This window comes from Mesorhizobium sp. B2-7-1 (assembly GCF_006440735.1).
GTDB lineage: Bacteria > Pseudomonadota > Alphaproteobacteria > Rhizobiales > Rhizobiaceae > Mesorhizobium.
The window spans coordinates 1-55,375 of the sequence record NZ_VFUA01000031.1 but is presented as its reverse complement, the minus strand read 5'-3'; the positions used below and the strand labels follow the sequence as shown (position 1 = coordinate 55,375).

General features: G+C 63.2%; 51 protein-coding genes and 7 pseudogenes (1 of these 58 cut by a window edge). 22 read left to right on the top strand and 36 right to left on the bottom strand.

Annotated features, from left to right (window positions below):
* Positions 1–424, bottom strand: the 5' portion of a protein-coding gene (locus tag FJ471_RS14480) for a LuxR family transcriptional regulator (protein WP_140804063.1). 302 nt of this gene lie to the left of the window's left edge; only the first 424 of its 726 coding nucleotides appear in the window; it begins with the start codon at positions 422–424; the stop codon falls past the left edge of the window.
* Between the two features lie 167 nt (positions 425–591).
* Positions 592–858: a helix-turn-helix transcriptional regulator gene (locus FJ471_RS14475; protein WP_140804061.1), complete on the bottom strand. Its 267-nt coding sequence runs from the start codon at positions 856–858 to the stop codon at positions 592–594.
* A 127-nt stretch (positions 859–985) separates the two neighbouring features.
* On the opposite strand from FJ471_RS14475, the gene FJ471_RS14470 reads away from it, so the two are divergent.
* Complete coding sequence (locus FJ471_RS14470) at positions 986–2,323, top strand: threonine synthase (RefSeq protein ID WP_246684722.1); 1,338 nt, start codon at positions 986–988, stop codon at positions 2,321–2,323.
* On the opposite strand, the gene FJ471_RS14465 is transcribed toward FJ471_RS14470, so the two are convergent.
* The 3 genes and pseudogenes from FJ471_RS14465 to FJ471_RS35320 all read right to left on the bottom strand — a co-directional run.
* On the bottom strand, positions 2,318–3,391 hold the full coding sequence (locus FJ471_RS14465) for a PLP-dependent cysteine synthase family protein (RefSeq protein ID WP_140804059.1): 1,074 nt from the start codon (positions 3,389–3,391) through the stop codon (positions 2,318–2,320). The two genes, FJ471_RS14470 and FJ471_RS14465, sit on opposite strands and share 6 nt — an antisense overlap.
* On the bottom strand, positions 3,385–4,389 hold the full coding sequence (locus FJ471_RS14460; protein ID WP_224670028.1) for a kinase: 1,005 nt from the start codon (positions 4,387–4,389) through the stop codon (positions 3,385–3,387). Before FJ471_RS14460 ends, FJ471_RS14465 begins: the two co-directional genes overlap by 7 nt.
* 60 nt (positions 4,390–4,449) lie before the next feature.
* A pseudogene (locus tag FJ471_RS35320) lies at positions 4,450–4,653 on the bottom strand (hypothetical protein); the annotation flags it as partial.
* 24 nt (positions 4,654–4,677) lie between these two features.
* Here FJ471_RS35320 and FJ471_RS14450 point away from each other — a divergent pair.
* Positions 4,678–5,187, top strand: a pseudogene (locus FJ471_RS14450) (Lrp/AsnC family transcriptional regulator).
* A 193-nt stretch (positions 5,188–5,380) separates the two neighbouring features.
* Positions 5,381–6,256, top strand: coding sequence for an ectoine/hydroxyectoine ABC transporter substrate-binding protein EhuB (ehuB, locus tag FJ471_RS14445; RefSeq protein ID WP_224670027.1), 876 nt, complete (start codon positions 5,381–5,383; stop codon positions 6,254–6,256).
* 49 nt (positions 6,257–6,305) lie between these two features.
* On the opposite strand, the gene FJ471_RS14440 is transcribed toward ehuB, so the two are convergent.
* The 10 genes and pseudogenes from FJ471_RS14440 to FJ471_RS14395 form a co-directional block, all read right to left on the bottom strand.
* Entirely contained in the window at positions 6,306–6,788 is a 483-nt protein-coding gene (locus tag FJ471_RS14440; protein ID WP_140804055.1) for a CopG family transcriptional regulator, read from the bottom strand.
* A 5-nt stretch (positions 6,789–6,793) separates the two neighbouring features.
* Entirely contained in the window at positions 6,794–8,779 is a 1,986-nt protein-coding gene (locus tag FJ471_RS14435) for a conjugal transfer protein TraG (RefSeq protein WP_140804053.1), read from the bottom strand.
* 139 nt (positions 8,780–8,918) lie between these two features.
* Positions 8,919–10,658 carry a VirD2 family relaxase/mobilization nuclease gene (locus tag FJ471_RS14430; RefSeq protein ID WP_140804051.1) on the bottom strand — a complete coding sequence of 580 codons (1,740 nt, stop codon included), beginning with the start codon at positions 10,656–10,658 and terminating at the stop codon, positions 8,919–8,921.
* 240 nt (positions 10,659–10,898) lie between these two features.
* Positions 10,899–11,561, bottom strand: coding sequence for a lytic transglycosylase domain-containing protein (locus tag FJ471_RS14425; protein ID WP_224670045.1), 663 nt, complete (start codon positions 11,559–11,561; stop codon positions 10,899–10,901).
* 110 nt (positions 11,562–11,671) lie between these two features.
* Positions 11,672–12,001 carry a DUF736 family protein gene (locus FJ471_RS14420; RefSeq protein ID WP_140804047.1) on the bottom strand — a complete coding sequence of 110 codons (330 nt, stop codon included), beginning with the start codon at positions 11,999–12,001 and terminating at the stop codon, positions 11,672–11,674.
* A gap of 148 nt (positions 12,002–12,149) precedes the next feature.
* A pseudogene (locus tag FJ471_RS14415) lies at positions 12,150–12,509 on the bottom strand (S26 family signal peptidase); the annotation flags it as partial.
* Between the two features lie 68 nt (positions 12,510–12,577).
* On the bottom strand, positions 12,578–13,069 hold the full coding sequence (locus tag FJ471_RS14410) for a DUF2840 domain-containing protein (protein ID WP_140804045.1): 492 nt from the start codon (positions 13,067–13,069) through the stop codon (positions 12,578–12,580).
* A complete protein-coding gene (locus FJ471_RS14405) occupies positions 13,066–14,115 on the bottom strand; it encodes a replication initiator protein A (protein WP_140804043.1) in 1,050 nt (349 codons plus the stop codon). Before FJ471_RS14405 ends, FJ471_RS14410 begins: the two co-directional genes overlap by 4 nt.
* A 17-nt stretch (positions 14,116–14,132) precedes the next feature.
* Complete coding sequence (locus FJ471_RS14400; RefSeq protein ID WP_140804041.1) at positions 14,133–14,414, bottom strand: helix-turn-helix domain-containing protein; 282 nt, start codon at positions 14,412–14,414, stop codon at positions 14,133–14,135.
* A gap of 288 nt (positions 14,415–14,702) precedes the next feature.
* A complete protein-coding gene (locus FJ471_RS14395; protein ID WP_140804039.1) occupies positions 14,703–15,029 on the bottom strand; it encodes a DUF736 domain-containing protein in 327 nt (108 codons plus the stop codon).
* Between the two features lie 531 nt (positions 15,030–15,560).
* Between FJ471_RS14395 and FJ471_RS34780 the strand changes: the two genes are divergently transcribed.
* Positions 15,561–15,716, top strand: a complete 156-nt coding sequence (locus tag FJ471_RS34780; protein WP_181179395.1) for a hypothetical protein — start codon at positions 15,561–15,563, stop codon at positions 15,714–15,716.
* Positions 15,717–15,979: 263 nt separating this feature from the next.
* On the opposite strand, the gene FJ471_RS14385 is transcribed toward FJ471_RS34780, so the two are convergent.
* On the bottom strand, positions 15,980–16,399 hold the full coding sequence (locus FJ471_RS14385; RefSeq protein ID WP_246684724.1) for a DUF4189 domain-containing protein: 420 nt from the start codon (positions 16,397–16,399) through the stop codon (positions 15,980–15,982).
* Between the two features lie 89 nt (positions 16,400–16,488).
* Positions 16,489–16,785: pseudogene (locus FJ471_RS14380) on the bottom strand (hypothetical protein); the annotation flags it as partial.
* A gap of 279 nt (positions 16,786–17,064) precedes the next feature.
* Here FJ471_RS14380 and FJ471_RS14375 point away from each other — a divergent pair.
* Positions 17,065–17,379, top strand: a complete 315-nt coding sequence (locus tag FJ471_RS14375) for a DUF982 domain-containing protein (protein WP_140804034.1) — start codon at positions 17,065–17,067, stop codon at positions 17,377–17,379.
* Between the two features lie 203 nt (positions 17,380–17,582).
* Here the strand turns inward: FJ471_RS14375 and FJ471_RS14370 are convergent, their stop codons facing one another.
* From FJ471_RS14370 to FJ471_RS14360, 3 genes are all read right to left on the bottom strand, one after another.
* Positions 17,583–17,801: a hypothetical protein gene (locus FJ471_RS14370; protein ID WP_140804033.1), complete on the bottom strand. Its 219-nt coding sequence runs from the start codon at positions 17,799–17,801 to the stop codon at positions 17,583–17,585.
* Positions 17,802–17,993: 192 nt separating this feature from the next.
* Entirely contained in the window at positions 17,994–20,180 is a 2,187-nt protein-coding gene (locus tag FJ471_RS14365) for an ATP-binding protein (RefSeq protein WP_140804031.1), read from the bottom strand.
* 70 nt (positions 20,181–20,250) lie between these two features.
* Entirely contained in the window at positions 20,251–20,649 is a 399-nt protein-coding gene (locus FJ471_RS14360; RefSeq protein WP_140804030.1) for a response regulator, read from the bottom strand.
* A gap of 932 nt (positions 20,650–21,581) precedes the next feature.
* Here FJ471_RS14360 and FJ471_RS14350 point away from each other — a divergent pair.
* The 3 genes from FJ471_RS14350 (at position 21,582) to FJ471_RS14335 (ending at position 23,372) form a co-directional block, all read left to right on the top strand.
* Positions 21,582–21,848 carry a hypothetical protein gene (locus FJ471_RS14350; protein WP_181179393.1) on the top strand — a complete coding sequence of 89 codons (267 nt, stop codon included), beginning with the start codon at positions 21,582–21,584 and terminating at the stop codon, positions 21,846–21,848.
* Between the two features lie 91 nt (positions 21,849–21,939).
* Positions 21,940–22,125 carry a DUF3606 domain-containing protein gene (locus FJ471_RS14345; protein ID WP_140804027.1) on the top strand — a complete coding sequence of 62 codons (186 nt, stop codon included), beginning with the start codon at positions 21,940–21,942 and terminating at the stop codon, positions 22,123–22,125.
* 968 nt (positions 22,126–23,093) lie between these two features.
* Positions 23,094–23,372, top strand: coding sequence for a hypothetical protein (locus tag FJ471_RS14335; RefSeq protein WP_140804025.1), 279 nt, complete (start codon positions 23,094–23,096; stop codon positions 23,370–23,372).
* A gap of 80 nt (positions 23,373–23,452) precedes the next feature.
* Here FJ471_RS14335 and FJ471_RS14330 read toward each other — a convergent pair whose 3' ends face one another.
* On the bottom strand, positions 23,453–23,716 hold the full coding sequence (locus FJ471_RS14330) for a KTSC domain-containing protein (protein ID WP_224670017.1): 264 nt from the start codon (positions 23,714–23,716) through the stop codon (positions 23,453–23,455).
* Positions 23,717–23,733: 17 nt separating this feature from the next.
* Between FJ471_RS14330 and FJ471_RS14325 the strand changes: the two genes are divergently transcribed.
* A complete protein-coding gene (locus FJ471_RS14325) occupies positions 23,734–23,943 on the top strand; it encodes a hypothetical protein (RefSeq protein WP_140804024.1) in 210 nt (69 codons plus the stop codon).
* An 892-nt stretch (positions 23,944–24,835) separates the two neighbouring features.
* Here FJ471_RS14325 and FJ471_RS14315 read toward each other — a convergent pair.
* Positions 24,836–25,045: a hypothetical protein gene (locus FJ471_RS14315; RefSeq protein ID WP_140804022.1), complete on the bottom strand. Its 210-nt coding sequence runs from the start codon at positions 25,043–25,045 to the stop codon at positions 24,836–24,838.
* A 363-nt stretch (positions 25,046–25,408) separates the two neighbouring features.
* Positions 25,409–25,582 carry a hypothetical protein gene (locus tag FJ471_RS34775; RefSeq protein ID WP_181179391.1) on the bottom strand — a complete coding sequence of 58 codons (174 nt, stop codon included), beginning with the start codon at positions 25,580–25,582 and terminating at the stop codon, positions 25,409–25,411.
* Between the two features lie 501 nt (positions 25,583–26,083).
* On the opposite strand from FJ471_RS34775, the gene FJ471_RS14310 reads away from it, so the two are divergent.
* Positions 26,084–26,266, top strand: coding sequence for a hypothetical protein (locus tag FJ471_RS14310; protein WP_140804020.1), 183 nt, complete (start codon positions 26,084–26,086; stop codon positions 26,264–26,266).
* A gap of 310 nt (positions 26,267–26,576) precedes the next feature.
* Here FJ471_RS14310 and FJ471_RS35310 read toward each other — a convergent pair whose 3' ends face one another.
* The 3 genes from FJ471_RS35310 to FJ471_RS14295 form a co-directional block, all read right to left on the bottom strand.
* Positions 26,577–26,807, bottom strand: coding sequence for a hypothetical protein (locus tag FJ471_RS35310; RefSeq protein WP_246684721.1), 231 nt, complete (start codon positions 26,805–26,807; stop codon positions 26,577–26,579).
* A gap of 391 nt (positions 26,808–27,198) precedes the next feature.
* Positions 27,199–27,591, bottom strand: a complete 393-nt coding sequence (locus tag FJ471_RS14300) for a DUF2285 domain-containing protein (RefSeq protein WP_246684720.1) — start codon at positions 27,589–27,591, stop codon at positions 27,199–27,201.
* Positions 27,592–27,754: 163 nt separating this feature from the next.
* On the bottom strand, positions 27,755–27,949 hold the full coding sequence (locus tag FJ471_RS14295) for a DUF6499 domain-containing protein (protein WP_071070981.1): 195 nt from the start codon (positions 27,947–27,949) through the stop codon (positions 27,755–27,757).
* A gap of 458 nt (positions 27,950–28,407) precedes the next feature.
* On the opposite strand from FJ471_RS14295, the gene FJ471_RS14285 reads away from it, so the two are divergent.
* The 7 genes and pseudogenes from FJ471_RS14285 to FJ471_RS35660 all read left to right on the top strand — a co-directional run.
* Complete coding sequence (locus FJ471_RS14285; protein ID WP_210242023.1) at positions 28,408–29,067, top strand: hypothetical protein; 660 nt, start codon at positions 28,408–28,410, stop codon at positions 29,065–29,067.
* Positions 29,068–29,655: 588 nt separating this feature from the next.
* Positions 29,656–30,408, top strand: coding sequence for an ImuA family protein (locus tag FJ471_RS14280; RefSeq protein WP_140804016.1), 753 nt, complete (start codon positions 29,656–29,658; stop codon positions 30,406–30,408).
* Positions 30,323–31,843 carry a DUF6504 family protein gene (locus tag FJ471_RS14275; protein ID WP_140804015.1) on the top strand — a complete coding sequence of 507 codons (1,521 nt, stop codon included), beginning with the start codon at positions 30,323–30,325 and terminating at the stop codon, positions 31,841–31,843. The genes FJ471_RS14280 and FJ471_RS14275 overlap by 86 nt, the downstream gene beginning before the upstream one ends.
* On the top strand, positions 31,840–35,112 hold the full coding sequence (locus tag FJ471_RS14270) for an error-prone DNA polymerase (RefSeq protein WP_140804013.1): 3,273 nt from the start codon (positions 31,840–31,842) through the stop codon (positions 35,110–35,112). The genes FJ471_RS14275 and FJ471_RS14270 overlap by 4 nt, the downstream gene beginning before the upstream one ends.
* A 99-nt stretch (positions 35,113–35,211) precedes the next feature.
* A complete protein-coding gene (locus tag FJ471_RS14265; protein WP_140804011.1) occupies positions 35,212–35,397 on the top strand; it encodes a DUF3606 domain-containing protein in 186 nt (61 codons plus the stop codon).
* Between the two features lie 55 nt (positions 35,398–35,452).
* Complete coding sequence (gene ligD, locus FJ471_RS14260) at positions 35,453–37,354, top strand: DNA ligase D (RefSeq protein ID WP_348643340.1); 1,902 nt, start codon at positions 35,453–35,455, stop codon at positions 37,352–37,354.
* A 3-nt stretch (positions 37,355–37,357) separates the two neighbouring features.
* A pseudogene (locus tag FJ471_RS35660) lies at positions 37,358–37,447 on the top strand (exodeoxyribonuclease III); the annotation flags it as partial.
* Here the strand turns inward: FJ471_RS35660 and FJ471_RS14250 are convergent.
* Positions 37,433–38,023: an SOS response-associated peptidase gene (locus tag FJ471_RS14250; RefSeq protein WP_140804009.1), complete on the bottom strand. Its 591-nt coding sequence runs from the start codon at positions 38,021–38,023 to the stop codon at positions 37,433–37,435. The pseudogene FJ471_RS35660 and the gene FJ471_RS14250 sit on opposite strands and share 15 nt — an antisense overlap.
* A gap of 59 nt (positions 38,024–38,082) precedes the next feature.
* Here FJ471_RS14250 and FJ471_RS14245 point away from each other — a divergent pair, with 59 nt between their 5' ends.
* Together FJ471_RS14245 and dinB are read left to right on the top strand one after the other, a co-directional pair.
* Positions 38,083–38,634, top strand: a complete 552-nt coding sequence (locus tag FJ471_RS14245) for an SOS response-associated peptidase (protein WP_140804007.1) — start codon at positions 38,083–38,085, stop codon at positions 38,632–38,634.
* Positions 38,635–38,646: 12 nt separating this feature from the next.
* Positions 38,647–39,732, top strand: a complete 1,086-nt coding sequence (dinB, locus tag FJ471_RS14240) for a DNA polymerase IV (protein WP_140804006.1) — start codon at positions 38,647–38,649, stop codon at positions 39,730–39,732.
* Between the two features lie 165 nt (positions 39,733–39,897).
* Here dinB and FJ471_RS14235 read toward each other — a convergent pair whose 3' ends face one another.
* The 3 genes from FJ471_RS14235 to FJ471_RS14225 all read right to left on the bottom strand — a co-directional run bounded on the left by FJ471_RS14235 (position 39,898) and on the right by FJ471_RS14225 (position 42,417).
* On the bottom strand, positions 39,898–40,827 hold the full coding sequence (locus FJ471_RS14235) for a zincin-like metallopeptidase domain-containing protein (protein ID WP_140804004.1): 930 nt from the start codon (positions 40,825–40,827) through the stop codon (positions 39,898–39,900).
* Positions 40,828–41,100: 273 nt separating this feature from the next.
* A complete protein-coding gene (locus FJ471_RS14230; RefSeq protein ID WP_140804003.1) occupies positions 41,101–41,286 on the bottom strand; it encodes a hypothetical protein in 186 nt (61 codons plus the stop codon).
* A gap of 543 nt (positions 41,287–41,829) precedes the next feature.
* Entirely contained in the window at positions 41,830–42,417 is a 588-nt protein-coding gene (locus FJ471_RS14225; RefSeq protein ID WP_140804001.1) for a hypothetical protein, read from the bottom strand.
* Between the two features lie 532 nt (positions 42,418–42,949).
* Between FJ471_RS14225 and FJ471_RS14220 the strand changes: the two genes are divergently transcribed.
* Positions 42,950–43,249 (top strand): DUF1236 domain-containing protein, encoded by a 300-nt coding sequence (locus FJ471_RS14220; RefSeq protein ID WP_140804000.1) that lies wholly within the window; start codon positions 42,950–42,952, stop codon positions 43,247–43,249.
* Between the two features lie 212 nt (positions 43,250–43,461).
* On the opposite strand, the gene FJ471_RS14215 is transcribed toward FJ471_RS14220, so the two are convergent.
* Positions 43,462–45,138, bottom strand: coding sequence for a ParB N-terminal domain-containing protein (locus FJ471_RS14215; protein ID WP_140803998.1), 1,677 nt, complete (start codon positions 45,136–45,138; stop codon positions 43,462–43,464).
* A gap of 505 nt (positions 45,139–45,643) precedes the next feature.
* Between FJ471_RS14215 and FJ471_RS14210 the strand changes: the two genes are divergently transcribed.
* Complete coding sequence (locus tag FJ471_RS14210) at positions 45,644–45,994, top strand: antitoxin Xre/MbcA/ParS toxin-binding domain-containing protein (RefSeq protein WP_140803996.1); 351 nt, start codon at positions 45,644–45,646, stop codon at positions 45,992–45,994.
* Positions 45,991–46,500, top strand: a complete 510-nt coding sequence (locus tag FJ471_RS14205) for an RES family NAD+ phosphorylase (protein ID WP_281408535.1) — start codon at positions 45,991–45,993, stop codon at positions 46,498–46,500. The genes FJ471_RS14210 and FJ471_RS14205 overlap by 4 nt, the downstream gene beginning before the upstream one ends.
* Position 46,501: 1 nt before the next feature.
* On the opposite strand, the gene FJ471_RS14200 is transcribed toward FJ471_RS14205, so the two are convergent.
* From FJ471_RS14200 to FJ471_RS14180, 5 genes and pseudogenes are all read right to left on the bottom strand, one after another.
* Entirely contained in the window at positions 46,502–51,619 is a 5,118-nt protein-coding gene (locus FJ471_RS14200) for an N-6 DNA methylase (RefSeq protein WP_140803993.1), read from the bottom strand.
* An 84-nt stretch (positions 51,620–51,703) separates the two neighbouring features.
* A complete protein-coding gene (locus tag FJ471_RS14195; protein WP_140803992.1) occupies positions 51,704–52,102 on the bottom strand; it encodes a DUF3085 domain-containing protein in 399 nt (132 codons plus the stop codon).
* A gap of 62 nt (positions 52,103–52,164) precedes the next feature.
* A pseudogene (locus FJ471_RS14190) lies at positions 52,165–52,521 on the bottom strand (DUF1419 domain-containing protein); the annotation flags it as partial.
* A 113-nt stretch (positions 52,522–52,634) separates the two neighbouring features.
* Positions 52,635–53,609: a DUF3991 and toprim domain-containing protein gene (locus FJ471_RS14185; protein ID WP_140803989.1), complete on the bottom strand. Its 975-nt coding sequence runs from the start codon at positions 53,607–53,609 to the stop codon at positions 52,635–52,637.
* A gap of 1,557 nt (positions 53,610–55,166) precedes the next feature.
* A pseudogene (locus FJ471_RS14180) lies at positions 55,167–55,375 on the bottom strand (integrase); the annotation flags it as partial.

Here is a 55,375-nt window from a genome sequence, read left to right as displayed (position 1 = left end):
GGTCGCTTGCGGCGGTGACGACGCTCGGACCCGCCAGCGGAACGTGAATCGGGACACAGATACCTTCTTTCATCCCGAACTCAGCCGCCTCGTCCATCACCAGCTTCGCGCGTGCAGAGAGCTTCGCGGCCGGAAGCTCGCGCCACAGGAAAGGCTGTGGCGAGTGCCGGCACTGCGCAACGCAAGGATCGTGCAAAAAGTGATCCTCGGAGACGTAGCGACGATACCAATCGGGAGGCCAGCCATCGCCCAGGATTTCGCGCTGCCAGTCCATGTCATGCGGCACCGGCAGGCCGGTAATCAGAAAATTGCGCAATCCGTAGCACGCCAGGGCTGAGCGGAACTCTTGAAGGATTGCCTCAGCAGACCCCGCAGTGTCGATCTTCGACATCGCCGTCAAGAGGTCAATGATTTCGTTCTCCATTGGCAGACCTCGACCACAGAAAAGGCCCTACCCGCGGAACAACCTATGCGTGTCTAGACGCCATCTTCAATGGGACCGACGCCGAATGTATACTGAAGGAGTCAACTACACGGCTAAAGTCAAGAAAAGTTGAATTGCACTCAATGTCTCGACGAAAACAGGAGCCTTCATTCCGTCGACTTCGCGGCATCTTGTTTCGTCACCCGAATAGCTCGCCTATTTGCCGGGTTTGCCGAAACCAACTCTTGCGGCTCGACATTCAAGGCTTTGGCCAAAATCTCGACTGTATCCAGGGTGGCGTTGCGGCGTCCGGCTTCGACACTGCTGATATAGGCTCGCGTGCGCCCCGAGATGAAAGACAACTGCTCCTGGGAGAGCTTTCTTTCTCTGCGAAGCCGCTGCACGTTCAGACCGAAAACGCCGCGAAGTTTCATCAACCAACGGATGCTACGACGCGCACTATGGTGCGACACACTATAGTGCACATTCCGCATTGACAGCGGTGCCGTTGGCTGTTTGAAACGACGAGCGAATTCATCGTTTCCCGGACAAGGAATAGCCATGGCGAGCCGGCCGTTTCGCGATCTCGCGGACAACATGACCGCGCATTCCACAGGCGAGATCAGCCGACCCGGGACGGTCGAAAGCCGGGTCCTGGAATTCGCCTGCATCCGATGCGGCGCCGTCTATCCCGCCGATGTCACCATCGACTCCAAAGGGTGCTCGCGGTGCCGAGACAGCGCGCCGGCAAATCTTCGGCCGCTCTATGCGGTGCCGCAGCGTGATGCGTTAAACGGTGCGACCAACCCGCGCTCGCTTTGGCGTTTTGAGCATATGCTGCCCTGCACGGCCGCAGACGCCGTAACCCTAGGCGAAGGCCTGACACCTTTGCTTGCCGCGCCGCGCGTCGGCGCGTTTCTCGGCGTGCCCAACCTCGCAATCAAGGACGAGGGCCGAAACCCGACCTGGTCGCATAAGGACCGCTTCTCGACGGTAGCCGTCAGCGTGGCGCGCGCACGTGGCGCGAAGATCGTCGCGACCGCCTCATCGGGAAACGCCGGCGCGTCGCTGGCGGCTTACGCCGCCAGAGCGGGGCTCAAATGCGTCGTCACCACTTTCGCGGGCTCATCCGGCGCGATGCTGGCGCAAATCCGCAAATACGGCGCGACGGTGCTGCCCCTGGTCAGCAAGATGGACCGATGGTCGCTGCTGGAACAGGCCGCCGCCCGCTACGACTGGTTCATCGCCTCGCCCTATCACGGTCCCGTCGTCGGCAGCCATCCCCTCGGCATCGAAGGCTATAAGACGATCGCCTACGAGATCGTCGAGCAGTCGGATGGAACGGCGCCAGACTGGTGCGTCCTGCCGGTCTGCTATGGCGATGCGTTGTCGGGCGTGTGGGCTGGCTTTTGCGAGTTGTACGCGCAAGGGTCGATCTCGCGCCTGCCTCGCCTCGTCGCGGCGGAGGTTCACGGCTCGCTGGCGGACGCGCTTGCAAGCGGTGCCGACGCCCTGAGCGAACGCGAGATGCTCTTCGACAGCCTTGCCGTGTCGATCGGAACCCCGCGCAGCACCTTTCAGGCCCTGAAGGCTCTGCGCGACTCCGGCGGGCACGCCGTCCCCGTCAACAATCACGCCCTGATCGCGATGCAGGAGAGACTTGCGCGCGACGAAGGGATTTTTGCCGAACTGGCGTCGGTAACGCCGCTGATCGCGATATCGACGTTGAAGGATCAAGGCGTCATCGCAGCAACAGACCGTGTCGTGGCGGTGGTGACAGCCAGTGGGCTCAAGGACCTCGATCGGTCCGCTGGATCGAACGAACACGGCCAGATCTTCCAGACGACGGACGACGCCTGGCGCTGGCTCGACAAGAACGGCCCGGATCTCGCTTCATAGATTCTCCGCGGCACCAACAGCCGGCGGCATATCCCCTGCTGCCTGCGCTTTCAGGACATCGTCGAGACTGCGGCGCAGCCAAAGGAAGCGCGTCCACTGTGTCTCCGCGGCCGGCGCGATGGTCGTCAGCGTTCTCGGCTCGGACGGCGTCTTGCAGGGCCAGCCGGGCAGCGCGCCGAGCCAGTCGTCATTGTAGACAGTCTCGGCATGGCGATGGCCTTCATCGGGCATGATGACCGCGACCTGCGCGTCTGGAAGGGTCGTTGCGACCCATTGCGCCACCAACGCGGCGGCGCCGCTTGTCGGCCCCTGGAAGATACCGTGCTTACGCAGCAAACGGTGCGCGGTCGTATAGGCCGGATAGGCGCCAACCCAATGGACCTCGTCGACAAGCTCATGCCTGACATTTTTTGGCAGAACGCTATTGCCAAGGCCCCGTAGCATGCGTTTGCCAACGGGCTGCCCGAACAGGATGCTGCGATGGGTATCGACGGCAAATACCGTCAGATGAGGAAAGACAGTTCGCAGGAAGGACGCGGTGCCGCATAGCGAGCCGCCTGTACCGATGCAGCCGACCAGGCAGTCGACCCTGCCCATCGCCCTGATGAAGAGTTCGGCTAGGCGCGCATAGGCGAGCCAATTGCCCGGACTGTCGTATTGGCGGGTCCAGAAGCCGTCCGCCTCCCTAGCCAGGATTTCCTGGAGGCGCTCGAGGCGGCCAGGCTGATTGCCGTCGCCGCGCGGATCGTCAAGTGCGATGACCGTGGCGCCGATGCGCTCCAGGCGGGCCTTGTACTTGGCATCGATCAGCGTTGAAGCGGTGACAAGCGTGAGACGGTAGCCACGCGCCGCCGCGAGCAGCGCCACCGCCATGCCGAAGGTGCCGGACGTCGTCTCGACAATGTGGGAGCCTGGCTTCAGTTCGCCATTCGATGCCGCCCGATCCAGAATGTAGCGGGCGGGCATCAGCTTCATCAGCGGAAAAGCAGCGGCGACGAGATTTGGCGCCAGGAGCGCAAGGCGCGGGGTTTCGAGGTCCCTGAAATAGTCCACGTTGAAGCTCACCATGTCCAGCCCTCCGCGTTGACCAGATGGACCTCGACATCCTTGAAGCCGGCGCGTCTTATCTGCTCCGCGACCAGAGCTGCCCGTCGCTTCAGGTTCGATGCGAAAAGATCGAAAATCAGACCGAACAGCGAGCCGCTATGGGCGACTTGCACCCCGCACGCCCCGGCTCGCCTGGCGATTTCGGCTATCTCGTCAAAGCCCTGTTTCGGCAAGTGCCTTTGGCCGATCAAGGCGCTGGCCGAGGCGGCGCGTCCGAGAAGATACGGGTCCTGCAGGCGGACCGCCCGCGCCACCAGCGCCCGAAGGACACCGAATTCCTGGATTTCGGCGCTGTCATAGCGAGCGGGCGGCAGTTGCAGCGTGTCGACCGGGACGCCGCCATTGGCCTTGAACCCTAGCAGGAGCAGCGGCGGCAGGGAGCCGCCGAAATTCTCGATCACCGTGCCTTCGCGTTGCGCGAACAGGACCGCATGATAATCAAAGGCGATCGCGTCGCTGGCGCGCTCGGCCGCAACGGCGAGACGCCCGATGGTGGAAGGCCGCAACTGGACCGTGAGGGCCGCGGCGACGGCGCGAATGGAAGCGACGACGTCCGCCGTCGATGAGCCGTAGCCGTGCCCCACGGGAATCGAGCTTCGAAGTGTCAGCACGCCGCCGCCACCGGCGTTCAAGGAATCGAGCGTCAGCCGCGCCGCGGCCGCCGCCTTGATCTTGTGATCGGGGTGGACGACGATCGCATCGTCATCACTCCTGGCGAAGCTCGCCTCCGATCGCAAGCCGGCGACCGGCAGCGTTACGAGCCCGCGGTGCAGGCGCCCGCCATCATCCTTGAACACGCCCTGGATGAGTTCGCCGTGATGCGCAATTGCCGATGCCGTCCCAACCAACAGCCTCGGCGTTTCATGACTCATAGAGTCGCTGGCGCCAGCCATTTCCACCTCCCCCACGTTTACTCGCAGCGGAGGAAGATCGCGCCGACGACTGACAGCTGCCCTCAAGGAATTCCGGTATTGACAGCTTCTATCGCGCGCTTCGGCCGGGAGCCGATGCTGGCGCCGTCAGGCGGCGAAGCCAAGGTGCCTCAGCGGCCGGCCGGCCGAAACCGATCGCGCCGCGGCCATGATACCTTGCGCATCGATCCCGTAGTGCCGGTAGAGATCGGCGATCGTACCCGTCTAGCCGAAATGCTCGACCCCCAGCGCGCGCGTGCGGTGGCCATAAACCGACCCGAGCCAGGCGAGCGTCGCCGGATGCCCGTCCAAGAATGACGCCCAGACGAGGGAAACATGCCAAATCCGGCACTCGACGCAATCGACCTGAAGAGCATCGCCGCGCTGCAGAAAAAAGCCAAGGCGACGGCGAACGACCTCGCCGAGGCCGTCGGTCTTTCGCCTTCGCCTTGCGCCCGCCGCGTGAGGCTGCTGGAGAGCGCTGGGATCATCAAAGGTTACACCGTCGTCGTCGACCAGAAGAAGGTCGGCCTGCCAATCAGCGCTTTCGCATCGATCAAGCTCGAACGCCAACGCGAGGACGACCTCGACCGCTTCTCGCAAGCCGTGCTGGGCTGGCCCGAGGTGGCCGATTGTTATCTGATGACTGGCCAGCGGGATTACCTGATGCGCATCGTGGTGCGACCTCGAGGCCTATGAGCGGTTCATCAAGGACAAGCTGACGCGTCTGGACAACGTCGCTTCGATCGAAAGCACCTTCGCGCTGGGCCAGGTCAAGCGCTCGGACGTCCTGCCTATCTGATCGGCTGCATTCTGCAGCAGTCATTTGCGGCGCCAGCCGGGTGAGTTGGAGCCCCGCCTGACTTCGCCCGCAAGTTTGATTCCCTCGCGCCGGAAGCGACGGCGATTGCCATTCTCTTTGTTGCAATCTTTCGTACATATGTTGTACATATAGATTGACGGCTCCGGTCTCAGCAACGTAGCGTTGAATGGCCAGAGCGAACGCCTGCGCGAAAACCAAATCTCATGGGAGGACTGCATGATGAAATTTCGAGCCCGATCGGCCGTCATTGGCCTGGCCTGCATCGCCTACGCCGCGATTGTAGGATCTGTGCTGCCGGCCTCGGCGGAAACAACGAAAGAACGCATCCTGAAGGAGGGACGGATCGTCATCGGTATCCATAATCGCGCGCCATGGGGCTACAAGAAGGAGGGAACCGGCGAGTTGCTCGGCTGGCACCCGGATCTCCTCAGAGCTGCGTTCGCCGATCTCGGCGTCAAGCAGGTCGACTTCGAGGTGACCGAGTTCGGCGCCCTGATACCGGGCCTGATGGCTGGGCGTTTCGACGCGGTCGCGTCCGGTCTGTCAATCACACCGCAGCGCTGCCAGCAGGTCGCCTTCGGCGCGCCGGACCTGAGATCGGACGACGCGGCGATCGTGCTGGCCGGCAACCCCAAGGCCATCCACAGCTATGCCGATCTTGCCAGGAAACCCGACACGATCATGGGCGGCGGCCGCGGCAGCAACGTGATCGGGAACGCCATTGCCGAGGGCGTGCCGGAGAACCGCATCCTGCAGTTCCCGGACGTCGAGACCAACCTCGCGGCACTGCGCGCCGGCCGCATCGACGCCGCCGTGTTCTCTTCCCCGACAGTGATCGGACTGCTCGCCGGCAACAAGAGCCCCGATCTGGAGCGCGCCAGCCCGTTCACCACCAGCGAGAAGTCTATCAGCTATATCGCGATCGCCTTCCGGAAGGACGATGGCGATCTCCGCGACCTTTACAATCAGGGTCTGGCGAAGGTCATGTCGAACGGCACGATCGCCACCATCATGGCGAAGTATGGATTCGGTCCCACGGAAAACGTGCCGCCAGGATTGACGACCTCGCAGCTATGCGGTGCCACCAACTGACCAGCGCTCGCCAGCCGAAGGCGCTGGCGTCAAAAGATCGGCTGGCGCCTCACGAGCTCGGGCGGCGCCCCTCCGCCGACATGTCCTTAAATCCCGATCGTTCAGGATCGCTCGACGGCGCGACGTCTTCGGGGATTTCCTGCCGCAAGGTCGGTCCCTTGGCCAGGCGCCTGCCGAGCGCGGAGACGAAGGCCTCATAACGCTCGCTCGCCTTGGTGCGCGCTGCCTGGGCCATCGGCTCGGGCAAAGCAGGGGTGGTCGCCAGCCAGAACCGGATGAAAACCGCCAGCGTTTCAATCGAGATGCCGCCATCGCGCTCGAGCCGCGCGATCCGGCGGTCGATCCGATCGAGACGCTTGGAAATCGCTCCCTCGCGTTGCGCGTCGGCATCTGGAGAGAGGAAAGAGGCTATCGCCGCTTCGGCGATGAGCGACTGAGAACGGTCCCGCCTGGCAGCATATTCGATCAGCGCCGCCATCACGGCGGGATCGAGATAGACGGAAATCTGCACCTTTTTCTTGGCTGCCGTCACGGCCGTCACAACTCCATGCCGTCGTCCGGATCGAGCGCGATCTGCCGCGCCACGCCCCGCGTAAGCCTAGCCATCCGACTGCTGCTCGCGACGAGACCATCCGTCTCGTCGGCCGCGTCGGGCTCGAATTCGTTGACGAGCGGCGGCTCCGCCGCAGCCGGGAGAAAGGGATCGAGCTCGGGCTGGCGCCGCCATTCGGAGTCGCTCGATTCCTCGTGGACTTCCGGCGCGACAGATGTGGCCGGTGCACCCGACGGAGACGGCGGCAGCGGACGGTTCGTCCAATCGTCAGGCTTCATCTCGAATCGAGGCGCAAGCGCCGGTGGCGGCAGAATGCGCTCGCGCAATCGCGGGTCCTCGAAATAGCGCGCCTTCTTCGCCCGGATCGGCGGCGTGCCCGCCAGCATGACGATCTCATCGGCGGTCGGCAGCTGCATGATCTCGCCGGGTGTCAGCAAAGGCCGCGCCGTCTCCGAGCGCGAAACCATGAGATGGCCAAGCCATGGCGAGAGCCGGTGACCGGCATAGTTCTTCATCGCCTTCAGCTCGGTTGCCGTGCCGAGGGCATCGGAGACACGCTTGGCGGTGCGTTCGTCATTGGTCGCGAAGCTGACGCGCACATGGCAATTGTCCAGAATGGAATTGTTCGGCCCGTAGGCCTTCTCGATCTGATTGAGGGATTGCGCGATCAGGAAGCTCTTCAGCCCATAGCCGGCCATGAAAGCGAGCGCGGACTCGAAGAAGTCGAGCCGTCCGAGCGCAGGAAATTCGTCCAGCATCAGAAGCAGCCGATGGCGATCCGTCCTGGCCTCCAGATCCTCGGTGAGGCGCCGGCCGATCTGGTTGAGGATGAGACGGATCAGCGGCTTCGTGCGACTTATGTCGGAGGGCGGCACGACGAGATAAAGCGTCGCGGGACGAGGATCCCCTACCAGGTCGGCGATGCGCCAGCCGCAGGCGCGGGTCACCTCGGCCACGACCGGGTCGCGATAGAGCCCAAGAAAGGACATGGCGGTCGAAAGCACGCCGGAGCGTTCGTTGTCGGACTTATTCAGCAACTCACGGGCCGCGCTGGCGATGACGGGATGCGGACCGCCCTCCCCCAGATGCGGCGTCGTCATCATGGCTGCCAGGGTCGATTCAATCGGCCGCTTCGGATCGGACAGGAACGCCGCGACGCCGGCCAACGTCTTGTCCGGCCCTGCATAGAGCACATGCAGGATCGCCCCCACCAGAAGCGCGTGGCTCGTCTTTTCCCAATGGTTGCGCCTTTCCAGCGAGCCTTCGGGATCGACGAGGATGTCGGCGATGTTTTGCACGTCGCGCACCTCCCACTCCCCGCGGCGAACCTCGAGCAAGGGGTTGTAAGCGTCGGATCTGGCATTGGTCGGATCAAACAGCAGCACCCGGCCATGTCGGGCGCGGAATCCTGCGGTGAGGCGCCAGTTCTCGCCCTTGATGTCATGGACGATCGCCGAGCCAGGCCAGGTCAGCAACGAAGGGACCACAAGGCCGACGCCCTTTCCCGAACGCGTCGGCGCAAAGCAAAGCACATGCTCAGGCCCCTCGTGGCGCAGGTAGTGAGACCCGTACCGCCCCAGCACCACGCCGTCGGGGGCGAGCAGGCCTGCCGCCTGCACCTCGCTCTTTTCGGCCCAGCGCGCTGAGCCGTAGGTCGCGACCTTCGTCGCCTCGCGGGCACGCCAGAGCGACATGCCGATCGCCACGATGATCGCGATGAAGCCGCCAGACGCGGCAATGAGACCGCCGCGCAGGAAGATGCCAGGCGCGTAGGCATCGTAGAAGTACCACCACCAGAAGATGGCGGGTGGATAATAGACCGGTATGCCGCCGATGACGAACCACCGCGTCCCCAACCTCGCTTGGTAACCCAGTTGCCACGCCGACCATTGCGTCGATCCCCATATCGTGAAGAGCACGATCAGGAAGACGACGACGATCTGCCCCCAGAGGACTTTCGTTCCCGACATTGGTTTCTCCTCGTGCGAGAGGCCGGCAGGTCGATGCGAGATTCAACAGGCGGCGCACACCGATCGCGTCGCGGCGCGCTGCGGGTAAGGAAAACAGGTGATCGGCAACCCAAGATTCCAGGTCGATGTGAGAGCGCCCTCACAAGCCGAGAACCGGCTTGCGCCCGAAGCTCCAATCGGCGCCGCCGTCGCCGCGGATGACGCCGGAGACGTGCTTGCCAAGATGGCGCTCCAGCGACGGCGTCCAAGGCACGAGCTGGAAGCCGAGCCCGTCATCGATCATCGCGAAACGGCCCGATGCGAGCGCGAAGCGCTGGCTGTAGGTACCGGACACGAACTCGCCCTTACCCGCACGGTTGAATGGCTGGCCGGTTTGGACGGCGAGCCTTTGTCCCAGCGCGTCGAGTTCCCTGCGGCGCAGCGTGTCGATCAAGCTGCCGGCAAAGACGGTCCTGCCCGGCTGCCGCTCAGCCAGCCCCAGTCCGACTAGGTGCTGGGCGCGCCGATCGAGCGCCTGGCGCACCTCGGCGCCGAAGCCGCCATCGGAAAGAGCCGTTGCAGGACGGGCGAGCGCCTGCCTGTCGAGCCAGGTCGCTCCGTCAGCATGGACCTGACGTTCGATCGAGAGATCGGAGCGGACCGCAAGCGCCTGCCGCCGGCGCCCTTGAGCGTCCTCAAATCTGCGCAGTTCGACGATCGAGCCCGGCGCGCCGTCGCCTGCCGCCTCGATGTCGGCGAGCCGGACGTGATGACAACGGCCGTCGACGCCATCGATGACGGCGTAGGCGGTGCCCAAGAGTTCGTCATCCAATCCGCGCTCGATCAGGCGACCGACGATCGTCTCGCCGACGTTTTCGGCGGCCAGCACATAGCTGGCGCTCGCGCGTTCGATGCCGCCGGCCGAGAATGCGCGATGCATGCGTTTGATGATATCGGCGCGCTCGCTCATCGCACGCAACGTTGCCTCGGCGCCGTCGCTGACGATCCATTGGCCTGGACCAAGCTGTTCGGCGAGGCCCAGCGTTTCCAGCCTGCGCAGCCGACCCACCTTGAGCGCGATGAATTCGTCAGGCTGGCGATCGGCATGCGGCGCGAGATCGATGACGCCGTTGTCGCGCGCATCCCGCTGCAACTGGCGATCGAGCCCGGTCCACCGCTCGGCCTCGACCTGGCGCTCGACATGCCGGCGGATCTCGAGATCGGACCGGGGGCCGAGCTCCTGCGTGACGAGCTCGCTGGCGCGATCGCGCATGCCACGGCTGATATAGTCGCGCGAGATCACCAGGTCCTGGCCGTCATCGGCCCGGCCGCGCAGGATGACGTGGACGTGCGGATTGTCGGTGTTCCAGTGATCGACCGCGACCCAGTCGAGCGCCGTGCCGAGATCCTTCTGCATGCGTCCCATGAGGTCGCGGGTGAAGGATTTCAGGTCGGCCATCTCGACGGCGTCCTCTGGCGAGACGATGAAGCGGAAATGATGCCGGTCGTCCTTGCAGCGCGCGACGAAATCCGTGGCCGGGACATCGTCGCCCTCCGGTCCAAACAAGCGGGCCTTCGCGTCGTCGCGCGTGACGCCCTCGCGTCGCAGATAGTTGAGATGGGTCGCCAGCGGAGCGCCATGCTTGGAATGGCGAACGACGCGGGTTTTGATCGTGGTAACGCGCGAGCGGCCCGTCAGCAGCCGATTGGCCTGAACGCTCGCTGCCCGGCCGCGTCCGAACCGCGAGCTGTTACCCGACCCGATCCGGCCGGACCGCGACACGCTGCAGCCAGTCTTTTGCGCCGCCGCAAGCGCCTGGGCGATGAAGGGCCGCGACGATTGGGCTCGAGTCGAGCGAATGCGACCCGGACGGACGCGGAAATCGCTTTCATCGGACACGACACACGTCCACACACTGGCAAAAGCTGACAAAACACAATGTTTTAGGTGGTCTCAGCACATTGCGCAGCACTGCTGCAATGTGCGGAAAGCGGCAAAAAACGCAGCAAATCCAATCAACCGACCGCCGCACAATGTGCGGCCTTTTATCTTGCCATCCCTCGGTTGATGTTGATGCCTCGTGGCCTCGTCCGTTCGTACGCCCCGGCAACCAGGAAGCCACGATTTGCAAAACTCGCGTCATTGCGCCGATGCCCCGGCTTCGGACGCGGCGAACAGGCCGCGAGCCTGCGAACCGGGCGCGAAAAGATTGCGGATGGGAGCTGCCGCCGAAGGCTTGACGGATGCGCCTTTGCGGGGTGCGGGATCGGGCCCCACCTCGGAGGCCGATTGCGCTGTAAACAGAGGCGCGATCCGCCAACTCACGGTCTTCGCATGGGCGGCGATGAGCACGCCGGGCGCATCACCGCCGCCCCAGAAAGGGCGAAGCTTCGCAACATAGGCCCGGGTCTCAGCCGGCAGCGGGCGGCCCTTCAAGGACGCTTCGTAACGCGCGGGCCCGGCATTATAGGCGGCCAGAAATCCGGGTGAACCGTATCGATCAAAGAGCTCGCGAAGATAGGCGGTGCCGGCAAGGATGTTGTCGCGCGGATCATAGGGGTCGCGGCCGAGCTGGTGACGAAGGCGCAGCTCGGACCAGGTTCCAGGCATGATCTGCATCAAACCGACCGCCCCCTTCCGCGAGATCGCGCGCGGGTCGCGGGCGCTTTCGAGATGCATGATTGCACGTATCCAGCGCTCAGGAACGCGGAAGCGGTGCGATGCCTCGGCGATATGCGCGGCAAAAGGATCGTCCGCAAATTTGCGCGAGACCGGCGCGGTCTCTGCTATGGCCCCCGTCATCGCATGACAGTAGATCAGCATGCCCGCGATAAGGAGACGTGCTTCACGCCGCGTGGGCAGCCAACTGACGGGCCGGCAATCGTGCGCATAATTCGGCGCCGACGGCCCTCTCATCGGACGCGCTCCGGCTTTGCTTTCGGCCGGATCCAGCGCAGCGACCAGGAGCCGTCATCGGATCGGAAGAGACCGGCGCGGAAGCGCCGGCCGAATAGCGGATCCTCCAATCGGCAGGACAGATAGTCGCCAGCCGTCTGCCCGATTTCCTTCCAGGCGGCGCCGACTTCTGGACCGCCGGGGGCGCCGATGTGGATCCTGAAATCCGGCGACTTGCCGTCGGATGTCGTCGTCGGGACGAGCACCAGCTCGGCGTCCACGAGCAGCGTTCGAATGCGCCCTGAGTAACCGGATTGTGTTTTCTGGAAGACGCCGATCTCGGCCATGGACTATCTCCTTCCTTTGTTGGCTGGGCTGGATTTCAGTTTGCGGGAGCGAGCCAGGCGAAATGCCATCGCCCCTCCCGTCGGTCCAAAGCGGCAGCGCGCGTCCGACGATCGAGCTCGCCGGAAAAGGGCCGAAATAGCGGCCGTCGAAACTGTCCTGGACTTGTCGGTTCATGACGAAGATTTCGTCGGCTGCGATGATGCGGCAGCCCTGCCAGTCAGGCAGGGCGCGTCCCTTGCGGTCGCGCTCGAGCGCGGCACCCACCGCAACCCCGTTCACCGTGATGACACGGCCGACGCGGCAGACTTCTTCTCCGGGAAGCGCCTCGATGTGCTTCAGCATCGGCACGCCGAGTGGAAGGTAACCACGCGTGGCCGCGAACCGGGCGATCGTCTCTGGCGGGTCGATGACAGCGAGCGCGCCAGCCCTTGGAATGGCCATTTTCTGGATCGCATAGAGCCCGATCGGTGCGCTGGCGGACGCGTTCCACAGCAGCAGCGGCGGCATCTCAACCAGAGTCGGCGCGACGGTCGTGACGACGGCCGCAAGCGCCGCGGCCATGCAAGCGCGGCGGCTCACGTTGTCGCTCGCTTGCGCAACAGAAAGGCCCGGTGCTGCTCGAGCGAATAGACACGCGGCGTTCCGCCGGCGACCAGCCGGTTGTGGGTCTGACGCCAATAGTCGGGTGCCGCCTCGGCCGGATCGAGGCCGATCGCCTCGATCGCGTCGATCAGTTGGAGAACGCGCTGAACCTTGTCCCAGCTCGCGATCTTGAGCAGAATCTCGCCGCCTGGCCGGATGTAAGGCAGCCTCTGATAAGGCTCATCGGGCAAGACGGTGCGCACGATGTCGATGCGCGAAACGACGGTGCCAAAGTCGTTCGCCGCCCATCGCACGAACGCAAAAACACTGCCCGGCGCGAATCCGACGACACGGCGCCGCTTGTCGATGATCGTCTGATGGGCGGGACGTCCGAAGCGGATGCGGTTCTCGATCCGCTTCTCGATCCAGACCAGCTCGACCGTCGTGAGGCCGTCGCGCGGCGCAGACTGGGTGGACGACGTCATGAGTCGTCTCCCTCGCGCTCGCCGATCCACCGCCGCTTCGACACCCCAGTTCGGGGCTTGCTCGCAAGAATGTTAGATCGAGAGTTAGACTCTAAGTTAGGAGCCGGATTTTCGGTTTCGAGTCCGCCCCTTAAGACCGATTGCGGTTCCCGAAAGCACGACGATGCGGTTCCCGACGGCACGATAGTTCGGGTTCCCGATGGCACGAGCCTATCAACAGGCGTCGGCGCCGGTTCGAAAGCCAACAGCACACGGCCGCTGGCTTCGACTTCCGTGAACAGAAGGTACCCGGGCAGAGGTTGGCGGTGCACGATGTCACGCAGGTCGAACGCGAACCGCTTCAGCGGGGAAAGGCTGCCAGACTTGCGATGCAGGTGGCTGATATCGAAACGCCAGCCGGCGCGCTGGCGGCCACCATGCTTGCGCACCAGCCGATAGAGCCAACGCTCCAGGCCGCCCGTCAGCCCGAAATACGCACGGTCAATGGTAAGGATCAAAGCGTTGTCGAGGACGGCGCGATAGAACCAATCTGGCAAAATCAGTTCGACGCCAAGCGGTCGGCCGTCTCGGCCGGCGCGCTCCTGCCACTCGTTGATCCAAGAGAAGCGGTGGCGCCTGCCTTCCGCCGGCTGGCGAATGGAGGTGACGACGCTTGTCGACTGCAGGCGATCAAGCGCGGCCTTGAGGCGCTGATAGTCTCGCTTCGAGACGCCGCGGCCGATGAAGGTAAGCATTTCGTACGGCGTCGCGGCCATGAGGCGCGACGTGCGCAAGCCGGCGTCCCGCGCGTTGACGATCTGGCTCGCGGCCCAGATCAGGATGTCGGCATCCCAGATCGTCGCCATGCCGTGATCGGGCATCGCTTCGACGCGGATTGCCACATCGCCGGCGCGAAAGTCGATCGGCGCGATGCGCCTCGATTTGGCGAGGGAAAAGAAGGGATAGGCCATGAGATCCTGCGCATCGCGTGGCGTGACGACACCTGGCAGCGCCTGGAACAGGTCGAGCTGTTCGCGCTCCAATGGTGGGCATGGTCGTGCCGACATGGGGGAGATCAGCGGGCTCAGCGCCTTTCGCGCCCGGCATAAGCAATAAGGCGCGCCGCCTGGGGCTTGGCGGGCAGCACCGTGCCATGGGGATCGGATGTCGACGTCATCGCACCGCGCTGGACCCAGGCCTGGAGGTCGTCGACGGCGTAGACGACCCGGCCGCCGAGCTTGCGATAGGCAGGCCCGGTTCCGTAGGTGCGGTGTTTTTCCAAAGTACGCGCCGAAAGGCTGAGGAAATGCGCAGCTTCCGAAGTGCGAAGGTAGCGCGGCGGCAAGGGCGCGGCGTCGGCGTTCATGAGGTGTCTCCTTCCGGCCGTTGCGGTTGAACGGCGATCGACGGCCAGGATGGAGGAGCGTGGGGACGGCGATCAGGTGCGCAATTGAGGAGCGCTATTTCGCACCGCTGAAGAGCGCCTCCAGGAGGCAACGGGCGCGCAGTATTGGCGGTCGCCATGGTCAACCATTCGCGCCGCCGCGCAGCAACCAATGCATCCGAAGCCGTCCTGGCGGATGACGGCGCGGAAAGCTTTCGCGGTTAACAGGAGAAGACGCCTCGCCCGGTACCGGGCGAGGCGTCTGCCAAGTCACTCGCCATTGCGGCGGTTGGGGCGGGACCAGATGAGGCTGTGGCCCTCGCCTTCCTCGTCGGCGAAGAGGTTGGCGTAGATCGGAGCGGTGAAGCTCGGATCGTCGAGCTTGAGCCCGAGATAATCGCGGCCCTCGTTGGAGCGCTTGGACCAGGCCGCGCCGATCTCGGCCTTGCCGACCACCACGCGGTGGCTTGGCGCGTTCTCGCCGCTGGCGCGGGTGTCGAGGATGATGCGCACGTTCTTGGCCTGGACGCTGAGGGTGACGATCTCGCCGGCGAACTCGTTCGCACTGGTCTTCTTGAAAGTGCCGATGGTAGCCATTTTCAGTCTCCGTTTCTTCGTTTCCGAGCCCGCACCATGCGACCTCGATGGCGATCGTTGGGCCGGAGGCGACCGCCGCCGCATCGCTTGCGACCGCAGCAAAGCGCAGGATGGCAAAAGGCGCGCGTTTCTTGGTTCCGCGAGGAATGGGCTTGCCCAGGGGAAGAAACTCACGACGCGCCATTGCGGCGTAGGCGGTCGAGGCTTCAGCCGTCCTTCGGCCAGATCAGCCCGTTCGAGAGGTCGTTGGTGCGCTCTGTAAGATGAAGGAGAGAGGCAATGGCGGCATAGGGGACTGAAAAGACCAGGCGGGCTTTCTCGCCGCTCTACCGAGCTCAACGGAGCCGCCTTATCATACGGTCGGATAAGCGCTTCCGGCTTGACTTGCGCGTGATGCGAGCGGCTTTGCACCAGCTGCCTGGAGACGGTGGTGGCGCAGATTCAGCGAGCTGGTGCTTGCTTGCTGCCGTTGCAGAGAGCGGAGATACAGCGTTCCAATCGCTCCAACCGCGATTTATGCGACCGCAATTGATGCCCTATATCATGGAATTTCGTTCGCCTGCGGTGGTCGCCACCCCCGGCAAGCAACTCTTGTTCCAGCTTGGCGATCTGGTCTCTGACCTGCGTCGCCTCGGCAATACGCCGTTCTCTGATCCATCCGCGACCCTTCACCTGACCAGCCCGTGATCTACCCTGTTGTATGCTTCGGATGCCTTCGAAGTGTCGGTCGATCGGGGTCGTGCCAGGGAAGATCGCAAGTCAGAGTTCATCGCAGGCAATGTCATGAGTATCGTGATTGGTGGGGGTGGCCCGGAACGGGATATGTGGCCGCAATTATCGGCGGCAACCCCGAGGTCAAAATCTTCTTACCGAGCTAAAGGGACAGCTGGGGCACTAGCCTCTCATGGGGAGCATGGAAGACGCGGCCAAACCTGCCTGACAGGTCCGATTTATGTGCACACCCACTCACGGACTGTGCAATTCCCTCCGCCGCTCTCGCACGCTTTGAGCGCCGTCTCCTCGGCGGCACGCGCGGACTGCGCGGTCTTTGCGCTCCAATTCCCCACTTGCCCTGGCGCTTTCCTTTCCACAGCGAGCGCACCGCAATGATCGTAGGGGAAGGCAGTGCTGTCATCGTCGTCCCAATGGCGGTGGTTGCGGAAGACCGCAACGGGCATGCAGCTTTTGCCGCCGGCATTTGCACAGTGCTTCAGCGCGGTCTGCGTGGCTTCCTGGCGCGTGTCGGCTCCCCAGAAGAAGCCGTGCTTCCCGTCGGCTCTCGAATAGGCGATCGCCGCCCAGATTCCCCTCTCCTCACGCGCAGGCGGACCGGCCGCCAGGTCCGCCGAAACGGCCGGCCCGCCCCACATAAGAAACATGCATAAAGCTGTCACGAGCGGTTTGCGCGTCACGTTGGATTTCCCAGAAGTGGCACCCATTGCATTCGCGCCGCGCCCGCCTACTGTGCAGCCGATGCCACGGAGATGACGATGCAGCTTTGCGCTGACGGCAACAGCAAGGCTTGGCCGTTGTTACCGCCAAGCTCATAGACGGCGACCTGGCCCAGATTGTCGGAGATCTTGCTGTTGGGCGGGAACATGGCAGGCACGCTCGTGCAGGGCTTGGCAAAAGGCACGACCCTGACCATGCCCTCGCAGGCTGAGCCGGTCGGGGCGGCGAAGATAACGCCGGCGGCCGGCCCGTTATACTGGGTTGTCGCATAGTCCATGCCGACCAGCGCCTGCATGGGATGCTTGAAATAGCCAGGAGCGCTCGCCGGCTGCGACTTGCTTCGGCTGGGCTGAGGCTTCTGGCAATTGCCTTCCGAAACCCGGATTTCTCAGACCGAGGCAGCATTGAAATAGACGCCAAACTGATGGCCCGTAACCCGGCCCGCCAACTCTCTTGAAGTGGAAATGTACCCTTCCAATATTTTCTCTGTAACCGAGAGCGCTTGCCCGCGGGGACCTGGTGCCCTGTTCGCTTGGGCGTGTCGAAGGCATATCCTGCTCGGGTGGTAAGAAGGGAGGTTGCTATGGAAAGTGGAGCGTTCAAGCAGCCGATTTTCGTGAGGGACGACGGCTTCGTTCTTCGAAAGATCGAATGTCTCATGGATGCGATAGAGTTTTTGGAGGAATGGCCTGTCGAAAGGCGCGGCCTTCTGCACGCAGCTGCGTGTGAAACCTGCTACTCCGCGTATGATGGCCGGAAGTCTGTCGAGGCGGCGCACAAGACATTTACGACTTGGGCACGCAGGGTCAGGGTCATCGAGGATGTCCCGTTGGCGCCATCGTGGATGACAGGACCGAAGATCGGCCCTGTAGATCGCCTTACAGAAGTTGACCGCTGAATTCGCTGCGAGGGTTCTCGGGCCGCCGGCCCGCCGAAGATTGCATCGAAGACCAGCTGCGAGCCTGACCTTTCAACCACTGCTTTTGCGCTCGGACGGCTCCAGTGCAAAGGCCCATGGGCGTCCGCACGCGCGTGCCACATTGCCGGCCAGCCGGCTGAAGGTCTTTTCCAGCTGTTCCCCGGTCTGGTCTGCCATGGACGTCACTGAGCGGGGCTGGCCAGCTTCTTCCTGGTGCGGCTTTGTCGACTTGCCCTCAATCGCAAGGCCCTGACGAACGCAATCGCGCCCATGTCACAGCCATGGCGGGAAGGACCGTTTGAGCTGATGATGATTTTGGCTTGTTGGACGGTGAGCCCATATTTGCGGGCGAAGGTCTCGACGTCGTAGGCGTCGACCCAGTTCTCGATATCTTTGCTCATTCTGTCCCATGGATGGCCGAAGGTTTGTCACAACGCCGCAGCGGGTGCGAGGTTGCAAAGCCTCCGAACAGAAAATCGCGGCCCGGTGTAGCGGAGCCCTGCCTGGCACCCGGCGCTGCGCACAGGGTCTAGCTTCCTGATCTGGTTTGACCCGCCGTGGGCCATCCTCACGACCGAAGCTGAGTGCATTGCTTAACTGGCTTTATCGAGCACGTCGCGGATCTTGGCCACGAGTTCTTCAAACGAGAAGGGCTTGGAAAGAAGCTGGACGCCCTTGTCGAGCCGTCCGTGGTGGACGATGGCGTTGCGCGAATAACCCGTGGTGAACAGGGCCTTGAGGCCGGGCCGGAGTTCGGCAGCCCGTTTGACAATATCGGCGCCGGTCATGCCGCTAGGCAGGACCACGTCGGTGAAGATCATATCGATGCGGACATTGTCCTCCAGGAACGCCAAGGCGGAAGGTCCGTCGCGGGCTTCCAGAACGAGGTAGCCGAGCTCCTTCAAAGATTCCACCGTGTAGGTGCGGACATCGAAGTCGTCCTCCACCACCAGGATCGTCTCGCCGGTGGCAGCTTCGGGGACGGGCAGGACCTCCGGGGCATCCTCAATCGACACCTCCGAAAGGAGCCGCGGGAGGTATATCTTGACGGTCGTGCCCTCCCCGACTTCGGAGTACAGTTTGACGTGGCCTTTGGACTGTTTGACGAAGCCATAGACTTGGCTCAACCCAAGGCCCGTCCCGCGCCCCTGCGCCTTCGTCGTGAAGAACGGCTCAAAGGCGCGTGCGAGGGTTTCACCGTCCATGCCGGAACCCGTATCGGAGACGCTGATGGCGGTATATTGCCCAGCCAGCACCTCAGCGTGAAGCGCCGCATAGGCCTCGTCGAGATGGGCGTTGAAGGTTTCGATCGTCAGCTTGCCACCGTTGGGCATGGCATCACGAGCGTTGATTGCCAGATTGAGCAAGGCGCTTTCAAGCTCGTTGGGGTCGGCCTCCGTTTTCCAAAGGCCGCCTGCGAGCACGATCTCGATCTCGTAGATTTCACCCAAGGTCCGATGCAGCATTTCGGACATGCCGCGGATCAGGGCATTGGCGTCGACCGGCTTGGGATCCAAGGGTTGACGGCGGGCGAAGGCGAGGAGGCGTTGCGTCAGTGCCGCCGCGCGTTGGGCACCGGTCATCGCCTGGGCGGTCGCGCGCCGCAGCCTGCCCATCTCCTGCGGCAGATTGCGGTTGAGCGTATCAAGGTTTCCGACGATCACCTGCAGCAAATTGTTGAAGTCATGCGCCACTCCCCCTGTGAGTTGGCCGATGGCCTCCATTTTTTGGGCCTGCCGCAAGGCCTCTGCATTCTGTTGCAGTTCCTGCGTTTTCTGAGCAACCAGTGTCTCAAGATCGGCATTGAGTTGCCTTAGCGCATCCTCGGCGCGCCGACGCTCCTGCAGCTCGCGCTCAGCCGCCTCGAACAGCCTTGCGTTGTCTATGGCGATCGCCGCTTCGCCGGCGAGACCCACAAGGATTTGCTCTGATCGCTCGCCGAAGACGCCCGTTTCGGCATGACCGAAAAACAGGCCTCCAATCACCTCCCCCGACCGTGAGACGACTGGCACCGCGAGGTAGCTTCTGACCGGAAGATGCCCTTCGGGCATGCCCTTGCGCGGCGCGTTTTGGCCGTAGCGGGGATCCTTTGTGATGTCGTCGGATCTCACTATCCCTGTGCCCTCGAACGTGGGCGCAAAGACCTGGGTGTTGCGCGGCATCGGGAATCCCGAGAAGGCTTCGCGAGGAACACCGGAAAGGCTGTAGAGCATATAGCTCTGGCCGGCGGCGTTGACGACGTTGTAGAAGAACGCGCCGAACTGTGCGCCAGTGAGCTCCACGCCGGCATCGGTGACGATCTGGACCAGCTTTTCCAGATTGTTCTCTCGAGCAAGCGCGGCCCCGGCGCGGTTGAGGATCTCAAGCGCCCTGGTCTGCTCCTGGAGGCGCAACTCGGTGTTGCGCTGTTCGCTGCGATCCCGCAGAATTTTGACGAAACCGACAAGGCTGGCGTTGCCATCGAACAGAGGAGTGGTTTCGCCAACCGCCCAGAACCGGCTTCCATCCTTTCTTTGGCGCCAGCCCTCGCTGCCGCCGCGACCGTGAAGGCGGGCGTCGGACAGCTCTTCGGCGAGCAGCGCATCACCGCTTTCCGGGGGAAAGATCCGCGCTAAAGTCTGGCCGAGCATTTCGGCCTCGCTCCAGCCGAGAATGCGTCGCGCGCCTTCGCTCCAAGCTGTGACGACCCCTTCAGCATTCAGTATGATGATGCCGGTGTCGACGGCGCTGTCCAGAATCTGCCGAACTTCTGCGGAGGCGTTTCGAAGCGTATCATTCATCGGAGATCCGGCAGCAAAGGATGTCAGGATGGTCGAGCCCGGGAGAGGTTCGGCCACTAGCAGAGCAAGGCTACTCTGGCGCAGTCAAGCCCAGCAGATGCCTAACGTGAGCCGCAAGAGTCTCCGTCAAAAACGGCTTGGCGACGACAAACGTCCGATCGTCGACAACATCCTCCGCCGCGGGGGCATAGCCGGTGATCAACAACACCTTTAAGTCCTTCCTCGTTCGTCGGGCAAGGTGGACCAGTTGATGTCCGTTGACACCGCCCGGCAAATTCAGATCGGTCACCAGTAGGTCGACTGGTTGATCCGAATCGAGCACCGTGGTGGCCTCAACAGCGTTGCCGGCTTCCATGGCGGCGAGACCAAGCTCCTCCAAAGTGTCGACGACGAGCATACGGATCAGCGGCTCATCATCCACGACCAGAACCCTTCGGATGGGCTCCATGCCTGACTGGAACTCACTCATGGGGGCCTCCTGAATTTGCTCCTACGAGAAATCGCCCTGCATTCTAAACCCCGAAACCGATCAACGCCGTCCTGACGGGAGAACAGAACGCTCCCACAAAGGGAAGGTTGCCACCGCGGTCGGGACGGTTACCCTGGGATGGCCGTGCTCGTGCGCTGGTGCTGCCCCAACCAAGCATTAGCGGCGCAAATGAAACCTCCGTGCCGGTCGCTGGTTGATACAGCTGCCGGAGGTTTTCATCTATGGGTAGAGTTCGAGACAGCGATAGCCGGCGTGCAAAGACGCCCCGCAGCCGCCCGCTCAAGGGGGAGGACACGGAGGTCAAGCACGTCGTAGACACTCACTCGGTGTCGGAGAGCCAAGCTCGCGAACTTGTCAGGCGCCACGGCAACGATTGGCGTAAGATCGACGAGGCTGCGAAGTCCTACAAGGACGAAAACTGACGCTGTCGTCGATGTGTCAACGCCATTTTTCCCCCTCCTGGGGAAAACCGATGGAGCAATTTAGTCTCCACCCTCAGCCGGCTCTTCCCCTTTTTCTCAGCACACGTTGCCACATTCACCTGTTGCACAACACGCAACCCCATGTCGGGGATGGCTGCTGCCGACTCCTGCGGTAGGCCGTGCCCTGAAGTTCGAAGCTGATTGGAGTCATTGTGCTGAAGTAGACCTTGATCGAGGAGTGACGCTTCTCCTCGCCCTTAAGCGTTTCGACCTCGCCGACAGGCCTAGGCTTCAGCCACCGCGCTGTTCATTCTTTAGTCCTTCGGAGGCGGCGCAGCGTCGCTTGCAAAGGCGAGATGAAGGACGAAATCCAACGTATGACTGAAATTGTTTCCAAAGGGCCGAGTTCCATTAGCGATGCCTAATTGAATGATGGAACAATTTCGAAGGGACCGGCATTGTTGGTGGAATTCAACGGAGGGCCACCCAATGTCCATCATTGAGAGCATCACCGGCATTTTCTCATCAAAGGAAGAGCCGAAAAAGGCGCGTGCAAGAAAGGCTGCGCCAAAGAGCGCCACACCAAAGAAAGCCTCTGCCAAGTCGTCAGCTGCCAAGAAGACTGGTGCGGCTCCGGCGATGTCGGCTCACTCGAAAGACGCCGCCTCCAAGGGTAAGTCAGGACGGCAGAAGGCGCCGGCCAAAGAAGGCAGCTCACTGACCGAAGACAACCTCGCGGAAGCGGGTTCTCCTTAGCGGACGGCTTTGATACCGCGTCGACGCTGCGTCGGCCACTAAGGAACATTCGTTATCGGCCACTGTTCTTCTCTGACCAGGAGGAACAACTATGGCAGACGATAAGACCCAACGAGACTTTCGCGACCGTGATCGCGTATCGGCCGACGAGGATTATGAGGTCCGCCATTTCGCCAAGCAGTACCGGATCAGCCCCGAGCAGGTGCGCGAGCTGATCAAAGAACACGGCAACGACCGTAAGACGTTGGAGCGAGAAGCCAGAAAGCTTCGCGGATGACGAGGCTTGCAGAGCTCGGCCCTCCGAAACGGGTGACGGTGCACTCCCCGCCCGGCTCGAGGGAGGATTCCGACTTCTATCGGTGCGAAACGTGCGGCCAGTTCGTCGACTGCAAAGACATCAGACAGGTAATGTGGCACCGGTTCCAGGACGAGCATGAGCCGCTGGAGTTGGATGCATGAAGCCCGAAAATCGATCATCCACAGTCCGGCCAGAACGAAGCCGGAAATCTACCTCTGAAGGAACCTTCGACCGCGCGCTGAAGAAGGCCATCAAGGGGACCAAGCCCATTGATGACGAGGCGCCGCCGGTTCCAACCAGGACCGTGAAGGGGGCGTCGCCGCGCCGAGCGGATAGAGAGCACTCTAAGATGGCCGCGAACGATCCCCACTGCCGTGCGGCGCTGCAGCTGGTAAGGGCCACGATTGAGGAATATTGCCCGCCGGCCGTGCTTCCCAGCGAAGAGTATATCAATGGCAGGACGGACCATCGCTGCTGGCCGAAGCCGAGGCCCTATCGGCGGCGATCGTTGCCACCGTCAAACGGCTGAGCTCCGACCCGCCACACATGCCACCCACGGCAAGCATGAAGTCGTAAGTGGCCTCAAACGGTAACCGCCTGTTCCCCTTGGCTTTCCGCGCGCTCCCGCCTCGAGCCGGAACAAGGGCTTCGCCCTGGTCGTTGGGTCGGTGACGCATTGCATGAAAACCTAACTGGTTGAAGAGCCGGCGACACGCCGGTTTCCCATCACACTGTAATCGCCAACACGCCGTGGGAGGCTGCCACGGTCGGCACCAAGAAGGACGTCCAGCCGCACAGAGATGAACGAGCATGGGTTCGCGTCACCGAGGAAAGCAGCCGCGCCGTGTATAAGTACGCCTTCAAATAGGCTCCAGAAACAACGGCCTGTTCAAATCGCTGGCTATCCTGGCGGGCGGAACGAGCGACGGATAGGGGCGTTCCTGTTCATGGCTCTAGAAGATGACATTGAAATGGTGAAAGGCCATGTGAGGTTGGGCGAATGGCATTTGGTTCGTCAACACGAACTGATTGCCCAGCTCACGCGCGACGATCTGCCGGCAGCCCAAGCCATCGATTTCCTCCATCAATTGGAGGACATGCAGGAGCTGCATCGAAAGCATTTGGCGCGGCTCCAATGCAAGGCTGCGGACAATGAACTGTTCACCTCGCAACGGGCCGCTCTTGACCCCGAGGCAGCGGGGCACAGCGCGGACGCGTCGAACTAGATCCGATAACCCGCATGCCAGGGATGATTCATGCGACGCCAAGACTTGAGGCAAGAGCATCAGCCGGTTGGAGCAGGTAGCTAGTCAGGAATGGGGCGATACCGGAAATGGTCGCGAATATGCTCGTTGAAGAAGCGACCTTTGACAAACGCAGAACGGAACGCGACGTAGGTCTCAGGGGGTACCTCCTCAAAATCGTAGCGCTTGCCGCTGCTCACGAACCAGACTGACAGTGTCCTGCTCGCCGGATCGTACTCGGTCTTCTTGATCGAGGTGGACGGCATTGGCATACCCATCGTTTGCATATCGCCAACGATCGGAACCAGTTTTTGTTTCAACAACACGAACTGTAACGCCACCCATGAAGACGACAGCCACTTACGACTCGGCGGCGGGCACATTCACGCTAGAGAAAGGCATCTGGCGAGGGACGTTTCCGATTGTCGACCTGCAGAAGTGGGTCCACTTCTATCGCCAGCAAATGGAGCGTTATCCCGCACATGCGGGATCGTATGCAGAGGATGTGAAAGCCCTTGAGGCGCTGGCGGCTGAGTTGCGTGGGCGACAATAGAAGAGCCCGCACCGCGGGGAACGGTGCGGGCTGATGTCGGGGGAATACCGACCCGACACGACGCGTGCGGGGTTTTGGGAGGGGATTGCGTCGCGGCTACCAAACCTCGGTCTGACTGGAATGTTCCGCCGAAACTGAGGCTCGCGCGCCTCGTGCCCACAGGTAGTGATGCGAAATCCGAGCCCGGCTCGCAGATCGAGGGTGACACAGGATTGTGCGAGCCGGGCCTAGCCGCCGACAAGCGGTTTCAAAAGCCGGCGGTGAGCAAAGTTGGTCGATAACCCCTCATACTGCAATGAGGACTGAGGTCCGATTTCGCTCCTTGCGATAGTCTATCTTTAACGTCGTGAAAGAGCCCGCCTGCCATTGGGCGCCAGACGGGCTCTTTATCGGGCCTCCCTGCGGGCAACCGCAGTTTCCAGTCTGGGGCTGGTTGCGGCTACACCCCACCCGACGCGGTGCGCGGATGGAAAGCAGCCCAGCCGGCGCGCCACCTGTTTGTTCAACCGCACACCGCGCCCGATGTTCCATTAGCAATTGCTTGACTGAGCCGCCCGTCGCTCCAGACTCTTTTTATGGCGAAGGGCTTATTCAAGATCGGCGATGAAGTCGAAATCCCCGCGACTGTGCGCCGGCGTGTCACGGAGGACCGTGTAAGCGTTTCGATCCCGACCTATAACCAACCCCATTCGATCATCGAGACAGCCAAGGTGACGAAGGGCCAGCCAATAGAACTGGTCGGCGACGTCACGCGCGCGATGGGAACCAGGTCACCGTCAATCTCGGAGTGCCTGTGACGGTGAACGCCGGCACCCTCAGGCTGGTGACACGTTATGTCCCTCCGAAGCGGAAGAATCCGCTGGTTGACGAGGCGAGCTGAGGGAACGGTGATCTATCGCCCGAGCGGCAGCTTAGACATCGACAGCAGCTCGGCCTCGTCTCTGATCCCCGCCAGGTAATTTGCCAGGAGGCGAGATGCGAGGGCTTCGCGTCGCTCAGGTGATTGATGTTCGTCCTTCAATTTATCGAACATGCGACCGAGCAGCGCGACTTCTGGAGGACTGAAGACGCCCGCCTCTCTGACTTTCTGGTAAATTGGCATGAGGTCCTCCCAACACCGGCCGAGCCCTCAAACGCCATTAACTGATCTCTGACATGGTCAGTTGTCAATCAGGGAAACCCGCCGATGCAAGCCAGCAGGGGAAGGTGTCCCGCACCGAGCGCCACGGAGTCAGATGCCATGGCGGACTCCTGGGGACTGCGGGTCTGGCGGGCTGCTCGCTACCCATCCTGTCGTGAGCCTTCGTTCCATTTCGTTACAAAAGAGACAAATCAAGTGCCGCGGGCCTTGTAGACTCCGCAGCCGAGGGAGAGCGCTCCGGGTTCCGGAGCCCGACACGACGCTTACACCTAGCGAAAGGCTATCGTCGCGTCCGAGCATCCGCTTGGCATGTTCCCGCCGGAATCAATGTCGATCTTTCAGAAAGCGCGCCTCGCGAAGCAGGGACGGCCAGTCTGTGCCGATCAGGTCAACTAACTCCCGCGCCTGCTCTTCTGAAATTTCGGCCTCTTTGACGAGGCGAGGGATTAGCAATTCGGCTTGGTTCGGAAAGTCTTCGCCGTTTTCATCGTCACGCATCATCCATCGCCGTCGCTTCAGCAGAAATGGAGCGGCGTGAAGAAGGTTTCGGGCGTCTTGCTCAATGTAACAGATTGTGAAAAAGCCCGCCGGCCGAAGCCGACGGGCAGGTGCTGGAGTAGCCTGGGTGCGCAAGGTGGCAACGTACGCGGCAGGCCGATCAGGGAACTACAAAACGCGTGCGTTGTTCCCCGAGGACTCGAGCCTCGACCCTCAGTCGCATTGGTCCTGAGACAAAGGTCTTGCCTGGCAATTCATAAGTCCGGAGCCGGAAACATCTTCCGGAGATGGTCATTGGAGTGTGCCGGCGAGCATAGTCCCTTCATCGCCGGTTCAGGGGCGCCCCGCCGTACCTGCGAAACGGCGGGGCCCCATTAGCCCAAAGCGCCGGATTGAGTCCAATTAGGCTCAGGCCGAAATGAATTCGTACGCGCCCCCAAATTGTTCGTATGCAAAGTATCTTTTTGGGCGCTATGATGCAGCTTGCCGTAGGGGAAGAGTATGGCTGCGCACGAACATCATTCTGTCGAGATCATCCGAGAAGCCAAATGGGCGGTACGGGTCACCGTCTATGGCAGCACCTTGACCTTCCCATTCGAGGCGGAGGATTACGCTCGCTCCTATGCTGACGGTCAAGCATTCCGTCTTGGCGTTCAGGTGACGGAGCTCAAGAAGTCGGCCTAAGGGCCGCTCTGAAGCGGCCGACATCTGGCGCAAAGCCGTCGGCGGTAATGGAACGCGTTCCCGTACTCACTCGCCAGCGGCGTTCTTCGCTCCAATCTATGAGGCTGCTTCTGATGCACCGCTCCCAGAAGGTGGACTGACTGGAATGTCCCGAAGCCAGTTATTCCTGAGCGGCCACTTGCCCGGATGAACGAACGGCCGCTTCTGAGATCGATCCGGTCAGGCTGAACGACCGACATGAGGGCGCAAAGCGGATGTCGCAAGGCGTTGATCGTGATTCCGCCAATGACCGTCTTCGGAAGTCTCATCGCTACGAAATCGTCGAATAAAGAAGAGCCTGCATGTGCTCTGGCAGGTCGAGCTCGCCGCGCGCCTCGATCTCCAAAAGATACCGGGCTTTGGCCGCGCTATCGTCCGGGCTGACCGCAGGATAGGCGCAGATAGCCAGCAGCGCCCCCTCCTCGTCTCGACTGGCTCGGTCGTAACTGCTGCTTGCAGCCTTCTCGTGGACAGCCCTGCCGAGCGCGGCATATGCCGTCATGTGAGCTTCGATTAGCGCCCGTAACTTGCTGGGCGGCGGCTCTGCGGCGCATGCTGTTTTCGCCACTGCCGAAGCAAGGACAACGGCGCTGGAGTGCACGAGCAAGGCGCGGCGATTGATCCTGGTCGTGGTGATCTCTCCTCTTAATTTGATGCCAAGCTTCCGCGAAGTCGAGGAAGTTGCAGGCCAATGTAACACGACGGCTCGCGCCGTTATGTCAGGATGGATATGAGTGCCCCTCGGCCAACCCAATGCGAGCCGTCACGGATGCCCGATCAGGTGCAGGAATTGATTCAAGGGCTTGGCGCGAGGCGCAAAGAACCGCTCTCTCAAGGACGAAAGCGCGCGCCGGACAGCGCAAAGAGGTGACCGGTCCGCGGGCGGAAGTCCTTCAGGAACGGCGTCGTCGCGCGCGCAACAATTGGCGGTAGCCGCGCTCGACCATTCTCAGGCCATCGCGCACTAGGCGATGAGTCTGGTATCGAAAAGCCGAGTCATGCCAGTCGGCGGCGCTGACCAGCCGCCGGCCGAACAAAGTGGTCGCGACTTCGAAGTGGGATGCCTTCTGGTCGCGGCCATCCAGGCATCGAAGCATGTGGCTGAGCCGGCGACGCTGGGCCGCCGTCAAGCGGGCGTCGGGAAGGTGTTGCCTATGGATTGAGCGAATGAACCGCTCGATCGCCTTGAGACGTTCGTGCGCCATGTCATCGAGTGGAATTACGGCGGCAAGCGGCTCACCTGGCCGCGCATCCTCGAGAAGCGCCAGTTGCGTGCGGCCCAGCAAAGAACGTGCGTGAAGTCCGATCTCGTCATGCCGGCCCCCGGCAAGCGGAAGGTCATAGGCGCCGCCCTGCCCTGCGCGCAGATCGCGCGGAACCTCGATAAGATTGACGATCCCAGGGTCGATCTCAGGCGCCCAATAGACGGGCTGCTCGACCGCGGACTGATCAGGCCGGGCGGCGAAACTGCAAACCCCAGCGTTTGCGCAACGCGCGCATGGCCTTGGCAGAGCGGGAGGCGGCGAAGTCCTGCTGATACTGCGGATTGCGTCGCAGGAACTCCCAGGCGATCACATCGGCTGCGGCGCCGTTGAGGAACGCATATGCCTGTGGGTCACGCCACTGCGATGTATCCGGCTTCATCCGCATCCTTCCCTTCTCAAGGATCTGATAAGGGGATGCGGCGTTGAGCGAAATCCTTGGATTCCGTCATTGACGAATGGACGGGGAGAGGCCTCAGCGCCGAGCGGTCAGGCTAGGACTTCCGCGAGCCTATTGGCTAGTGCCTTGCAGTGTCCTGAATGTCTGCGTCCAGGTGCGATAGGCCTCATCATCGCCTTGGCTCCACGCAGTGAAGGCGCGCCAGGCGGCGAAAGACGAGGCGGGCTGCTCGAACAGAGCCCCAATCGACTGATCGCCGGCGGCCCAGCCCGCGGGGCGATCGCCTATCGGTTCATGCGCGAGACGCCGCAGATCGGCCAATGCCGAGCGGATGTGCTGCAGCGGAAATTCGCAGAGGTCGGTGTTGTCAGTCGCTTCCCGACGACGAGGAAGCAAGCCATCTGGAACATAACTTCAGGCGCATTCTGAAGGCAAAGTGCATGCACCTGGGCACGCCTCTGCAATTGATCCGGGAGAAAACCATGCTGGTAACCAAACAGGTGGGAGACCAGCAGGACGCAGCTACCAAGGCCTGGAATTTCTGTACCGCCCTCTACTATAAAGGTAATCGCACTATCCCCTGGCGGCTCGTCGAAGACACCGCGAAGCTCCGCTCCTGCTACATTGGCATCGGCTTTTACAAGAGCAGGGATGGCGAGACCGTTTCATCCAGCCTTGCCCAAGTCTTCGACGAATTCGGCCATGGGATCATTCTCCGCGGTACCCCGGTATCCATTGACAAGCAAAACCGCCACCCATACCTCACCGCCGAACAGGCCTATCGTCTTCTGACCGACGCACTCGAAGAATACGACAAGGCGCTCGCGCATATGCCGGCCCGTATCGTGATCCATAAGTCCAGCCACTTCCGTGATAGCGAAAGGGAAGGGTTCCTGCGCGCGTTGGAGGAGAAGGGCGTCGGAAGCAAGGATTTCGTCTCGATAACCGACACCGACATCCGCCTATTTGGCGATAACAACTACCCGCCTAAACGGGGGCACGCTCCTAGGCCTTTCGGAAGACGAAGGTATCCTCTACATGCGCGGAATGGTCGATTTCTACAAGACCTACCCTGGGATGTACGTCCCTGCCCCGCTTAGGATCACGGCCTGCGAACAGGACTCGTCACTGGAAAGCCTGTGCGAGGAGATCCTCGGCCTCACGAAGATGAACTGGAACAATACCCAGATGGATGGTCGGCTGCCCATTACCCTCGAATGCGCGAAAAAGATCGGCGACATAATGAAGTATGTCGGTCCGACCGAGAAGCCGCAGGTCAGTTACAGCTTCTACATGTAGCTAACGGTGATGCTGGCAGGCAGGTGATCGAAACTGGCTTCGCCCCTCAAGTTGTCCCGGCCTGAGGCAGGAACACAGGCCAAGCATCGTCACCGCGACTGAAAACGGCGGCTGTTGGGAAATTTCAGAATGTGTCCGGATGACCGGAATTGGCGCATTGATGCCGTCAAATCTTGCCTTGATCGACGTCTGCTTTCGGGAAAACGCCGCCGTACGCCCTACGGCAGATATGCGGCGCAAAGCTGCCGTTCGCTTTCGCCAGAAGACGGGTTCCCGGTATAAACGGTCATGGGAAACAGCCGCGCCGTACCCACTTGACTCTCGCTGCTCAATCGTAGAACAAATAGAGAACATGCTTATATACGCTTTCCTGGAGGTCAACGACCATCTTGCGGCCGGAGCCCGCCATAGAGTCATTGCGTGCGCGGATCGAGAAGATCCAGGGCCGGAGCCGACGCGCCAGATCAGTGCTTCCATTCGGCATCGCCGAATTGGATACGCGGCTCCCGGGCGGCGGGCTGGCGCTCGGTGCGTTGCATGAAATCGCGGGCGGCGGCAACGGCGCCATCGACGGCGCGGCCGCGGCGCTGTTCGCCGGCGGCGTGGCGGCGCGCACGCGCGGCAAGGTCTTGTGGTGCATCACTCGACCAGACCTGTTCGCCCCGGCGCTGGCGCAGGCCGGCCTGAAACCGGACCGCGTGATCTATGTCGAGGCCGGCGACGACAAGACAATCCTCGCCTGCATGGAAGAAGGCATCCGGCATGGCGGCCTGGGTGCGGTCGTCGGTGAGGTCGCGCGCCTGACCATGACGGCTTCGCGGCGACTGCAGCTCGCCGCCGAGGAAGCCCACACGATCGGTATCGCGCTGCGGCGGTGGCGACGGCAGACGGAGGCAGCCGATTTCGGCCAGCCGACGGCCGCCATGACGCGGTGGCGCATCTCCGTCCTGCCCTCGACGCCGCTGCCGGTACCAGGCGTCGGCCGTCACCGATGGCTGGTCGAATTGATCCGCGCCCGCGCCGGCGAAAGTGCCGATTTCGAATTGGAGGCGTGCGATGGCACGGGTCGTCTCTCTGTTCCTGCCGACCTGGCCCACCGATCGGGTGCGGCGGAAGGCCGGCGACGCAGCGCCGCCGGCTGAGGCCCCGCTGGTTCTGATCGGCCGCGACAAAAACCGGCGCGTGGTGCTTGCGGCCGACGCCGCGGCGCTCGCAGCCGGCTTGCGCCCGGGCATGCCCGTGACGAAGGCGCAGGTGCTGGTGCCGAGCCTTGCGGTCCAGGACGCCGAGCCGCAAGCCGATGCCGAGGCGCTCGAGCGCCTCGCTGTCTGGATGCTTCGATTTGCGCCGATCGTGGCGTCCGATCCTCCCGACGGGATTGTCATCGATACGACAGGGGCCGACCATCTCCATGGCGGCGAGGCCGCGATGCTGGAGGGCATGGTCGGGCGTCTGGCGATGTCCGGCATCGTCGCCCGCGCCGCGATCGCCGACAGCTGGGGCGCGGCGCATGCGCTGGCCCGCTATGGCGGCCAAGCCATCCGCATCGCGCCAGCTGGCCACGGCCAAGCGATCCTCGAGCCGCTTACGCTCGAGGCGCTGCGGATCGCGCCTTCGACGGCGGCAGAGCTGCGCAGGCTCGGCTTCCAACGGATCGGCGATCTCCTGAAACAGCCCCGCGCTTCGCTTGCCTTGCGTTTTGGCCCGGAGATCGGCCGTCGCATCGATCAGGCCCTCGGCAACACAGCCGAGCCGATCGACCCGGTTCGCCCGCCGGACATCGTTGAAGTCCGCCGTGCCTTCGCCGAGCCGATCGGCGCGGCCGAGACAATTGCGCGCTACATCGGCAAGCTCGTCGACAAGCTCTGCAGCCTGATGGATCAGCGCGGCGTTGGCGCGCGCCGTCTCGATCTCATCTGCCAGCGAGTCGACAGCCAGGCGCAGGCGGTCCGTGTCGGCATGGCGATGCCCGTCCGCGATGCCAAGCGGCTGACCAGGCTGCTTTGCGACAAGGTCGAGACCATATCACCGGGCTTCGGCATCGAGACGATGATCCTGGCTACGACAGCGGCCGAGCCCCTGGAGCGCGGCCAGGTCGTGAGCTTCCTTGTCGAAGAAACCGTGCCCGACGTCTCCGACCTCATCGATACGCTGATGAACCGCGTCGGCGAGCGCGCCATCTACCGCCTGGCGTCCGTCGCTAGCGATGTGCCGGAGCGTTCGGTTGCCAAGATCTCCGCGATCGCCCCCGATACAGGCGCGAGCTGGCCCGGCCATTGGCCACGGCCATCGCGCCTGCTGCCGCAGCCGGATCCGGTCGAGACGGTGGCGCTGCTGCCCGATCATCCGCCGGTGTCCTTCACCTGGCGCGGGGTGCGCCGGCGCGTGAAGCGCGCGGACGGGCCGGAGCGGGTCTTCGGCGAATGGTGGAAGCGCGATGCCGAGCTTGCGGCGGTGCGCGATTATTTCCGGGTCGAGGACGACGCCGGCGAGCGGTACTGGCTCTATCGCGCCGGCGACGGCGAGGACGCGGCGACGGGCTCGCACCGCTGGTTCTTGCACGGGGTGTTCGGATGAGCGACGTCCGTTACGCCGAGCTGCAGGTCACCTCGCATTTCAGCTTCCTGCGCGGCGCCTCCTCCGCCGAGGAGTTGTCCTCGCAGGCGGCCCTTATGGGTATCGAGGCGCTCGCCGTCGCCGATCGCAACAGCTTGGCCGGCATCGTGCGCGCCCATGAGGCGGCGAGGACGACAGGTGTCCGCCTCATCGTCGGCTGCCGGCTGGATCTCACCGATGGCATGTCGCTGCTCGTCTATCCGACGGACCGCGACGCCTATTCCCGGCTATGCCGGCTGCTCTCGCTCGGCAAGGGACGTGCCGGAAAGGCGAAATGCCGGCTGGAGTGGAGCGACGTTGTCGCCTATGGCGAAGGCCTTATCGCCGTGCTCCTTCCCGATCTGGCCGACGAGACCTTGGCGCTGCGCCTCAGGCATCTGCGCGAGGCATTCGGCGATCGCGCCTATATGGCGCTGTCGGTCAGACGCCGGCCCAACGATCAGCTTCGCATTCACGAGCTGGCGGCGCTTGCCTTTCAGATGAGGATGCCGACGGTCGTCACCAACGACGTGCTCTTTCACGAGCCAGGCCGCCGCATGTTGCAGGACGTCGTCACTGCTATCCGGCACAACGTCACCATCGATGCGCTGGGCGACCGCCGCGAGCGGCATGCCGACCGTTACCTCAAGCCGCCGCAGGAAATGCATCGACTTTTCGCGCGCTATCCCGAAGCGCTGGCGCGCACGATCGAGATCGCCGACCGTTGCCGGTTCTCGCTCGACGAGCTTGCCTATCAATATCCGGAGGAGCGCGACGATCCTTCACTGACGCCGCAGCAGGCGCTCGAAAAGCTGACCTGGCAGGGCGCCGCCACGCGCTACCCCGAGGGGATACCGGACAGCGTCGTCGCGTCGCTGCGTCACGAATTGCGGCTGATCGAGAAGCTCGACTATGCGCCCTACTTCCTGACTGTGAATTCGATCGTGCGCTTCGCCCGGTCGAAGGATATCCTTTGTCAGGGCCGCGGCTCGGCCGCCAACTCGGCGGTCTGCTATGTGCTCGGCATCACCTCGATCGACCCCGGCCGCAACGACCTTCTCTTCGAGCGTTTTGTCTCCGAAGAACGCCGCGAGCCTCCCGACATTGACGTCGATTTCGAGCATGAGCGACGCGAGATCGTCATGCAATGGGTGTTCGACACCTATGGCCGCGACCACGCGGCGCTGTGCTCGACGGTCGTGCGCTACCGCACCAAGGGCGCGCTGCGCGACGTCGGCAAGGCGCTCGGCCTGCCGGAGGATCTCATCCGCACGCTATCCGGCCAAGTCTGGGGCTGGTCGGAAGAAGGCGTCGAGGAGCGGCACGTCGCGGAACTCAATCTCAACCTCGCCGATCGCCGCCTGCGGCTGACGCTCGACCTTGCCCGCCAGTTGATGGGCGCGCCGCGCCATCTCAGCCAGCATCCGGGTGGCTTCGTGCTCACCCATGACCGTCTCGACGATCTTGTGCCGATCGAACCGGCGAGCATGAAGGACCGCCAGGTGATCGAGTGGGACAAGGACGATATCGATGCGCTGAAATTCATGAAGGTCGACGTGCTGGCGCTCGGCATGCTGACCTGCATGAAGAAAGGCCTCGATCTGCTCGCCGAGCACAAGGACATCCGGCTCGACCTTGCCACCATCCCCGCGGAGGATCCGCGCACCTACGCCATGATCAGGAAAGCCGATACGCTCGGCACCTTCCAGATCGAGAGCCGGGCGCAGATGTCGATGCTGCCGCGGCTGAAGCCGAGGACCTTTTACGATCTGGTGGTGCAGGTCGCGATCGTGCGCCCCGGGCCGATCCAGGGCGACATGGTCCATCCCTATCTGCGCCGGCGGGAAGGGCTGGAGCCGGTGCATTACCCGAAGCCCGAGCTCGAAAAAGTGCTCGGCAAGACGCTCGGCGTGCCGCTGTTCCAGGAGCAGGCGATGCGGGTGGCGATCGAATGCGCAGGCTTCACACCGGGCGAAGCGGACATGCTGCGCAAATCGATGGCCACCTTCAAGTTCACCGGCGGGGTTTCGTCGTTCAAGACGAAGCTGATCGACGGCATGGTGGACAATGGCTACGAACGCGCCTTCGCCGAGCAGACCTTCAAGCAGCTCGAAGGCTTCGGCTCCTACGGTTTTCCGGAGAGTCACGCCGCGTCCTTCGCGCTGATCGCGTATGCCTCGGCCTGGCTCAAATGCTGGCACCCGGACGTGTTCTGCGCGGCGCTCTTGAACAGCCAGCCGATGGGCTTCTACGCGCCGGCGCAGATCGTGCGCGACGCTGCCGCGCACGGGGTGGAGATCCGGCCGGCCTGCGTCAACGCCTCGCGTTGGGACTGTACGCTCGAGCCTGTCGCCGAAGACGGACGCTTCGCCGTGCGGCTCGGGTTGCGCATGGTGCGCGGCCTGGGAAACGTCCATGCGAGCACGATCGTCGCCACGCGCGCCGACCAGCCTTTCGCCTCTGTCGACGATCTCTGGCGCCGCGCCGGCGTGCCGCAGACAGCGCTCATCCAGCTCGCCGAGGCCGACGCGTTCCGGCCGGCGTTTGGCCTCGCAAGACGCGAGGCTCTCTGGGCAATCAAGGCGCTGCGCGACGAGCCGCTGCCCCTGTTCGCGGCCGCGTCGGCCCGTGAGGCAGAGCTGCTGCCAGAGGTCAGCGAACCGGCGGTAGCGCTCCGGCCCATGACGGCCGGCGGTGAGGTCGTCGAAGACTACCGCCATATCGGCCTGACGCTGCGCAGCCATCCGATCTCCTTCCTGCGCGAAGACCTACGCCGCCGCCGCATCGTCTCCTGCGCCGAAGCGATGGAGGCGCGCGACGGCCGATGGCTGGAAGCGGCAGGCCTGGTGCTCGTCCGGCAGCGCCCCGGCTCGGCCAAGGGGGTGATGTTCATCACCCTCGAGGACGAGACCGGCATCGCGAATCTCGTCGTCTGGCCGAAAGTGTTCGAGCATCACCGGCGCACGGTTCTGTCGGCAGGCATGGTCGCGGTGCAAGGGCGCATCCAGCGTGAGGGCGAAGTCGTTCACCTTGTCGCCAGACGCATCGTCGATCTCTCGGGCGAGCTGGCCAGCGTCGGCGAGCGCGAGGGAAGCTTTCCCGTGCCGCACGCCCGCGGCGACCAGGTACGCAATGGCGGCTCCGGACCCGACCCGCGCGAGCTGCCACCCAAGGGGCTGCGCAGCCGCGACATCTACATTCCCGACCTTCACATCGACAACATCAAGGTCAAGACGCGCGACTTCAGGTGAAACGCGGAATTTCTTGCCCGGCTCAGGATCGCATGCCGCGCCAAAGCGTTACAGGTCGAACATCGAGACGACGCGGCCGTCTAAAACAGGGAGAGGACAATGGCAGACGACAAATCCAAGCGAGGCGGCGCCGACCGTCGGCAGGTCTCCGGCGGTGAAGGCTACGAGGTCAATTATTTTGCCCGCAAGCACGGCATCAGCAGAGAGCAGGCCGGGGCCCTCATCAAGCGGGTCGGCAATGATCGAGACAAGCTCAATGCCGCCGCGGAGAAACTGAAGAAATAGGCCGCGGATTGCGAATGACGCATCGGGCAATTGAGTTTCGTCAGAGCGAGGTCAGGTGAGTAAGTCAGCGTCGCGTCGGCCCACAATCGAAGTGTCTTCCACTCGCCCTGCCAAGCCAGCCCCGCGCCGCGCGACCAATCTCACGCCACCTGCGTTCCGGCCGGTCCAGCTCGCAAAGCTGGTGGACACCGTCCCCGCCGGCGATCGCTGGATCCACGAAATGAAATACGACGGCTACCGCATTCTCGTCGCCGTGGGCGGCGGAGAGGCGCGCGCCTATACGCGCTCCGGCCTGAACTGGTCCGGCCGCTTCCCCTCTATCCTCTCGGAGGCTCGCAAGCTCAAGGTGCGCTCCGCGCTCATCGACGGAGAGGCCGTTGTCATGGACGCCGAGGGGCGATCGAGTTTCCAGGCTCTCCAGAACGCTTTGAAGGGCGACCCCGCGAGCATCGATTTTTATGCCTTCGACCTGCTCCAGCTCGACGGCGACGACCTGACGAAACGTCCGCTCCTGGAGCGAAAGGAGAAACTGAAGGAAATCCTGCCGGCGAAGAGTCCCATCCTTCGCTACTCCGATCATATCCAGGGCCGCGGCGAAGAATTGCTGAACCGCTTCTGCGACGCCGGCCTCGAGGGGGTTATCTCGAAGTTGGCGGATTCGGACTATGTCGGCGCCCGCGATGGAAGCTGGCTGAAGATCAAGTGCATCAAACGCCAGGAATTCGTGCTCGTCGGCTGGACGCCGTCGGACAAGGATCGCGCGTTTCGATCGCTGATCCTTGGCGTCCATGACGGCGGAAAGCTACGCTTTGCCGGCAAGGTCGGAACCGGTTTCGATACCGCCGAGATGGCGCGGCTCATGAGGATTATGGCGCCGCTGGAGCAGAAGGCCGCCACGGTCGCAGCACCGCGCGCGGAGATTCGCGGCGCGCACTGGCTGCGTCCGAAGCTCGTCGCCGAGATAGCCTACACCGAGATGACCAATGAAGGGACGCTGCGCCATCCAAGCTATCTCGGGCTGCGCGAGGACAAGAAGCCGGAAGCCGTCGTGCTTGAGACGGAACACCGCACAGCGACGCTGCCACCGCCGGCGACAAGCACGGTCGCGATCAGCAACCGCGGCCGCGTCATCTACCCCGAATCCAACATCACCAAGGGACAACTTGCCGATTATTACGCCGACGTCGCCTCTATCATGCTTCCCTGGGCCGGCGGCAGGCCGATCAGCCTTGTTCGTTGCCCGCAGGGCCGAGCGAAGAAGTGTTTCTTCCAGAAGCATGACGCCGGCAGCTTCGGCGACAACGTCCATCATGTCGGGATCACTGAAAAGGACGGTCATGAGGAACCCTACCTTTACGTCGACGATGCCGAGGGGCTGATGACCTGTGTCCAGATGGGAACCATCGAATTCCATGGCTGGGGAGCGCGCATCGAAGACGTCGAGAAGGCCGACCGCCTGGTGTTTGATCTCGACCCAGACGAGGGGCTGGATTTCGAGGCTGTGCGTGCCGCCGCGTTCCAGTTCCGGGATATCCTCAAATCACTGGGGCTGACGACCTTTCCGATGCTGACGGGCGGCAAGGGCGTGCATGTTATCGCGCCGCTCACGCCCAGGGCCGAATGGCCTCAGGTGAAGGATTTCGCCTCCAGACTGGCTCAGGCGGTCGCACAGAGCGATCCAAGCCACTTCACCGCCGTGTTGTCGAAGGCGAAACGGAAGGGACGGATCTTCGTCGATTATCTGCGCAACCAGCGTGGCGCGACGGCAATCATGCCGTACAGCGCCAGGTCGCGGCCGGGCGCCCCGGTCGCGGCGCCCATCACCTGGGCGGAAATGAAGACGATCGATGCCCCCTCCCATTTCCATGTCGCCAATGCGACCGAGTTGAAGAAGCGCGCCGCGTCGAAGGCTCTTTCGGGATGGGGACGGGCCGACCAGGTCCTGCCGGATCTGTGATCCATGAGAATTGCGACCGATAACGTCAACGGCGTGAACGGCCGCCTGCCAGTGTCACTGCGCTGGCGCTACCTCGCATCACCCGACCTGCTCGACCACCAGCGTCCCGGCCTGAAGCGGCTTTATCAGGGATTTAGCGGACACCGACGGATCAAGCCAGCTCGCCCAATCCTTGCGCTCAAGGACTACGATCTGCCGATCGTGATACGGGGCGATGTCCGGACCGGGTTCCATCGTAAGCATGGTGAACGCCTCGCCGACATCGTTTGTCTCGCGCCAGATCCCGGCGATGCAGAAGATTGGCTCGTCGCGCTTGGTGAAGAGCCACTTGTCCTTGCGCTTCTTGCCCTTCTCCGTCGGGTCGGTGAATTCATAAAAGCCATCGGCCGGGATCAGGCAGCGGTTCGAGGCGAACTCGCGGCCGTCCGAGCGGAAGTTGTAAACCGGCCGCTTGTTTTGTCCGGGCCAGCTCCACCGGCGCTGAACCAGATCGGCCTCGCCGCTCGCTCCGTCGACAGGGCGAACAATCGGCCCTGGATCCGTTATCTTGATATCCTCGCGCGGCCCAACGTTCGGCGCGCCTTCGCTGAAGCGGATCTTGATCTTGAGATCGGCGAAATCCTCGACGATCGAGGCGACATCCACCATCAGCCGATAATCATTGCACATGTGTCACCTGCCTCTGCGGCGTTGCGCGGCAATAGTGTTCCTGTTATGTTCTTTCGGTCATGAGCGCAAGAGCTTTCGATTCCGACGTGCCGCTCGACGAATGCCGTATCATCATAAGGCGCTACGGCGGCGATGTTGAGATGCTGGAGCTGCCGTGGGGACTTCAACCCAAGGAATCCGGCGGGCGACCTTTCACGATGGTGCGCGCCGAAGGCCGAACGTTCCCAAGCCATCGCTGCCTCGTGCCGGCATCCGAATTCCGGCACCGCAGCCAGGGGAAGAACTACAGCTTTCGGCTCGCAAACGGTGATTGGTTCTACTTCGCCGGCATCTGGCGGCCAGCGACGCGTAATTGGCCGGAAGCCTACGCAATCCTTACGATCCAGGCCAACGATGACATCGCACCCTACCATGACCGGCAGCTGGCGGTGCTGCGCCGGGAGGAGCGCGCGGCGTGGCTCGAGATGACGTATCCGGAACACGAAGTGCTTCGTCCCCTTCCCGCGGCAAGTTTTTTGGTTCGCGCCTCCCCCAGGGTCGCGCACAGGCTGAATTCGCGATCTGAAGAATGTAGAATCCTGCGGCACGAAGCTCAGACCCTGGCGAAATGACATTGCAGGCAAATGGACCCTGACAGCGCCGCCGACCCGCGCAAGATCATCCACGTCGACATGGATGCGTTCTACGCCTCGGTCGAACAACGCGACAACCCGGAGCTGCGCGGCAAGCCGCTTGCCGTCGGTGGAGCGGCTGCCCGAGGAGTGGTAGCGGCCGCGAGCTACGAGGCCCGCGCCTTCGGCGTTCGCTCCGCAATGCCTTCGGTCACGGCAAAGCGCAAATGCCCCGAACTGATCTTCGTGCCGCCCCGCTTCGACGTCTACCGGGCCGTCTCGGCCCAGATTCGCGAAGTGTTTGCCGAACATACCGACCTCATCGAGCCCTTGTCGCTTGACGAGGCCTATCTCGACGTCACCCAGAACCGGCTGAACATTTCGTCTGCGACGACGATTGCCGGGATGATCAGGGCGAAGATTCTGCTGGTGACCGGTCTCACTGCTTCCGCGGGCATCTCGTACAACAAATTTCTCGCCAAGATGGCGTCCGACCAGAACAAGCCGAACGGTCAGTTTGTCATCACGCCGCGCCACGGGCCCGCCTTCGTGGAGAGTTTGCCAGTCAAGAAATTTCACGGCATCGGCCCCGCGACAGCCGCGAAGATGGAAGCGCTTGGCATCAAGACCGGCGCCGATCTCAAGGACAGGTCGCTTCCGTTCCTGCAGCAGCACTTCGGCAAGTCGGGGCGCTGGTACTATCAGATCGCCCGCGGCATCGACGAACGCGCGGTCGAACCGGATCGGCCGCGCAAATCGATTGGGGCCGAAGACACGTTCGCAGCCGACATCGTCGATCTCGATGCGTCAATCGCCGAAATCAAGCCGTTGGTCGCCAAAGTCTGGGGATACTGCGAAGGCAAAGGCATCCGGGGCAGGACCGTGACGCTGAAAATCAAATTCGCCGACTTCCAGCAGATCACCCGAAGCCGTACGGTGGCGGTGCCGGTCGAACGCGTTGATCTCGAGCATCTCGCGGCCGATCTCCTGAGATCGGTCTTTCCGGTACGGAAGGGGATCCGCCTTCTGGGCGTCACGGTTTCGTCGCTAGGCGATGTCTCGCCGCCGGAACAACGGCAACTTCGGTTCCAACTTTAGGATTGTGGGGAGGAACCTGTCCGCCGGCTCGCCAGATCGGCGCGTGGATGGATCGATTCGCGACTATCGTGGAGGCTTTCTCGGTCATGCTCGTCGAACGGCATGGCCGCCGAAACAGAAGGGGAAGGCGAATGCCCTCCCCTCCGAAGTTTGATGCGTGAAATATCAGGCGGCCTCGCGTTGTTCTGCGGCCTCCGGCTGAAGGCCATGCAGGAAGGCGACGGCGCGTTGCGCATGGGCAGCGGCCGAGAAGATCGCGCGCTTGTCGTCGGCGAGGACTTTCAACCACGAGCGGAGGTAGCTCGCATGGTCCGGCCGCGGCTCGAGCTCCGGCGCTATACCAAGATCGGCGCATAGGAAGCAGCTTCCGAGCTCGGCAATCAGTTCCTCGCGTGCTCGCTCGCTGCGATCCTTAGCGTAGCGGCTAAGGTCGCGGTTCACACGATGGGGCGCCGAAGTCCAATGGGTGGCCTCGTGACTGAGCGTTGCCACATATGATGCAGCGTCCCGAAAAGTCTGAAACGGCGGCATCTGGATGTGGTCGGTCGCCGGGGCAAAATAGGCGCGGTCACCGCCATGGCGGATCACTGCGCCCGTGTTGGCAAAGAACCGGTCGGCATGCGCGATGCGAGCGATCGGATCGCATACCAGCTCCGCCTGCCGGCCATAAAAGTCGTCCGGCAGTCCATCGATTTGCGCCACATTGAAGACGGAATAGGCCTTGAGGAACGGGATCTCGCGGTCGATTTCCTCGCCGCCGGAGTCGGTCTCGGTTCTGGTAAAGCGGCTGGCGAAGACCACCATCGAGCCAGTCTCACCCTTGCGGACGGCCCCGCCGAGTTCCAGCGCCTGCTTGAACGTCATCCAAACCGGGCTGGAAAAGCCGCGTGCGATGGCCTCCGACCAAAGCAATAGGACGTTCATGCCGTTATAAGGAAGACCATTATGCCTCAGCGGCCGGCTGACGCGGCCGTTGGCATTGCTCGAATGCCATGGCTGCATCCAGGGGCGAACGCCCTTCTCCAGCTCGGCCACGATGCGGTCGGTGATGCGCGCATAGATGTCGATGCGCGGTGCTTTTTCCTTCCTGCTCATTTTCAATCAACCTCCAGTTCTGGAGGCCGCGCCGATCGCGGCCCCGTCACGGGGTCCGCCGGGCGGAGCAGGAAGGCGGGCCGCGCACCCGACCGGGGGCCCCGTCGAGCTCGCGCGATGGGTGGTGGGCCGCAGCGGCAGCGGAGGACGGCGGAGCCGTTGCGCCGACAGCCTGGCTCCGCCAGCGCCTCGGGCAGGACGGGGCGTGAGCGGCCGCCAGAAAGGAGAAAGGCGGCGCTGGAGTCGCCTCAATGCAGTCGGGAGAAGGTCGGGTCAATGAACCGATCGGCCGCCACTATACGGATCGTATTCGAAGAGGATTTCGATCTCGGCATCGTCGAGCTCGTCGGCCGGCATGACGCCAAATTCGTTGCCGACCTGGAAGAGGATGACCGGAACCATGAGGGTGCGTGCGAGGGACCAGGCGGCCTTCTGGGCGAGAGTGAGATCGCGGGACATCCGAGGGCTCCATCTTGGAGCGGGCCAATTCCCGCTCGATGGCTCCGTCAGTGTGCGGCGGCGGGCGCGATCACCCGAAGGCGTCAGCCGAGCGGCCGCAGCATGCTAGCGGACCCCTTGCGGGTTGATCGTGGAAGATCCGCCGCCGCACCAGGAAAGCCATCACACGAGAGCGGGATTGGGTCGTGAAGGAACCCAACCTGTCCAACGGCCGATGCTGGCGAAAGGAACTGGCGCTGCGCGTGCCGTCCCGAAGGTCGTTCGCCGGAAATGACGTATCGAACCCTGGCGCCAAGGCACGCACAGGAAATCGCTGGAACAAGAATGTCCCCTTGTGGAGGTGGTCGCCACGGGCGAAGATTGGCAGACGATAGGCCATATTTGCTCGGCGCACCGCATGGTAGCAGGTCGTCTCCCTTCGTCAGCCAGGAGACGGCACTCGCGATGAAAGGGGCAGGCCCGCACAGTTGATGCGACTGGTGAATGAGGCTGGCTGCGCGACAGGGAAAAAAGGGCGGGACCGGAGCCCCGCCCTTCCGCGGCTCATCCGAGAGCCGCCATCTGCAGTTCGGCAGCCCTGCGGTCGACAGATTGGCCGGGGTTCTCGACAGGGCGTTCGAAGGGCTTCCAGACCTCGCCTACAACCTGCTCGTAGGCGGCAACGGCCCCCTCGGCGGCCATGCGTAGTGCATGGGCCTGGAGCGCCATATCGGCGGCGAACTCACGCTTGCGCTGGGCGGCGCTGTCGAAGCCGACCGGTCCGCCGACGTCTTCGTTCCGATCGTCGCAGGCCGACTTGGCCGTCGCATCCCGGGCTTCGGTCACCGCACGGCTGTAGAACTGGCCGGCCCCGTAGGCGGAACCGACGAAGGCACCGACGACGCGTTGCAAGTGGATCTGCATGGCGCGTTCCCCAAGCCCTTCATCGAGCGCTGCGGCGGTCTCCATAATGAGCTTTTCGTGCAGGTCGCGGATGCCGTCGCTATCCAGCACCTGGAGGCCAAAGCTCTCGGAGACCAGCGAGCACTGCGCGGCATCGGGACAGGCGAGCCGGACCATTTGCAGGGTAGTGCCCTTGCGGATCGGAACGATGCGGCCGGCTGCGCCGGAATTTACGGCTTTCTTGGTCATGACATGTCCTTTCTTCTGGTTCCCGAAGCTCGAACCGGCTCCATGCCGGGCCTCCCTCGGGCGCGGACCAACAAAAACGGCGGGATGACGGGGCGCTTCAGGGTCCGGGCGGACCGAGGTGAGCATGGAAGGTTTGCGGCCAAGCAGGGCTCTTCAGCCCTCGCGCGGGACGCGGGCCTGCCATGGCGAGACCGGACCGATCCGGCCGCCTCGCGGCGCGGAACGCGGCCTTGAAGCGGACGGCCGCCGGTTTAGGACCGCAATAAGCCCGAGGGAAGACCGGCAGGGAGGCCTCGATTTCGAAGTGGGAACCTGATGAGAGCTGATCATGACCACCTGCCGATTTCATCGACCGGAGGTGCTGGGCCTTTGGTCTTATGCTGGCGCGCATTGGTCCTACTCGATATCGCCGGTGAAACAATCAAGCCGAGAACGTCATTGCTTTGGCGGATCGCCGAAATCGCTCCCCTATCGGCGTTTCTGCCGGTTTCGCGCCGGCGTTGGGCAAGGGGCGCATAAGGAGAATACGGAAATGAAGACGATGATCACCAATTCTGTTGCCGGCCTGTTGCTGCTGTCCGGCATCAGCGTCGCTATCGCGGATACGGTGGTTCTGGCACCTGAACAGGAAACGACCATCCGCGAGTACGTCAAGAAGGAACCCCTGGCATCGATCAAGTTGCCGGGCGTGGAGTTGAAGATCGGCAGCAAGGTGCCCGAAAAGGTGGAGCTTCATAAAGTCCCCAAGGTGAAATACGAATACACCGTGATCGACAATCGGACCGTGGTCGTTGATCCCGAAACCCATACGATCATCAAGGTTCTCGACTGACGGTCATATCCTGGCGGGAGCGCAATCGGCGCCCCCGCCCCTGGTCGGATCGCGGCCTATCGGGTGGTCAGGGTTTGTGAACTCTTTGAAACGCTCGGGGGATTGCGTGCGAGATATCGCATGCGGACATAGTGTCCTCCGTTTGCTGCAGGTGAAAACGAAACCGCCGCCGGGCGGCCCGGCGGCGGAAGGATCGAAAGGGAGAGGCGAGGCTATTCGGCGGCCTCGCGATAGCCCTCCTCGAACTCGCCTTTCCCGGAAGACTGGTTCTCATCATCGAGGCCTTCGGGGTCGACACTATCGTCGTCATCGACCTCGGCGACCGCGCTCTTCGCCAGCCATTCCGTCAGGCTGGTCGCATCGGGAGCGAACAGCGCGGCCGGATGGACGAAGCGCCCCTCCTTGAAGTGCTCGACGAGCGCGGCCCGCGTGTCCTTGACCCGCGCCCGCGGCAGCACAGGTGTGTTGGCGCACGAGCTTTCGAGTGCGGGACGCGACAGGCAGGAGAGGAAGTCCTCAGTGCCCATGTTGGCGAGAAAGCCTCCCGCGCCGATCGCTTCGCCGGCGACGAGCGCCACCAGGCCCGACTTGCTCATGCCCTCGCGGCAGGAGAGCGCGTCGATGAGGACGCCCCGGGCCGCGATGCGCAAAGTCTCAGCGTCGAAGGCGAACTTGCCCTCGGCATCGAAGAGGGTGGCGGCATGCCGGGGCATGCGGCGGCCGAACGCGTGATCGCCCCCGGCACCGGAGTCGACGCGTACGTTCTGGCCAGCGAAGGCGAGAACGAGCAACGCCAGCAGCATGTCGTCCTCGATCGGCGCCCGCGACAGCGCCTCGTGAAGAGCATCGGTGCGGATGTCGCCGATCATCTCGATGCCCTTGCGGGTCACATCGGGACGCGACTTCGGCATGACGATCGCCGCGTCGTCAGCGGTGTCCGCCGCCTTGCCCTTCTTTCTCACCTCGGGCATGCGGAAGTGGACCGTCTTCACCTTGCCCTCGCGATCGAGATACATCGCGGTGTGGTCCGACTTCTTGGGCGTGCCATAGACGCGCTCGGCCTTCGGCGGCAGCTTCACCTCGCCATAGGTGGTCGACTCGGTGATGACGCCCTTCTTAGGCAGGTTCTGCGTCATCCATTCCTGCTGCGCGCCAAGGAACGCCTCGACGTCGGTCGTGTACCGGCTGTCCTGGTCGGCCGGGGCGAACAGGTCCTCGACCCAGGCGATGCCGTAGGCCTGCGCAAGCTCGTCGCCGAAGCTTGCGTCGCGTGCGTACATGCGCCGCTTGGTCAAGCCGTTGGCAACGCTCCACCATGAGACCTGCGGGTCGCCCTTGGAGGGTTTGTTTGCCTTCCAGACTTCCTTCTGCTCGTCGAGCGATGCCGCCGCGATGGTGCGGAGCTGCTGCTCGTTCGGCATGTCGCCCTTGGCCATGGCGTCGAGCATCGCCGGCAGCACGTTGGCGAGCAGGCGCAGCTTCTTGATCTGGCGCACCGACTGCGCCAGGGCGATCGCGATGGACTCTTCGGTCCAGTTCAGCGCGACAAGACGCTCGATGGCGCGCCACAGATCGACCGGGTTAAGCTGTTCGTGCGTGATCGACGTGGCCAACGAGCGCATCGCACCACCGTCCTCAGCGCGAGGTACGACCAGAACCGCGATCTCGTCCAGACCGGCGACGATTGCCTGCTTGGCACGGCGATGGCCCTGATCGATGACGAAGCCATTGCCGCCATCGGCTTCAGCGAAGACAATCAGTGGCTCGACAACGCCGATGGCCTTGATCGTCGCCAGCAGCAGGGCGTCGGCCTGCGGGCTGGACTTGGAGCGGCGCGCCTTGTCAGGATTGTCCTTGAGCGAGCGCGGATCGACAAACTTCAGTTCCATGGGAATGCTCCTGGGAGGTTGCGGACGCGGCCTTTTCACCCGTCCTTTTCCGTCTTCTTTCCGAAGACCTCCTCCGAGCCGCGGAGCGGGCGGGCCGGTGCAATTGCGGCCGAGCATCCCTGCCCGGCTGGACAAGCGGGGCTTCTTCAGCCCTGCGCAGGATGACGGGCCGGGATCGCGACGGGCGCGATTGAGCGCCAGCGTCGGCGGGCCACCCGCTCTGCGAGCAGTTCTTTCTCTCTTTCCTTTATCCTAACTTCCCCTCTGGAATGTTGCTCCACGGGGCGACGCCGTCAGCCGACTTGTGACAGCAGGCGAGCTCGGTCGATCCCGCAGAGGCCATCGATATGGTTTCACGCACGCTTGCGCGGTCGCCCACGGAGCGATCGAGGTTAGGCCGCTCGAACAGCCATCGTAGCGCCGAAACGCCTGCCAGACCTTGTGTGCCAGTGTTGCTGACGCTATATTGCGTCATAACTGTTGGCAAATGCACGGAGGTGCTGCGATGGGCCTGGCACAATATGCGGATGACGGGTTGTTCGCGCCCAAGAAGATTGCGGACGCTTTCCGCACGACGAGCGAGGAGATCGCGCGTACCGCTGGTCTGGGGAAAGACGCGGTTCAGCGCCGGGAGCGGGTGCGTTCAGACAAGACGCAGCGCCGCCTGCGCGAGATGGTGGAGATCGTGAACAAGGTCGAGCCGCGATTTGGCTCCGCGCTCATGGCCTATGCCTGGTACCGCTCCGAGCCGCTGCCCGGATTTTCGGGGCGGACGGCCATGCAGCTGGTTCGGGAGGGGCGGGCCGATGAGGTCCTCGACTTCATCGACGCGGTCGACGCGGGGGTTTACGCCTGAGCGTCGTCGCCGTCACCTATTCGGGCCGGCTCTACCGCGCCCTCAATCCAGTATATGCCCGCGAGCCTATGTCGGGACGCGGCGCCGAGCTCTATGGAGGACGTTTCAACCCCAAAGGGATGCCTGCGCTCTATGCGTCGACTTCGGTCCTGACGGCTTTGCGCGAAGGCAACCAGGTGGGCGATCTGCAGCCAACGACGCTGGTCGCCTATCGCGCCGAGATCGAGGCCGTATTCGATGCGGGCGACGCCACTGCCCTTGCCGCAATGGGCCTCGATTCGGCGGCCCTCGCCGACCCGACATGGCGCGATCAGATGAGAGACCATGGCGAGGCGCATACACAGCGATTTGCCCGTGAGCTCGTCGCGCAAGGCTATAATGGCCTGCTCGTGCCGAGCTTTGCCAAGGGCGCCGTAGTCGGCGACTTGAATCTCGTTCTGTGGCGATGGGGCGACGCTGCCCCATCCAGGCTCGAGCTGATCGACGACGAGCATCGGCTCGGTTGATCTAGGCGGCCGCTGCCCGCGTTCCCTCGCGCGTTGCACCAAAGTCAGCGGCAAAGGACCTTTCGATCTCGGCAAGCTGCCGGCGCTTGTCGGCTAGCTCGCCCGAGAAGGCGAACATGCCGCCCTCGCGCGAACGATAGGACGCCAGGCGCTGCTCGGCGTCGGATAGGCGATGCCGATAGCGTTCCCGTTCATCCTCGAAGGCGCCGAGCAGGTGTTCCAACCGGGCAATCGCGCCAAGCGGGGTCGTGGTAACCGGCAATTCGATCTCGGTCTCGGCGCCGGCGCGCAGGAGCATTGTGGAATAGCGATAGCCGTCCTGACCGAAGCGCTGCCCGGAATATTCGAGGCCGAAGCCGCCGATCGTCGCGATGACGCTGTCGCCGGCATGCTGGAGCTGGACCAGCGCCAGGATCTCCTTCATCAGCGCCCGGCCGGCGAGCTTGCGCTCGGTGAAGGCCTCCACCCCAACAGTCATGCGGAACGCCTCGCCCGCGGTCGGAACAAGTCGTTCGAGGTCCCGGCCGATCTCGCCGATCCGACGCGTCGAATATTCGATGTCGCGTTCGGCGTCGCGGATCTGACGGCGGATGGCCAACTGATCGTCCTGATGCGCGGCGCGCAGGCGTTCAAGCCGGGCGATCTCCGCTTCGAGGCCGGCCTTCTGCATCAGGCTCGGATCGCCCGAGGCAATCGCCTTGGCCATGGCGAACTGATTGGCCTGCCCTTCGCCGAGGTCCTCGAGCCGGCGGATCGAGGTATCGCCCGAAAGTGCTGCGGCGATGAAGCGGGCTTTGCGCTCGTTGTTCTGCCACATCTGGGCGTCCATCGATCCCTCGGTGGCATAGGCGAAGATGTCGACCACATCGTGCTGGTTGCCCTGCCGCAGGATGCGTCCCTCGCGCTGCTCGATCTGCGACGGGAGCCAGGGCACGTCGAGATGGTGGAGCGCCTTCAGGCGGAGCTGCGCATTGACGCCCGTGCCCATCGTGTCAGACGAGCCGATCAGAAAACGGACCTTACCGGCGCGAACATCACCGAACAGGCGCTGCTTGGCCTCCGACTTCTTGAAATCCTGCATGAAGGCGATCTCGGAAGCCGGGACGCCCATGCGAACGAGCTCGTCGCGTATCCAGCGATAGGCCGAGAAGCCCCGCGTCTTCTCAACATTGATCGTGCCTAGGTCGGAGAAAATCATCTGTGCGGCGCCGGTCAGCTCGAACGGCTTGCCGTCAGGCCGGACATAGGCGCTGCCAGCCGTCTCCTGCCAGATCCGAACAGCATTGGCGACGAGGTCGTTGAGCTTGTTGTCCGGCTCATTGTCGTTATCGGGATCGACAAGGCGCAGATCGATCGCGGCATGGCGGCCGTCGGTGATGACCGAAAGCAGGATGTCGTCGCCGGGCTCGGGCGGACCTTCGCGCTGCTCGATGGCCCTGATGCGCTGATCGAGCAGGGCCTGATAGCGCTGGAAGGCGGCCGAGGGTTTGGATGTCCTGATCTGCCGCGTGCCGGTCGAGAGCGCCGGCACCCTCACGTATTCGCGCAAATCCTCGGGCATGACCACGTCCGCGAAGGACCGGAACATGGCGATGAGCTCGGGCACGTTGACGAAGGTGGCGAAGCGCGTCACGGGTCTGTACTTGCCGTTGGGCTGCAGCTCAAGCTCGGTGGAGACGTCGCCGAAGGTCGAAGCCCAGGCATCGAATTCGTGCAGGCCGCGCTCGGACAAGGCCGCGTAGCCCAAGTAGCGCTGCACCGAGAACATCTCGCCCAGCGTGTTGGTGATCGGCGTGCCCGAGGCGAGAACGAGTGCGCGGCCCGGGTTCTTCGTCTCAATGAAGCGGCACTTCACATAGAGATCCCAGGCGCGCTGCGAGCCGTTCGGGTCGATGCCCTTCAAGGTCGACATGTTGGTGGCAAAGGAGAGTTTCCTGAACTCCTGCGCCTCGTCGACGATGATCTGGTCGATGCCGATCTCGGAGATCGTCAGCAGGTCGTCCTTGCGCGTGGCGAGCGCCTCCAGCCGTTCCTTGAGACCCTCCTTCAACCGTTCGAGGCGCTTGCGGGAAACACGATCGCCGTTTTCGACCTTGGTGAGCAGACGCTCGTAGAGCTCGAGCTCGTCCTGGATCATCTGCTGCTCGAAAGCTGAGGGCACGCCGATGAAGCGGAAGGCCGAGTGCGTGATGATGATTGCGTCCCAGGTCGCGGTCGCCGCACGGGACAGGAAGCGTTGCCGCTTGTCCTTGGTAAAATTGGTCTCGTCGGCGACAAGAATGCGAGCCGTCGGATAGAGCGCCAGGAACTCGCGCGCCGCCTGCGCCAGGCAATGGCCGGGCACGACCAGCATGGCCTTGGCGATCAGGCCGAGCCGCTTCTGCTCCATCACGGCTGCGGCCATGGTCATGGTCTTGCCGGCGCCAACAGCGTGCGCGAGGTAGGTTGAGCCGGCCGAGATGATGCGCCAGATGCCGCGCTTCTGGTGCCGATAAAGAGAAAAGGCGCCTGAGGCGCCGGGAAGAACGAGATGGTCCCCGTTGAATTTTCGCGGGGCGATGTTGTTGAAGCGGTCGTTGTAAACCCGGGCCAGCCGGTCGGCGCGATCAGGATCGCTCCAGATCCAGGCCTGGAACGCGGTTTTGATCTTGGTCAGCTTCTCCTTGGCTGCCTCGGTATCGACGACATTGAGGACCCGGCGCTCGCTGCCTCCATCCTTGATGAAGTCGAAGATCTGCGGCACGCGGCTGTTGAGCGCATCGGCGATGAGGTCGCCGGCATGCCGGCGGTCGGTGCCCCATTCCGATGTGCCGGTCGCCATGTAGCCGAGCTGCCGAGCGTCGACCGTCCACGATGCCAGTTCCGGCATGTGATGAATGCGGATTTCGGCGCCAATCCTCTCCTTGACGAAGGCTGCGATATCGGCGGCGGGGATCCACGGCGCGCCAAGACGCGCTGTGATGTCGGACGGACCGAGATCGGCGGGCTGGACCTCGATGAGCGCGCGGACATTGCGCTCGAAAGCCGGATCGAGCGCCGCTGCGGCCTCGGCGACCTTGAGCTTGTCGCGGATCTGGCCGGAGAGATAGGCGTCATCGGTCTGCCATGACCCGCTCTCCGGATCGCGGAAGATAGCGTCACCAAGATTGGCGATGACGGTCTCGGGGTCGACATGCAACAGCTCGGCGATGTGATCGACATCGACATGGCCGCGCTCGTTCAGCACCACCGCGAGGGCGTCAGCCGCCGAATTGATGATCGGGGCCGAGGGCGGCGCGATTACCCGCTCGGTGAAGATCGGACCCGGGCGGGCGGTGTCGGTCTCGAGGTCGTAGTGCTCGATCGAGGCGACCAGCCAGCAATCGGGATCGTCAAGGAAGGGAACGAGGTTCGGGCGGCGATGCGTCTCTCGCACTTCACCGGTCTCCGGATCCTCGCTGGTCGACACAACAGTGCTGTTGATCGGGCCGAAGGTGCGCACGAAATTCGACCAGGCGATGCGCAGCTTGACCTGCGCTGGCTTCCACGGCCGGTCAAGCTCTTGGCACCTCAGCACCTCGCGCAGCGCATCGCGGATCGGAATCAGCTTGCGGATGATGTGGGCATGCTTCGAAGGCACGCCATCGACGCTGCGCCCCTCGCGCACTGTTATGATCACCGGCTCCCCATCGACGATCTGCGTCAGCGCGGTGTTCGAGGCAATGAAGTAGCTGCCCTCACGAATTCCAACCACGGCGGCATCAGGGTCATCACCGGGATCGTTGACGACGGCGGCGGCGTCCGGATCGATCGCTTCGGGCTCGCCGTCATAGATGGCTTCTGGAAGGAGAGAGAGGGCATCCGACAGCGCCTGCGGGAGATCGACGCCGGGGTGGGGCAAGCAGGTGTAGGCATCGCCGAATGGTCCCGACGTGGTGGCGTGGCTTCCCAAGACGAATTCCGGATGCCGGGCGAGCCAGCGATTGATGCGGATGGAGCTGTCGTCGCCATCGGCGGGGCGGACATCGTCGGTTTCGAGCCAGGAGGCGTCGCCCTCAGCCTCCTCGCGTCGGCGCTTGCGGAAGAAGAGGATGTCGACGACGACATCGGCCCCCGCGTCAGCGCGAAAGCTGCCTTCGGGCAGCCGGATCGCAGCGACAAGGTCGGCCGATTTGGCGATGTGCTCACGCGCCGAGCAATCGGCCTTGTCCATGGTGCCCGAGCTGGTGACGAACGCCGCGAGGCCGCCCGGCTTCAAGAGGTCGATCGAGCGAGCGATGAAGTAGTCGTGGAGGCGTAGCCCCATCGACCGATAGGCGCGATCGGAGCGCACGGTCCGGTCCGAGAACGGCGGATTCCCGATGACGAGATCGAAGCCTGCCGGCAGGTCGGCGCGCGCAAAGTCAGCGTTGAGGATGCGGGCCCGCGGCTGCAGCAGGCGCGCGATACGCGCGGTCACCGGATCGATCTCGACGCCGGTGACATGCACCTGGTCGCGCAGCGCCGTCGGTATGAGCGCGGGAAACAATCCCGTGCCGATGCCAGGCTCGAGAACCCTGCCCCCGCGCCAGCCGAGCCGCATGAGGCCTGCCCAAATCGCCCGGACGATGAACTCGGGCGTGAAGTGCGCATATTGCGTGCACCGGGCAAGCGAGGCGTAATCCGCGCTCGACACCGCCTCCTCGAGCTCGGCGCCCATCTTCTCCCAGCCGGCGCGAAAGCCATCTTGGCCGGGCCGGCGGAACATGGCATTGGCGAGCTCGGAGGCGCCAAAGCCGGTAAAGCGGATGAGCCGTGCCTGTTCCTCTGGCGTCGCCTGCCGATCGGCGGTCTCGATCTCGGCGGCGAGACGGATCGCCCCGAGATTATCCTGCGCGCGGATCTTCCAGCCCTTGGCGAGGCCGCGATCGGTCTCAAGGACGAAGTTGTCGCCACCCCATCCGGCGCTGCCCGCGCGCTTCGGTGACTGCACAGGCTGGGCGACCGGCTGTGGCTCCGGCAGGGCGGTCGTCGAGGCCTGCTCGGCGTCGTGCTCGCCGGCGCCGAAGTCGCTGCCGAAGGCGGTGACGCCCAAATCGAGGCCGGACGAGAGCGTGTTGGTGTTGAACAGGTCGAGGGGGAAGGGATCGTTGTTGGACATGCGAGAATTCCTTGTGTCAGGGCCCACGCGATCTCCCCGGCCGAGCGGGTCGGCCAGTCGATCGATGTCGGGGTTTCGGGGAAGTCAGCGGGTGATCAGCGAGAGCGCGATTTCTGTCTCGGTGAGCGCGATGTTGAGGTGCGTCGCCCGCAGGTTGCGGTCGAAGAGCGGGAGGAGGCGGTCGGCCTCGATGAACTCGATGCCGTCATCTGCGCCGAAATGGCGGTGCTTGTAGTCCCACCAGTCGAAGTCGCCCTTGGGATGGCACTGCTCGGCATAGATGACTAGCGCGCGTGTCCCTTCGGCTAGCCTGCCGTTGGACATGATGTAGACGCCCTCATCGCCGACGACCCATAGGCCGGGCTTCTCGCCCTCGCCGGGGCGGGCGCCATAATAGGGATTGCGGAAACCGCCATTGGCGGCGGCGTCTTCGATGCCGCGCTCGATGATCCTGCGCACCGCCGCGATCGGGAATGTGAACATGATCGCCTCCCTCACGCAGCCGCGCGGATGAGGAGGTGCCTCAGATGCATCATCGGCCAACACTTGCGCTCGATGATGGCATCGCGCGTCTCGACCGGCGAGCGGGTCCCCGGGAGATCGCAATAGGCGTGGAAGTAGCGCGTCCTGCCGCCGATGCGCAGCATATAGAACACGCCTGTGACGGTCTCGGTGAGGAATTCGCTGAGCGCGAACATTTCGCCGCTCATCCAGAGCGGCGGCAGCAGATCGGGCATGTAGTCGTGCTCGGCTCGAGTGATCTCGAACCACTCGCCGGCAAACAGCGCACAGTCGTTATTCTCCCAGCGATTGGGCCGTTGGGCGTGCCGGTCGAACAGGCGGAACATCTGCCGGCGATCGGCGACGTCGAAGTAGATCTTGCGGATAGAAGACTGTGTCATGGGAAGGCTCCTGGCCATTTCTCGGGCCGGAGCGCGGTTCATCCCCTATGGATCACCATCTTCTTCGGCCCTTCCGGACCGGACCCCCGCGGCCGCCTCTGCGTCCGGGCGGGTCAAGGGCCGGCGAAGCCGGGCGAAGCTTCACCTTGAGGCGGCCGGCGGGCATGCGGCACTCGGTTTGCCTCCTCTTCTCCTTCCCCATTCCTCGTCTTCAGATCGGCGTTCCAGTCGTCAGCGACCGGGCGCAGACGCTGGCCAACGCAGCCCGTCTCGCCCGCGAGAGCGATCAGCCGATCGGCATAGACGTCGCCTTGCTTGTTATTGTCGGTGGCGGGCACGAGTTGGATCCCAGTTCTTGCCACCAGTGCGCGGATTGCCGCATCGGTTGCCGGCGACCAGCCGCCGCCGGTGCTGAGATAGAGCGTGTCGGCGCGAAGGTCTTCGAGTACGGCAAGGCTCATGGCGTCGATCGCCGCTTCGGTCACACAGAGGCGCGGCGCATCGGGTCGCCCCAGCCGGAACAACACCTTGGCGCCGGTGGCAAAGCCGCGCCAGTCCGGTCCGTGTTCTTCCCAGCCGGTGACCGCGCCATCCTCATCAAGATGCGCCGCCCACATGCTGCCATGCGGGCCTTCGCGCAGAACGCCGGCGCTGATTGCGGCCCGGACGACACGGTCGGGAAGATGGCGGGCCCCGGTGAGATATCGCCAGGTCGCCGATCCGCGCCACGGCCTGCGCCGTCCCTGCCAGCGCTCCGGGATCGAGCGGTCAGGTTCCCGCTCACGGCACTCACGCTGCCAGACCGGCTCGGACGGCACGAAGCCAACTAGGCTGGCGATGTCCTTTATGGCTTCGACGAAGGGCACACCCTTGAGATGTTCGATCAGGCGGAAGACATCGCCCTTGTCGTCGCCGAGCGGATCAAACCAGCCCTTGCCATCGTGGATGACGATGACGATCTCGGCCGCGCGGCGATACTTCATCGCCCTGCGGGTGCTCTCCTTGCGATCAAGCGCGAATCCCAGGTGCTCTAGCACCGCGGTGCAGGGCACTTTCTCTTTCAGTTCTTCCAGTTCTGCTTTTTCCATCTTTCGCCAGCGCCTTTGCGCTCCTCTCTTTCGTTCCCGCCCGGTCATCGGGACAGGTACCGAACGCCGCGAAGAGCAAGCCGGGCAAGGGCGCGGCCGGCAGCCCGTCATTTGTGCCAGGTTGCATGTGCGTAACAGGCCGCGGCGCAGCTCCCCTTGCCCGGACGCAGCGCGCAAGCGGCACGGCGTGCCACCGTCAATTTCGGCGACGCTCCTCGTCCACCACCACTACACGCTCCGTGTCCATCTCCATTTTCCATGAAACGGAGGCGACCTCGCAACCAACTTGGGCCAGTGATAGAAACTCGGCCCTGCCGCCGCGCACATGGGCACGGCATCGTGGTGCTGCGCGAACGTCCCTTGTCCTAAACTTTTAGCATTCTTCGGACATTCGTACTGGCTCTTCGGCAGACAGGGCGAGACCTTTACCGCAGAGCTGCCCCAAGGCCACACCCATGGAATGCGACGGGCTTCAGCTCGGCATCACCCTGGCAGTGGTTTCGGCATCGAGGTTCGATCGGTCGGCAACGGCATAGGTCGATTGAGCCTTATGCCGACATGTGATTCTGCGCGACGGGCACTGAATGCCTCTCGTTCCGTTTTCAAAGCTGAAAACCCGACGCTTCTCTGTGCCCCAGGAGAGCCACGGCTCTCCTGGCCAATGTCAAAAGGGCGTACAGGGCGGAAGCACCGAAATGTCCATAAGCGGGACCAAGTCAGTTCGGTGCTGGAGAAAGTTCGTGGCCCTGAGACCGGTTCAACAGGGGCGGCCGAAGGAGCATCAGCATAGCGCCGCCCCAAGGCGGGATGCGGGACCGACAGGCCCCGGCGAAGGGCGCCATATGACGGCGACCAGTCCGATCGATGCGAACGAAGTCTGCTCGGTAAGAAATCCTGCGGAGTAGGCGCCGCGAAGCCAATTTCTGATGCTGATGGCATCGAAAAGCAAATGCGCTGGCCCAAACCGCTCAGCCATTGCGGCGAAGCCAGAACTGGCAACTGGATGAGTGCGCAAAGGCGGTCTCGCTCTTCCGCTACGATCTTTTCCCACACTCCTTCGTCGCGGCTGGAAAAGGCCCTGCGCGGACTCGATTGCTGTGACTAGACATCGCGGTTCTCCACAATGGGCATGGCATCGGAAGGTTCTCTTCCGGCTCTCAACCTTCCCCGGAAAATCCCGCTCTGCAGTCTCGCACTTCCGTGGGGCTCCGGCCGCATCGCGGATCGACCTATGCGCGAAATGACACGCCAGACTACGCGTGTCGGATTTCGCCTTTGCCAACGTTGGAACTCGCGCCTCAATCTCATTCCCGCAAGGACACTTGGAACGTGTGGACAGATGTGGTTGCGAGAAGGGTGAAATCGTGAGGTCGTACTCGCCGGCATCTCGGCCCGTTACGGCAGAGCGCATCGAGCGGGTGCTCGATCGCGTTGCTGAGATAATCGTGTCGCGAGGCGACAAGGGTGAGGCATGGCTTCCCCTGTACGACCACCTGGAACGCGCGCTACATGATCACCGGGCGAGGAAAGAACGGATCGCCATGGTGCACGAGCGTGTCAAACGATGTCAGGATCGAACGGCAGCGCGATCTTCATAAGTTCTTCCTGCCACATCTTCATCTCACCGCCTTCGCCGTATTTGGGGCGGTCGATCGTATGGCCCATCAGCATACGTCGCAGTTCCTCATCGAGCCTCGCGTTCTTCATCCGGTCCTCGAAGGAGTGGCGGAGCGAGTAGAAGGTGTGGTTCTCGGTGGGGAAGAGAT

Excerpts from the sequence above, each read along its gene's own strand:
- FJ471_RS14325 (WP_140804024.1), top strand. The coding sequence starts at position 23,734 with ATGAAGACGACAGCCACTTACGACTCGGCGGCGGGCACATTCACGCTA.
- FJ471_RS14285 (WP_210242023.1), top strand. The coding sequence starts at position 28,408 with ATGCACCTGGGCACGCCTCTGCAATTGATCCGGGAGAAAACCATGCTG.
- FJ471_RS14335 (WP_140804025.1), top strand. The coding sequence starts at position 23,094 with ATGGCTCTAGAAGATGACATTGAAATGGTGAAAGGCCATGTGAGGTTG.
- FJ471_RS14470 (WP_246684722.1), top strand. The coding sequence starts at position 986 with ATGGCGAGCCGGCCGTTTCGCGATCTCGCGGACAACATGACCGCGCAT.
- FJ471_RS14360 (WP_140804030.1), bottom strand. The coding sequence starts at position 20,649 with ATGAGTGAGTTCCAGTCAGGCATGGAGCCCATCCGAAGGGTTCTGGTC.
- FJ471_RS14200 (WP_140803993.1), bottom strand. The coding sequence starts at position 51,619 with ATGTCCAACAACGATCCCTTCCCCCTCGACCTGTTCAACACCAACACG.
- FJ471_RS14475 (WP_140804061.1), bottom strand. The coding sequence starts at position 858 with ATGAAACTTCGCGGCGTTTTCGGTCTGAACGTGCAGCGGCTTCGCAGA.
- ehuB (WP_224670027.1), top strand. The coding sequence starts at position 5,381 with ATGATGAAATTTCGAGCCCGATCGGCCGTCATTGGCCTGGCCTGCATC.
- FJ471_RS35310 (WP_246684721.1), bottom strand. The coding sequence starts at position 26,807 with ATGACGGCATATGCCGCGCTCGGCAGGGCTGTCCACGAGAAGGCTGCA.
- FJ471_RS14400 (WP_140804041.1), bottom strand. The coding sequence starts at position 14,414 with ATGAACGCCGACGCCGCGCCCTTGCCGCCGCGCTACCTTCGCACTTCG.
- dinB (WP_140804006.1), top strand. The coding sequence starts at position 38,647 with ATGGACCCTGACAGCGCCGCCGACCCGCGCAAGATCATCCACGTCGAC.
- FJ471_RS14230 (WP_140804003.1), bottom strand. The coding sequence starts at position 41,286 with ATGTCCCGCGATCTCACTCTCGCCCAGAAGGCCGCCTGGTCCCTCGCA.
- FJ471_RS14425 (WP_224670045.1), bottom strand. The coding sequence starts at position 11,561 with ATGACGGGGGCCATAGCAGAGACCGCGCCGGTCTCGCGCAAATTTGCG.
- FJ471_RS14195 (WP_140803992.1), bottom strand. The coding sequence starts at position 52,102 with ATGTTCACATTCCCGATCGCGGCGGTGCGCAGGATCATCGAGCGCGGC.
- FJ471_RS14370 (WP_140804033.1), bottom strand. The coding sequence starts at position 17,801 with ATGAGCAAAGATATCGAGAACTGGGTCGACGCCTACGACGTCGAGACC.
- FJ471_RS14225 (WP_140804001.1), bottom strand. The coding sequence starts at position 42,417 with ATGACCAAGAAAGCCGTAAATTCCGGCGCAGCCGGCCGCATCGTTCCG.
- FJ471_RS14385 (WP_246684724.1), bottom strand. The coding sequence starts at position 16,399 with ATGTGGGGCGGGCCGGCCGTTTCGGCGGACCTGGCGGCCGGTCCGCCT.
- FJ471_RS14435 (WP_140804053.1), bottom strand. The coding sequence starts at position 8,779 with ATGTCGGGAACGAAAGTCCTCTGGGGGCAGATCGTCGTCGTCTTCCTG.
- FJ471_RS14465 (WP_140804059.1), bottom strand. The coding sequence starts at position 3,391 with ATGGTGAGCTTCAACGTGGACTATTTCAGGGACCTCGAAACCCCGCGC.
- FJ471_RS14270 (WP_140804013.1), top strand. The coding sequence starts at position 31,840 with ATGAGCGACGTCCGTTACGCCGAGCTGCAGGTCACCTCGCATTTCAGC.
- FJ471_RS14295 (WP_071070981.1), bottom strand. The coding sequence starts at position 27,949 with ATGAAGCCGGATACATCGCAGTGGCGTGACCCACAGGCATATGCGTTC.
- FJ471_RS14245 (WP_140804007.1), top strand. The coding sequence starts at position 38,083 with ATGAGCGCAAGAGCTTTCGATTCCGACGTGCCGCTCGACGAATGCCGT.
- FJ471_RS14350 (WP_181179393.1), top strand. The coding sequence starts at position 21,582 with ATGTCCATCATTGAGAGCATCACCGGCATTTTCTCATCAAAGGAAGAG.
- FJ471_RS14310 (WP_140804020.1), top strand. The coding sequence starts at position 26,084 with ATGGCTGCGCACGAACATCATTCTGTCGAGATCATCCGAGAAGCCAAA.
- FJ471_RS14375 (WP_140804034.1), top strand. The coding sequence starts at position 17,065 with ATGGAAAGTGGAGCGTTCAAGCAGCCGATTTTCGTGAGGGACGACGGC.
- FJ471_RS14365 (WP_140804031.1), bottom strand. The coding sequence starts at position 20,180 with ATGAATGATACGCTTCGAAACGCCTCCGCAGAAGTTCGGCAGATTCTG.
- FJ471_RS14250 (WP_140804009.1), bottom strand. The coding sequence starts at position 38,023 with ATGTGCAATGATTATCGGCTGATGGTGGATGTCGCCTCGATCGTCGAG.
- FJ471_RS14235 (WP_140804004.1), bottom strand. The coding sequence starts at position 40,827 with ATGAGCAGGAAGGAAAAAGCACCGCGCATCGACATCTATGCGCGCATC.
- FJ471_RS14405 (WP_140804043.1), bottom strand. The coding sequence starts at position 14,115 with ATGTCGGCACGACCATGCCCACCATTGGAGCGCGAACAGCTCGACCTG.
- FJ471_RS14265 (WP_140804011.1), top strand. The coding sequence starts at position 35,212 with ATGGCAGACGACAAATCCAAGCGAGGCGGCGCCGACCGTCGGCAGGTC.
- FJ471_RS14420 (WP_140804047.1), bottom strand. The coding sequence starts at position 12,001 with ATGGCCGAGATCGGCGTCTTCCAGAAAACACAATCCGGTTACTCAGGG.
- FJ471_RS14215 (WP_140803998.1), bottom strand. The coding sequence starts at position 45,138 with ATGGAACTGAAGTTTGTCGATCCGCGCTCGCTCAAGGACAATCCTGAC.
- FJ471_RS14315 (WP_140804022.1), bottom strand. The coding sequence starts at position 25,045 with ATGCCAATTTACCAGAAAGTCAGAGAGGCGGGCGTCTTCAGTCCTCCA.
- FJ471_RS14345 (WP_140804027.1), top strand. The coding sequence starts at position 21,940 with ATGGCAGACGATAAGACCCAACGAGACTTTCGCGACCGTGATCGCGTA.
- FJ471_RS14185 (WP_140803989.1), bottom strand. The coding sequence starts at position 53,609 with ATGGAAAAAGCAGAACTGGAAGAACTGAAAGAGAAAGTGCCCTGCACC.
- FJ471_RS34780 (WP_181179395.1), top strand. The coding sequence starts at position 15,561 with ATGCCCTATATCATGGAATTTCGTTCGCCTGCGGTGGTCGCCACCCCC.
- FJ471_RS14410 (WP_140804045.1), bottom strand. The coding sequence starts at position 13,069 with ATGACGTCGTCCACCCAGTCTGCGCCGCGCGACGGCCTCACGACGGTC.
- FJ471_RS14395 (WP_140804039.1), bottom strand. The coding sequence starts at position 15,029 with ATGGCTACCATCGGCACTTTCAAGAAGACCAGTGCGAACGAGTTCGCC.
- FJ471_RS14275 (WP_140804015.1), top strand. The coding sequence starts at position 30,323 with ATGGCACGGGTCGTCTCTCTGTTCCTGCCGACCTGGCCCACCGATCGG.
- FJ471_RS14220 (WP_140804000.1), top strand. The coding sequence starts at position 42,950 with ATGAAGACGATGATCACCAATTCTGTTGCCGGCCTGTTGCTGCTGTCC.
- FJ471_RS14210 (WP_140803996.1), top strand. The coding sequence starts at position 45,644 with ATGGGCCTGGCACAATATGCGGATGACGGGTTGTTCGCGCCCAAGAAG.
- FJ471_RS34775 (WP_181179391.1), bottom strand. The coding sequence starts at position 25,582 with ATGCGTGACGATGAAAACGGCGAAGACTTTCCGAACCAAGCCGAATTG.